Below are 56,215 nucleotides of genomic sequence, written 5' to 3'. Positions count from 1 at the left end.
GACGACAAGACGCTGACTGCCTGGTACAACGGCAAGCGCGCCCGCTACATGGTGCCCGAGCGCCGCATCGTCCGCTACGCGATCGTCAAGCCAGATGCGCTCAAGGCGCGCACCACCCCTACCGAGGCCGAGATCGCCGACGCCTACAAGAAGGCCGGCAATCGCTTCGCCGCGACCGAAAAGCGCAATGTCCGCCAGCTGGTGGCGCTCGACCAGGCGACCGCCAATCGCGTCGCCGGTGAGGTCAAGGGCGGCAAGACGCTCGCGGCCGCCGCGACGGCCGCCGGGCTCGAACCCACCAATTTCGAAGGCGTCGAAAAGCCGGCGCTTGCCCGCCAGACGGCGCCCGCCGTCGCCGACGCGGCCTTTGCCGCTGCGCAGGGCAGCGTCGCCGGCCCGGTCCGCTCGCCGCTCGGCTGGCACGTCCTCGTCGTCGAGAAGGTCGAGCAGGTCGCTGCCAAGACGCTCGACCAGGCACGTCCCGAGCTCGCCACCGAGATCGGCGCGCGCAAGCTCGCCCAGGTGATCGGCGATCTCCGCCAGTCGGTCGAGGACGGCGTGGGCGACGGCAAGACCTTCGACGAAGCGATTGCCGATGCCAAGCTGACCGCCGAGCGCTCGCCCGCGCTCACCGCGGCCGGCGCCAACCCCGAAGATCCCAACTTTAAGCCTGATCCAGCGATCGTCCCGGTGATGCGCGCAGCCTTCACCTTCGAACAGGCCGGCGACGAGCCGCAGGTCGTGCCGATCGCTCCCGACGGCAGCTTCGCCCTGGTCGGCCTCGAGCGCATCGTCGCTGCCGCCCCGCGCCCGCTCGCCCAGATCCGCGAGCGCGTCGTGAAGGACTATCTCGTCGAACAGGCGCTGACCAAGGCGCGCGCCGCCGCCACTGCGATGATCGCCAAGCTCGAAAAGGGCGTGCCGATGCAGCAGGCGCTGACCGAAGCCGGGGTCACCAAGGGTCCTCCGCCCAAGGCGTTCGACTTCAAGCGCTCGGAAGTGCTCGGCCCCAACATGGCGCCGTACCTCCAGATGGCGTTCAGCATGGCACCCAAAAAGGCCAAGCTGGTCGAGGGACCGAACCGCGAAGGCTATTATGTCGTCTATCTCGACAAGGTCGAGGAGCACAGCGCCGCGGGCGATCCCGCCGCGATGCAGCGCGTGCGCGGCGACATCGCCCCGCAGATCGGCCCCGAGTTTGCGCGCCAGTTCATCGCGTCGATCCGCAATCACGTGAAGGTAACGCGCAACGACAAGGCGATTGCCCAGCTCCGCGCCGAACTGACTCGCTCGGGCTCGGCACGCTGACGTGACTGAAGGCGTCGAAGCCGCACGGGCGGCGCTCGCCGCCGGCCGGCCGGCGCTGCTCTGGCGCCGTCAGGTCGCCGACACCGAGACGCCGGTGGCCGTCGCGCTCAAGCTGATCGAGCAGGGGCGAGGCGACTTCCTGCTCGAATCGGTCGAGGGTGGATCGGTGCGCGGGCGCCACAGCCTGATCGGGCTCGCACCGGACCTCGTGTTCCGCGCGACCGGCGCCGAAGCCGCGGTCAACCCGCACTGGCTAACCGATCGCGAGGCGTTCGCACCCTGCCCCGAGCCGACGCTCGAGGCTCTGCGCGGCCTGGTTCAGAGCTGCCGGATGGACGTGCCCGCGGAGCTGCCGCGCGCGCTGGCCTGCCTCGTCGGCTATTTCAGCTACGAGACCGTCGGACTGGTCGAGAAGCTGCCGCGGCCGGCCGAGAACCCGATCGGCGTTCCCGACATGATGTTCGTGCGGCCGACCGTGATCCTGATCTTCGATCGGCTGGCCGACACGCTGTTCCTCGTCGCGCCGGTCTGGCCCGACGACGCACGCGATCCGGAAACGCTGATCGAGGCCGCAGCCGAACGCATCGACGCCACCGCCGCGCGCCTTGCCACCGCCGCGCTGCCCGCGCCGGTCCGCGCCGCGCCGGGCGATATCGCGCTCACCCCGGTGCTCGCGCCGGGCCGCTATGGCGAGATGGTCGCCCGCGCCAAGGACTATATCGCCGCAGGGGACATCTTCCAGGTGGTGCTCGCCCAGCGCTTCACCACCCCCTTCACATTGCCGCCGTTCGAGCTTTACCGCGCGCTGCGCCGGGTGAACCCTTCGCCCTTCCTCTACCATCTCGACTTGCCGGGCTTCGCGCTGACCGGATCGAGCCCCGAGATCCTCGTCCGCGCCCGCGATGGCGAAATCACCATCCGCCCGATCGCCGGCACCCGCCCGCGCGGCAAGACCGCGGCAGAGGACGAAGCCAACCGCACCAGCCTGCTCGCCGATCCCAAGGAGCGCGCCGAGCATCTGATGCTGCTCGACCTCGGCCGCAACGATGTCGGCCGCGCCGCCGAAGCCGGCAGCGTCCGGGTGACCGACAGCTACACGGTCGAATTCTACAGCCACGTCATGCACATCGTCTCGAACGTGGTCGGCAAGCTGCGGCCCGGCAGCGACGCACTGGATGCGCTGTTCGCGGGCTTTCCCGCCGGGACGGTCAGCGGCGCCCCCAAGGTCCGCGCCTGCCAGATCATCGCCGAACTCGAGCAGGAGACGCGCGGACCCTACGCCGGCGGCGTCGGCTATTTCTCGCCAGACGGATCGATGGACAGCTGCATCGTGCTGCGCACTGCGCTGGTGAAGGACGGCGTCATGCACGTTCAGGCCGGTGCCGGAATCGTAGCAGATTCGGACCCCGCCTACGAACAGCGCGAATGCGAAGCCAAGGCCGGCGCCCTCTTCGCCGCCGCCCGCGAAGCAGTCGCACGCGCCAGCGAAGCGGGATTCGGGCAGTAACCTCAACCTCCTTCTCCCCTTGTGGGAGAAGGAAGGGGCCCACGCCGAGGGCGTGGGAAGGATGAGGGGGACGTCCATCAGGACACACTCCCCTTCACCCTTCCGCCGATTTCATCGGCTCCCTCCCGCATCAGGTAAACAGCGCCCCGCGCTGTTTAGGCCATGCCGGGGGCATGACCGACCTGGCGCGCCCACAAGGGGAGAGGGAAAATTAGAAATTACTCCTGCGCCCCCTGCACTCGTGCAGCCTTGGCCTTCTGGTCCACCCGCTCCTGATACCATTGCCGGATCGCCGCGCGCGTGCATCCGGTCTGTCCGCCCGAACCCACCGGCGAGCAGCTGTTGGGCAGCCCGGCACGGTTGAACTGCTCGACGCTCTCGACGCGGTTGGTCCAGGCGTTCGATTCCGCGCCTTCCTTGGGCTGGTCGCGAAAGCGCTTGGGGATGCGGTAGGGCGAATCGCCGGCATTGGCGCAGACCACGATCTCGTCGGGATCCTCGGACTTGGGGCATTGCTCGTCGCCATAGACCAAGACCGAGCGCACGCGTTTGGGCGGTTCCTCCTGCGGCCCGCTGGTCTGCGCCGGAACGGGACCGGCGATCAGCGCGGCGAAGAACAAGGTGGAAAGCATGCATACTCCTTTGAACAGCGGTCGACACCTCTGAGTGCGCTGCGTTGCCGCCCCAGTGTGGCCACGCCAAGGCAATTGTGGGATGACGCGAAACGCCTTAACCGGGCCTGCATGATCCTCGTCATCGACAATTACGACAGCTTCACCTGGAACCTCGTCCATTACCTGATGGAGCTGGGCGCCGAGGTGCAGGTAGTGCGCAACGATGCGCTGAGCGCACGCGATGCGATCGCCAGCAACGCCCAGGCGTTCCTGATCTCGCCCGGGCCCTGCACGCCCAACGAGGCCGGGATCAGCCTCGGTCTGGTCGCCGCCTGCGCCGAGCTGAACAAGCCGCTGCTCGGCGTCTGCCTGGGCCATCAGGCGATCGGCCAGCATTTCGGCGGCAGCGTCGTCCGCGGCGGGCTGATGCACGGCAAGACCTGTCCGGTCGAGCATGACGGCACCGGGCTGTTCGCCGGCCTGCCCTCGCCCTTCACTGCCACGCGCTACCATTCGCTGATTGTCACCGACATTCCCGCCGACCTCGTCGTCAACGCGACGGCCGACGATGCCTCGGTAATGGGCTTCCGCCACGCCGAGCTGCCGATCCACGGCGTCCAGTTCCATCCCGAGAGCATCGCCACCGAACATGGCCATGCCATGCTGGCGAACTTCCTCCGGCTGGCGGGGATCGAGGCCAGGGCGCTCGCCTGATCCGCACATCTTGCGACAATTCTGCCGTTCGATTGCAATCGGTTCGCGACACAGATCCGCCATTCCCGCTGCATCGCCCGATCCGGGCGCTCGGGGAATGGGATGAACAAATTGAAACTCACCGCCGCCGCACTAGCCGCCGTCGCCGTCGCCACGCTCGCGGCGGGTGGCATCGCCATGGCGAGCATGGACAACGGCCTTGGCCGGATGGGCCGCGCCGATGCCAATAACGACGGCCAGATCAGCCGCGCCGAATGGGTCCAGGCGGCGACTGCCCGCTTCGACCGGTTCGACGCCGACAAGGATGGCACGCTGGTCGCCGCGGAACTGCCGAAGAAGCATGGCCGCGGCAGGCATCATGGCCCGCGTGACGGCAACCGCGACTGGGCGCCCGGTGCCGCGCCGCAACCGGCCGCCCCTGCGTCACCCGCTCCGCAACAATGAACCGTCGGGCGTCCGGGCCGCGGCCCGGGCGCTCGTCTCCGCTCAGTCGCGAAGGATGCAGCGGAAGCCGATATGGCTAGTCGCGCTCTCGATCGTCTGGGCGTGGCGCGCGGCGGGACGGTAGCGCTGGCAGTAATTGGCCGCGCAGAGATGCGAGCCGCCCTTGAGCACTTTCCGCCCGATCGCCGGGCCTGCCGGATCGATGCTGTTCTTCAGATTGCCGCCGCGCGGATCGGGGATCGCACAGCACGGGCTCTTGTCCTTGCCGGGTCGCGCTGCCTTTGGGACCGCATACCAGTCGCGCGTCCATTCCCAGACATTGCCGATCATGTCGTACAGGCCGTGGCCATTGGCGGGATAGCGCCGCACCGGTGTCGTCCGGTAGCCGCCATCGGCGCGCTGGTTGGCGAAGGGGAACAGGCCCTGCCAGTAGTTGGCGAGGATCGCGCCGCCGGGCGCCAGTTCGTCGCCCCAGGCATAATCGGCATCGTCCAGCCCGCCGCGCGCGGCGAACTCCCATTCTGCCTCGGTCGGCAGTGCCTTGCCCGCCCAGGCGGCATATGCTTCAGCGTCGGCAAGGGCGATCTGGACGACCGGATGGTCGAGCAGCGCGTCGATGGCGCTGTCGGGTCCATAGGGGTGCCGCCAGTCGGCGCCGGGCACGAATGCCCACCATTGCCGGTAATCGTCGAGCGGCACCGGCTCGGAGGTCGGCTGGAAAACCAGCGATCCCGCCTGCGCGGTCGCTTCGGTCAGGCCGGGATAATCGCGTGGATCGGGCACGGTCTCGGCGACAGTGCGATAGCCGGCCGCATCCACAAAGGCAGCGAACTCGCGATTGGTGACCAGAGTCTCGTCGATCCAGAAATCGCCGACGCGCACCCGGCGCTTGGGAGCCTCCTCGGGATAGAAGCGCTCGGATCCCATGGTGAAGGCACAGCCGGGAATGCGGCGCATGCCGGCGGTCGGTGTCTGGCTCATGCTCGGCTTTACGTTAGGTTCTCACGCCCTTGGCCGAAAAGTCTCGGCTTCGCTACCGAGATGGAGCGCGTCGCCAATCAGCCGGAAAAAGGCGCGGCTGTCGGGCCTGGCATCGACATTCCACACGGGATGCCACTGCACGGCGAGCACCGGCGCGCCGCAGGGGTTGGCCGAGAACGCCTCGACCAGTCCGTCATCGGCGGCGATCGCCTCGACCTGGAGCCCGCTGCCCAGCCGATCGATCCCCTGTTCGTGCACCGAATTGACCGTCAGCCGGTCGAGTCCCGTCGATGCGGCGAGCAACCCGTCGGGCGCGAGCGTCACGTCATGGGCATGCTCGAACAATGCTTCGAACGGGACGCCTTCGCGCTGGTGCCCAGAGGCGCAGGTCAGCGTGGTGATCTCGCGCGCCCGGGCCGGGTCGAGCGTCACCGCTTCGGGCTGTACTACCACGCTGCCGGGCGGCACGTCACGGAGCAGCCAGACATTGCCGCCGATCGTGCTGCCGCGTCCGATCGTAACCCGCCCCAGGATGGTCGCCCCGGCATAGATGATGACGTCATCCTCGACGATCGGATGCCGCGAGAAGCGATCCCGAGGGCCGACAGTGGCGAGCCCCAGCGGGCTGCGCGCGCCCAGCGTGACATGCTGGTACAGCCGGACATTGGCGCCGATGATCGCAGTCTCGCCGATAACCACGCCGGTGCCGTGGTCGATGAAAAAGCTGGGGCCGATCGTCGCACCGGGGTGAATGTCGATCCCGGTGCGCGCATTGGCCAGTTCGGAGACGATGCGCGCCACGATCGCCGCGCCCAGCCCGAACAGCTGGTGCGCGATCCGGTAATGCAGGATCGCCAGCGCGCCGGGATAGGAGATCAGGATCTCGTCGGCGGTGCGTGCGGCGGGATCGCCGACGAACGCCGCTTCGATATCGCTGTCGATAAGCGTGCGGATCTCCGGGATCGCGGCGGCGAACAGGCGAACGATGGTGTCGGCCTGCCCGTCCTCGAACGGCGCGTCGCACCAGCCCTGCCAATAATCGAGTTCGCTCGCCACCTGGTTGCGCAGGATGCCCAGCGCGTACCCCAGTTGCCCGGCGACGAAATCGTCCTCGCGCAGTGCCCCGCCGCGAAAGCCGCCCAGCCGCACCGGATAGAGCGCCGCGGCGAGATGCTCGATTGCCTTGGCAAGCTCGGCCGGCGCCGGAAAGCTGGAAACGCCGTGCCGCCCGGCCTGTCGTTCCCGCCAGGCCAGGCGCGCCGCGTTGAGCCCGGAAACCACCTGGGTGATCTCCGCCGTGAACGGCGAGGACGCGAGAGTCGCCGTCATGCGCGCTCAGCCCGCGGTCTGGGGCTGCGCCACGGTGCGCAGATAGGGAGTGTGCTCGGTCCAGCCGGCCGGGAACAGCGCTTTGGCCTCCTCGTCCGCGACCGAGGGCAGGATGATGACGTCCTCGCCCTGCTTCCAGTCGGCCGGCGTCGCGACCTTGTGGCGGTCGGTCAGCTGCAGGCTGTCGATCGTGCGGAGGATCTCGTCGAAATTGCGCCCGGTCGAAGCCGGATAGGTCAGTGTCAGCCGGACGCGCTTGGCGGGATCGACGACGAAGACGCTGCGCACCGTCGCGGTATCCGACGCATTGGGATGGATCAGGCCGAGCAGCCCGGCCACGCGCCGGTCGACATCGGCGATCAGGGGGAAGTTGAGCGCCGCGCCCTGGGTACGCTCGATGTCCGCCGCCCAGCGCAGATGCTGGTCTACCGCATCGACAGAAAGGCCGATCACCTTGACTCCACGCTTGTCGAACTCGGGCTTGAGCCGCGCGACTGCGCCCAGTTCGGTGGTGCACACCGGCGTGAAATCCTTGGGGTGCGAGAACAGCACGACCCAGTCGGCACCCGCCCAATCGTAGAAATTGAGTGGCCCCTCGGTCGATTCCTGCGTGAAATCGGGGATGGTGTCGAAAAGCTTGAGCGACATCGTCGTCTCCTGTGCTTGTTTGAGGCCGGTATGTTCTTCCGATGACTAACCCAGCGCCGTGCGAAGCCGAACAATTCAATTCCCATCTCATCAATAGGAAATCTATGCCGCCGATCGCACGCGGCTTAGCCCTGCCGTCTATGCCGTGACGGCCCGGCTTGGAACGGCACCAACAGGATTTGCTCGACTTGGGCGCGTGGGGCCGGGATAGAAGGCGGCGTGACTGTCTCGACGCTCCTCCCCGACCCATCCTCGCCGCTCGCGCATGAAAGCGCCGCGCAGGCCTTCGCCGACATCCTCGACGGCACCGTCCCCGAGCCTGCGATCGAGGCTTTCCTGATCGCGCTGAGCGAACGCGGCGAAACCAGCATCGAAATCGCCGAGGCTGCCCGCGCGATGCGTTCCCGGCTGATCCCGATCACCGCACCGGCCGGCGCGATCGACGTCTGCGGCACCGGCGGCGACGGGCATCACACGCTCAATGTCTCGACTGCAGTCAGCCTCGTCGTCGCAGCGTGCGGCGTGCCGGTCGCCAAGCACGGTAACCGCGCCGCTTCGTCCAAGGCCGGCGCCGCCGATACGCTCGAGGCATTGGGCCTCAACCTCGACCGCGCCGGCGCGCGGGCGGAGGAAAGCCTGCACGAACTCGGCATCGCCTTCCTGTTCGCCCAGCATCACCATCCGGCTATGGCGCGGATCGGCCCGCTGCGCCGACGCATCGGCCGGCGGACGATCTTCAACCTGATGGGCCCGCTCGCCAATCCGGCGCACGTCACGCGCCAGCTTATCGGCATCGCCCGGCCCAATTACGCACCGATCTATGCCGAGGCACTCGTCCAGCTCGGCGCCGAAGCCGCCGCGATCGTCTCCGGCGAGGAGGGCCTCGACGAGCTTTCCACCGAAACGACGAGCATCGTCGTCAATGTCGGCTGCGCCCGGCTGCCGACGCGCATCACGCCCGAGGATGCCGGCCTGCCGCGCCATCCGCTCTCGGCGATCCGCGGCGGCGATCCCGAGCATAATGCCCTCGCGCTGCGCCGCCTCCTCCAGGGCGAGGCTGGGCCGTATCGTGATGCCGTACTGCTCAATGCCGCCGCCGCGCTGATGGTCGCCGGACGCGCCGACAATCTGGTCGATGGCGTCGAGGAAGCCGCCGAGGCGATCGACGCCGGGCTTGCCAACGCGCTGCTCGACTGCTGGATCGCCTTCGCATGAGCACCATCCTCGACAAGATCCTCGACACCAAGCGCAGCGAAGTCGCCACGCGCCGGCTTGCGCCCGTGTCGCGCCCCGAACCAACTGCGCCGCGTGGGTTCAAGGCCGCGCTCGACGCCAAGATCGCCGCCGGCGGCTATGGCCTGATCGCCGAGATCAAGAAGGCGAGCCCGTCCAAGGGCCTGATCCGCCCGGATTTCGATCCCCCCGCGCATGCCCGCGCCTATCAGGCCGGCGGCGCCGCGTGCCTTTCGGTGCTCACCGACCAGGAATATTTTCAGGGGCATGAGGAGTATCTCATAGCCGCCCGCGCCGCCTGCGACCTGCCGGTGCTGCGCAAGGACTTCATGGTTGACCCCTGGCAGGTTGCGGAGTCCCGCTCGATTGGTGCCGACGCGATCCTGATCATCGTCGCCGCGCTCGAAGACGGCGCGATGGCCGAGATCGAGGCGGCTGCGATCGAGCATGCGATGGACGTGCTGGTCGAAGTCCATGACGCCGACGAGCTCCAACGCGCGCTGCGTCTCAAGTCGCGACTGATCGGCGTCAATAATCGCAACCTCAAGACCTTCGAAGTTGATCTTCAGAAAACCTACGAACTCGTCCGCCACGCGCCCAAGGACTGTACCTTTGTCGCCGAATCCGGCCTCACCAGCCGCGCGGACCTCGACGCGATGGCCGAGCACGACATCCACTGCTTCCTGATCGGCGAATCGCTGATGCGCCAGGACGATGTCGAAGCCGCGACGCGGGCGATGGTTGGGTGAGGGAGATGTACCCACTGCCCCTCTCCCTTTGGGAGCGGGAAGGAGCGGCAAAACCGCGGGAGGGTGAGGGCGGCCTCCTCTCTTGCCATCACCCTTACCCTCCCACTCGGCTGCGCCGAGCGGGCCCCTCCCTCTCCCAAAGGGAACGGGACAGATGACTCGCCTCACCCACCTCGACGAAACCGGCGCCGCCCACATGATCGACGTCGCCGGCAAGCCCGTCACCGCGCGCGAGGCAGTCGCCACCGGCCGCATCACGATGTCCGCACAAGCCGCCGCCGCGATCCGCGAAGGCAGCGTCAAGAAGGGCGACGTCCTCGCCACGGCGCGCATCGCCGGGATCATGGCCGCCAAGAAAACCGCCGAGCTGATCCCGCTCTGCCACCCTTTGCCGCTAACCCGCGTCGCGATCGATCTCGCTCCCGACGATACCGGCGTCACCGTCACCGCCACGGCCGCGACTGAAAGCAAAACCGGCGTCGAGATGGAGGCGCTTACAGCCGCCAGCGTCGCGCTGCTCACGCTCTACGATATGGCCAAGGCGCTCGATAAGGCGATGGTGATCTCCGGCATCCGCCTGCTCTCCAAAACCGGCGGCAAGTCGGGAGACTGGTCCGCCTGATCCCCCGCCGACGCCCGTTAGGGATTCTACAACCGTTTAAATTAACCCGCTTTTCAGCCCGCTTAAGCAAAGTCGCGGCTACGGATCGACGGGAAGAAAAATGGTTCAGGCACTCAGGTCCGCGACGGTCTTCTCGCTATCGGCAGATCCGCCCCGCGCGGTGCTGCACCAGCCCGACGCCCAGGCTGCGTTCGACGCCGCCTTCCTCGTCAGCGATTGCGAACGCTTCCCCTGCTCGCTCCAGCGCCTCTCCTCGGCCGGTGCCACCGTCCAGATCGACGCCACGCTCTCCCAGGAAGAGCCGATGCGCCTCGAAATGGCGAGCGGCCAGCTCGTCCCGGGCAAGGTCGATTGGTGCGCCGACGGCGAAGCCGGCTTCGTGTTCGACGCGGCGATCGACATCATCAGCACGCTCGCGCGCACCCTCGCCAACCTGCCGGCCGAGCGCCGCGCCATGCCGCGCGTCGAGATCAACCAGCTCGTCTCGATCCGCAGCGGCACCAAAGTCGAGCATGCCCGCACGCGCAACATCTCGCAGGGCGGCGTCGGCATCGACACCAAGCTCGAGCTTGCCGCGGGCGACCCGGTTCACTGCACTTTCGATGCTTTGCGCCCGCTCGACGGCACCGTCCGCTGGGCCCAGGACGGCCAGGCCGGCATCGCCTTTGACGAGGGCCTCGGCTGGCAAGCGCTGATGCCGTGGCTGCGCCATGCCCAGCGTGCGCAGGGCAGCGCCGGCGCGGCCCCCACGCCGCTCAATCCCGAGGGCGACGGCATGATCCCGGACAAGCATGCGATCCGGCTCGACGCCCCTGCCAGCGTCCGCGAAGGTGTGCGCTGGTGGAATGCGCGCGTCCGCGGCATCACGGCGAATCTCGTCGAGCTCGAGACCCGCGCCGCGCTCGCGCCGGGCGCCCAGCTCTGGGTTTCGCTGCCCGAGATCGGCGGCGGGCCCGCCAACGTGATCGAAGTCGCACACAACCGGATCCTCTGCGAATTCCGCCTGCCGCTGCGCCCGCGCGACCTCAGCCTCGTTTCGGGCAGCAAGGCCCCACGCTGAACGCTTGCATCGCAGGCGCTTCCCGGCACAAGACGGGAACATGCCCGCACTCCTGCCCGTCGTCCAAGCCCAGTCGCAGCTCCTCGCGCTGGCCCGCCCGCTCGCGATAGAGAATGTACCGCTCGCGGCGGCCGCAGGCCGCTGGGCCGCCGCCGATATCGAAGCGCTCCGCACCCAGCCCTATGCCGATCTCTCGGCGATGGACGGCTATGCCATCCGCTTCGCCGACTTGCCCGGCCCCTGGCGCGTGATCGGGGAGAGTGCCGCAGGCCGCGCCTTCACCGGCGAGGCGGAGCCCGGCGATTCCGTTCGCATCTTCACCGGCGCGCCCTTGCCTGGGGGCACCGACACCGTGCTGGTCCAGGAAGAAGCCGCGCGCGACGGCGGACGATTGTCGCTGGCCGGCGAAGGCCCGGGCCATCGCGGCCGCAACGTCCGCCGGCGTGGCCTCGATTTCTCGGAGGACGACCTGCTTGTTCGCGCCGGCGACCGCCTCACCCCTGCCGTGCTGGCGCTGCTCGGCACTGCCGGTCACGGCACCCTCCCCGTGCGCCGCAAGGTCCGGGTCGCCATCGCCGCCACCGGCGACGAACTGGTGCCGCCCGGCAGCCTCATCGGCCCGGCGCAGCTCCCCGAGACCAATCGGCTGATGCTCGCCGCGCAGCTTGCCGACCTGCCTGTCGAATTGATCGACCTCGGCATCCTGCCCGATCGCCAGGACGCGCTCGAAGCCGCGTTCCGCGCCGTCGGTGCCGATCTGCTGGTGACCAGCGGCGGCGCCTCGGTCGGCGACCATGATCTCGTCCAGCCCGCGCTCAGGGCGGTCGGCGCCACGATCGATTTCTGGCGCGTCGCGCTGCGGCCCGGCAAGCCGATGATGGCCGGCAGGCTCGGCGGGATGCTGGTGCTCGGCCTCCCCGGCAATCCGGTTTCCGCCTTCGTCACTACCCAGCTCTTCGTCCGGCCGCTGGCCGCCGCGCTATCGGGCGCCGCCGATCCGCTGCCGCGCACTCGCCGTGCCGTGCTCGGCGAACCGCTCGCCCCGAACGGCGACCGCACCGATTATCTCCGCGCCGAACAGCGTGGCGGCGCGGTGTTCGCCTCGACGATCCAGGACAGTTCGATGCTGCGAACGCTGGCCCGGGCGACCTGCCTGATCGTCCGCGAACCGGGTGCAGCCGCGGCCGTGTCCGGCGACTCGGTGGAAATCCTCGACATCGCTTGACAAGCTCCCGGAACATTGCATAAACGTTCCCAGTCTGTTCTGGACAGGAGAAACTGGATGCTCACGCGCAAGCAGCACGAGCTCATCTGCTTCATTGCCGACCGGCTGGCCGAGACCGGCGTGTCGCCTTCGTTCGAGGAAATGAAGGACGCGCTCGATCTCAAGTCGAAGTCGGGCGTGCATCGGCTGATCAGCGCGCTGGAAGAACGCGAGTTCATCCGCCGCCTGCCCAATCGCGCCCGCGCTCTCGAAGTGCTGCGCATGCCCGAACGCGGCGATGCGAAGCCGGCGGGCAGGACTCGCACGACGGATGCGTCAACTTCATCAACTTCGCGGTCAATTTCGGCCGGGTCGACGCCGCCATCGCCTGCCAACGACGTGGTCGAGATTCCGCTGCACGGCCGCATCGCCGCCGGTACGCCGATCGAGGCGCTCGAAGGCGGCACGATGCTGCCCGTTCCGGCTGCGCTGCTCGGCTCGGGCGAGCATTATGCGCTCGAAGTCGCCGGCGATTCGATGGTCGAAGCCGGCATTCTCGATGGCGATTATGCGCTGATCCGCCGCACTGAAACCGCCCGCGACGGCGAGATCATCGTTGCGCTGATCGACGATGCCGAGGCGACGCTGAAGTACTTCCGCAAGGAAGGCGCGATGATCCGGCTCGATCCGGCCAATCGCAGCTATGACGCCCAGCGCTACCGCCCCGATCAGGTGCGCGTGCAGGGCAAGCTGGCCGGGCTGCTCCGCCGCTACTGAGCGGCGGATGCCGGGCGGCGGTGCGCCGCGATGCACGAGGCTACGCTGGCCACCACCAGCACGAACGCCATGGCCTCGAGCAGCGTCGGCAGCCGCTGCTCCCACAGGAAGCCGTAGAGCAGCGCGAACAGCGTCTCGAACAGGATCATCTGGCCGACCAGGGTCAATGGCAGCAATCGGCTCATCCGGTTCCACAGCGCATTGCCGATGATCGATGCCAGCACCGCGACGCCGACCGAAACACCGGCAAACTTCGCCCAGGCGGCCCCGTCATGGCCCGATGAAGCCAGGAGGAGCGCAATCGGTACGAGCACCAGGCTCTGCGCCCCGGTAACGACTCCGGTCAGAAGATTCCATTCGTGCGCCGAAACCGTGCCGAGCCGCGCCAGCCACCGGCTGTTGCCCACCGCATAGGCAGTCCATGACGCAAGCGCGCCGATCGCGCAGAGCAGGCCGAACCAGGAAGAAGCATCTCGATCGTGCGTCGGCAGGACTGCCTGCCAGCCGATGCAGATCGCTCCCGCAGCGCCAAGCAGCAGCGACGGGACCAGTTTGCCGAGCGGCACCGCATCGCCGTCCCGACTGCCGATGATCGTTACCGCGACCGGCAGGAATCCGATGACGAGCGAGGTCAGCGCAATCCCGCCCGTCAGCACCGCGGCCGACAGGAGCAGATAGTATAAAGTGTTCCCGGCAAGCGCGAGCCAAACCAGCCCCAGCCATTCGCGCCGCCCGAGCTTCGCCGCCAGCCCCTGCCAGCGCGGCGCGATCAGCACGCACGAGATCGCCCCGAAGGCGAGATACCGCCCGATCGTCATTTCGAGCGGACTGAACGCGCGGATCAGCTCCGGGGCGAGGAAGACCAGGCCCCACAGCGCTCCGGCTCCGGCACCGCACAGTATGCCCGGCAGAATCGACGTGGCACAGGCGGGGCGCCTCTCGGCGATGTTCATTTCCTGTCTCCGCCAACACAATCTGGCGAGTGATATCATCGCTCCAGCGAGCGGAGCGCTCTTGCTTGCCGGCAAAAATGCAACAAATACTCGGCGATGGTCGAACCCATCCACCCCGCGCCCCGCAAGCTCGACCCTTTCGACCGCGCTATCCTGCGCATCGTCCAGCGGGACAACAAGACCCCGCAGCGCCAGATCGCCGAAGCCGTCAACCTGTCCGCTGCAGCCGTTCAACGGCGGATCGCCGCGATGGAGGCAGCCGGAGTGATTGCCGCCAACGTCGCGATCGTCGAGCCCGAAGCGGTAAGGCTCGGGATTACGGCGATCGTGGAGGTTCGGCTGCACGACGAGCGCGCGAGGAGCGTCGATGCGGCGAAGACGCTGTTCCGCGACACACCCGAAGTCCAGCAATGCTATTTCGTCACCGGCGGCGTCAGCTTCGTACTGGTAATCGTGACAGCCGACATGCGGAGCTACGAAGCACTGTCACGCCGCCTGTTTGCCGAGAATGACAGCATCGCCCATTATCGAACGCTGGTCGCCCTCGACCGAGTGAAAGCCGACATGGCCATCGTCATTCCCCCGCTGTCCTGAACCACTCATTGTGGCGTCTCGCGTCGCACGAACGGCGGCTGTACCGTCAGTGGGGTAAGCCAGGGATGCGATCCGCCACTCCGCACGGTGCGCACACCCGCGTCGGCGAAGGTGATCGCGACGCCGCCGGTCCGGGCCAGAGTCTCGCGGTCGAGCCGCAGCCAACGCGGCGTGCAGCCCGGGGGCAAGCGGCGGTCGCTCACTACGACGTCGGCCGCGCTGCAATGCGCCATCATCTCGCGCCACAGCACCAGATAGCCGCTGCGCGTGGCGAGCACGCGCCAGCGCCGAGTCGGCGAACGCACCTCGACCAGGCACAGATCGGGACTACACCGCGCTTCCGGTGCCTCCGACAGCAGCGCAAGCTCCTCCTCCGCACCGCTATTTTCGCCGAGCATCGATCGCGTATAGTCACCCGCACGGTCTCGCAGCAGCGCCATCGCGCCGTCTGCGGTGCGGATCGCGAGGTGCCGGCCGTCGCCGGTCACCAGCAAGTCGGGCGCCGGCGTCAGCAGCGCCCAGGCCAGGCCGGCGGCAAAGGGCGCGACGCCCGCCCAGCGCACCCCCGTCCGCCACAGCGCAACCCAGAGACCGCCGACGACGATAAGCGCATAGGCACCGCCCGGCATCGCCGGCAGCGCCGCGACCGCGCCGGGCGCCGAGGCCGTGACATGCGCGAGCCATAGCAGCAGCTCAAGCGACCGCGCCGTCAGCCACCAGACTGGCGCTCCGATCCCGGCGACATCCAGCGCCAGCGCCAACGCCTCGAGCGGCATGATCACGAAGGTAGTCAGCGGGATCGCGACGATGTTGGCGAGCGCGCCGTAGATCCCGGCCTTGTGGAAATGGAACAGCCCGATCGGCATCAGCGCCAGCTCGACCGCGATGCCGGTGAGCAGCAGCGAACCGAGGCCGCGCAGCAAGCGCCGCCCCCGCCCCTCCTCGCGCCGCTTGAACCAACCGCGCACCCGCGGGCTCTCGTGCAGCGCGACGATTGCCGTCACCGCGGCGAAACTCAGCTGGAAGCTCGGCCCGGCCAGCGCTTCGGGCCAGAGCAGCAGCACCAGCAACGCGCCCGCCGCCACCAGCCGCAGCGTGATCGCCTCGCGCCCGAGGCTCAGCGCGAGCAACACGAGCAAGGCAGCCGCGCACGAGCGGATCGTCGGCACCTCGGCCCCGGTCAGCAACGTGTAGCCGATCGCGGTCAATGCCCCAGCGCCCGCCGCGACCAGCGGCAACCGCCAGCGCAGTGCTAGCGTCGGGCTCAGCGCCAGCAGCCGCAGCACCAGCAGCATCGTTGCGGCAGTCACTGCAGTGACGTGCAGCCCGCTCACCGACAGCAGGTGCGCCAGCCCCGAACGCCGCATCGCCTCCGAATCCGCTTCGGCGATCGCACCCTGGTCCCCGGTGGCCAGCGCACTGGCGATCCCGCCCGCGCTGCCCGCGATACGCGACTGGATATGCGTCGATAGCCGCGTGCGCAGGCCTGCGCCCGGCGCGGCCGATGGTCGCACCATTTCGACCGGCGCAAATCCCTTTCCGGTCGCACCCAGCCTCGCGAACCACGCGACCCGCGCAAAATCATAGGCACCCGGCACCGCGGCGTCCGGCGGCGGCATAAGCCGCGCGCGCAGCTTGATGATTGCCCCCTTAGCCAGCCCCTTTGGGGCATCGCCGATCGCCAGATTGACGCGCAGCCGCGGCGGCAAATCGGCATGCCCCAGCGGAGAGAGCGTCACGCGCACCATGTCGCGCGCAGGCAATTGCTCGACGCGCTCCACCTGACCCGTCATCAGCACCACGGCCGGCCGCGCCAGCACCGGCGCGGCGACGCGTTCGGCGCGCCACCAGATCAGCGCACATCCCGCCGCCAGCGTCAGCCCCGCAACCGCCATCACCCGCGGCGCCCGCCCGCCACCGGGCAAGGCCAGCGCGCCTAGCCCCAATGCCGCGCTACCAAGCACGAAGCCGATCCAGCGCGCCGCGTCAGGCAGGACAAACCACGCGGTGATTCCCGCGCCCAGCATCACCGGCAACCACAAGACGAGCTGCTCGCGCTCACGCTCCAGCCAGCGCTCGAGCGTCATCGACAACTGGCGAACTGCTCCCACCACCCCCATTTGAAGGGCGGGCAACCCCGTGCTAGGGGCCTCGGCGGCTGAGCTGGCCATTGATTTTATAGTCTGGGAGCACGCGCGGTTGAGCGCAACATCTGATACCGGCACCAACAAGGCTGTCGTCACTCGCTTCGCGCCGTCCCCCACCGGGTTCCTCCATATCGGCGGTGCGCGTACGGCGCTGTTCAACCTGCTGTTCGCCCGCCATCACGGCGGCAAGTTCCTGCTGCGTATCGAGGATACCGATCGCGCCCGCTCGACCGAGCCGGCGATTGCCGCGATTCTCGATGGAATGCGCTGGCTGGATCTCAATTGGGACGGCGAGGAAGTCTATCAGTTCTCGCGCGCGGCTCGCCACGCCGAGGTCGCGCATCAGATGCTCGCCGCTGGCCATGCGTATAAATGCTTCGCCACCGCCGAAGAGCTGGAGGCGATGCGCGCGGCGCAGCGCGCCAACAAGCAGCCGCTGCGCTATGACGGCCGCTGGCGCGATCGCGACGAAGGTGAAGCGCCCTCAGACGCCCCGTTCGTCATCCGTCTCAAGGCGCCGCGCGAAGGCAGCGTGACGATCGCCGACCAGGTCCAGGGCTCGGTCACGGTGAACAACAGCGAGCTCGACGACATGGTGCTGCTTCGCTCCGACGGCACGCCGACCTATATGCTCGCGGTGGTGGTCGACGATCACGACATGGGCGTCACCCACGTCATTCGCGGCGACGACCACCTCAACAACGCCTTTCGCCAGCTGCCGATATACCGTGCCATGGGCTGGGAAGAGCCGAGCTACGCCCATATCCCGCTGATCCACGGATCGGATGGCGCCAAGCTGTCCAAGCGCCACGGCGCGCTCGGCGTCGATGCCTATCGCGACGAGCTGGGCCTGCTGCCCGAGGCCGTCTCGAACTATCTCCTCCGCCTCGGCTGGGGGCATGGCGACGATGAGATCATCAGCCGCGAACAGGCAATCGAGTGGTTCGACCTTGCCGGCGTCGGCAAGAGCCCGTCGCGCTTCGACATCAAGAAGCTCGAACATCTCAACGGCCATTATATCCGCGCAACCGACGATAGCCGTCTCGCCGAACTGGTGGCGAAGCGCCTGCCGCTGGAAATCTCGGAAGCGCAATCGACGTTGCTCGAAGCGGCGATGCCTTCGCTCAAACCCCGCGCGGCGAATCTCAACGAGATTGCCGACGGCGCGATGTTCCTTTTCCGGACACGTCCGTTGGAACTCGACGAAGGCGCGACCGCTTTGCTCGAAGGCGACGCCCCCGCGCTCCTCTTCCGGGTACATACCGCGCTTGACGCGGCCGGAAGCTGGGATACGGAGGCGCTCGAAGCGGCGGTACGGACCGTCGCCGACGATGCAGAGGTCAAGCTCGGCGCCGTCGCGCAGCCTTTGCGCGCGGCGCTGGTCGGGCGACGAACCTCTCCGGGCATCTTCGACGTTCTGGCATTGCTGGGGCGGGAAGAAAGCCTGGCCCGCATCGCCGATCAAATGACCAAGCCCGCCTGATCCGGGCCAGAGTGAGGACGACGTTTATGAGCGAGACCGCGAAGCTTCAGGTTCCGGGTAAGGAAGTCGAATACCCGATCCTCACGGGCAGCGTCGGCCCGGATGTCGTCGATATCCGCAAGCTCTATGCCCAGACGGGCAAGTTTACCTACGATCCCGGCTTCACTTCAACGGCGTCATGCGAATCGGGCCTGACCTATATCGACGGCGACGAGGGTGTCCTGCTCCACCGCGGCTATCCGATCGGCCAGCTCGCCGAGCAGTCGAGCTTTATGGAAGTCGCCTATCTGCTGCTGAACCACGAGCTGCCGAGCGCGGACGAGCTCGAGAAGTTCAACAACACCATCACCCGCCACACCATGCTGCACGAGCAGCTCGCGACCTTCTACCGCGGCTTCCGTCGCGATGCGCATCCAATGGCAGTGATGTGCGGCGTCGCCGGCGCGCTCTCGGCCTTTTATCACGATTCGACCGACATCACCGATCCCAAGCAGCGCATGATCGCGTCGCACCGGCTGATCGCCAAGATGCCGACGATCGCGGCGATGGCGTACAAGTACAGCGTCGGCCAACCGTTCCTCTATCCCGACAACAGCCTGTCCTATACCGGCAACTTCCTGCGCATGACTTTCGGCGTCCCCGCCGAGGAATATGTCGTTAACCCGGTGATCGAGCGCGCGCTCGATCGCATCTTCATCCTCCACGCCGATCATGAGCAGAACGCCTCGACCTCGACCGTGCGTCTCGCCGGCTCGTCGGGCGCGAACCCGTTCGCGTGCATCGCGGCGGGTATCGCCTGCCTGTGGGGCCCGGCGCATGGCGGCGCCAACGAAGCCGCGCTCAACATGCTCCACGAGATCGGCCGCCCCGAGCGCATCCCCGAGTTCATTGCGCGCGCCAAGGACAAGAACGACCCGTTCCGCCTGATGGGCTTCGGCCACCGCGTCTACAAGAACTACGATCCGCGCGCGACGGTAATGCAGAAGACCGTACGCGAAGTGTTCAAGGAGCTGAACGTCTCCGATCCGGTGTTCGAAGTCGCGATCCAGCTCGAGGAAATGGCGCTCAAGGATCCGTATTTCATCGAGAAGAAGCTGTTTCCGAACGTCGATTTCTATTCGGGCGTGATCCTGTCGGCGATCGGCTTCCCGACGACGATGTTCACTGCACTGTTCGCGCTCGCCCGCACCGTCGGTTGGGTTGCACAGTGGAACGAGATGATTTCGGATCCGGAGCAGAAGATCGGCCGTCCGCGCCAGCTTTACACCGGCCCCACCCAGCGCGATTACGTCTCCGTCGACAAGCGCTGAACCCGCGCCTCCGCGGGCTGACGCAGCTTTCGGCTGCCCAGATCGTTACGCTTCCAGAAAGGCAGGCGAAGCGATGGCCGATCGAAGCGTCACCCGCGCGGGCCAGCGGCGCCGCAAGTGGATCGCGCTCGCCGCGCTCGCGCTCGCCGTCTGGATCGCCCGCGAATTCCTGACGTCGCTGCTTTGGGCGCTTGTCCTCGCGATAGCGTTATGGCCGCTGTTGCGCGGCATGCGCCCCAATGCACGCGGCGAGCCTCCGGCATGGGCTGCGCTGGGCCTCACTGCCGCGACCGGCCTTATCCTGATGCTTCCGCTCGTCGTTGCCGCGCTCGAAGCCGTGCAGGAAAGCGGCGTGGCGACGGCCTGGCTGCAACAGGCGCGGGCGCATGGTGTCCAGCCGCCGCCCTGGCTGGCGGACGTTCCACTGGCGGGTTCGCGGCTGCACGCACTTTGGCAGCAATATCTCGCCACCCCCGCCGCCTCGGACCAGCTTCTTACCCAGCTCGACGCCGTCACCATCCTCAACTGGATCAAGAGCGCCGCGCTAGCAATGGCGCAGGGCACGCTGCTGCTCTTCGTGACTCTCGTCGCATTGTTCACTCTGCTCCACCGCGGCGCTTCGCTGGGCGCCCGTGGCATGCGCTTCATCGCCCATAGCGTCGGTCACGGTGGCGAGGCCTTTGCCGAACGCATGGTCGACGCCGTCCGCGTCACCGTGGTCGGCACGGTCTTCGTGGCGCTTGCCGAGGGTGCGCTGATCGGCATCGGCTACGCGGTCGCCGGCGTTCCTCGTCCCGTGCTCTTCGCGCTGATGACCGCGGCCTTCGCGATGCTGCCGTTCGGCGCTTGGTTCGCCTTCAGTCTCGCCAGTGTCGTGCTGGTGCTGGCCGGCGCGCCGGTCGCCGCTGCATTGCTCTTCGTCTATGGCGCGGCGGTGATGGTGGTCGGCGACAATATCGTCCAGCCGGCGCTGATCGGCAGCCGCGTCCAGCTCCCCTTCCTGCTCGCGCTGATTGGCATTTTCGGCGGCGTCGCGAGCATGGGACTGGTCGGCCTGTTCGTCGGTCCGGTAATCATGACGGCGCTGCTCATCGCCGTGCGCGAATGGCTCGACTGAACGTCAGGCGCCGGCGATCCACTCGCGAAACGCAATCATCGCCGGGCTCGGCACGCGCGACTTGAGCCAGGTCAGCCAATAGCGCCCGATCGACACTTCAAGCGCGAATGGCCGCACCAGCGATCCGCCGTCGATCGCCCGGCCCAGCATGGATGGCGGCGCCAGCGCGACCCCCACTCCCTGCATCGCAGCCTCGGCCATTGCCAGCGACGAATCGAAAACCGGTCCCCGCAGCGGCGGTGGCGCCACCCCGGCGGCGTCGAACCAGCGCTGCCATTCATCAGCGCGGTACGAGCGCAGCAAAGGCACCCCGGCCAGATCTCCGGGTTCGCTCAGCGCACGCGCCATTGCGGGGGTGCAGAGCGGCGTCAGCGGCGCCTCGATCAGCGGCAGTGCCTGAGTCGCGTGCCAGGCGCCGTCGCCGAAGCGGATTGCGTAATCGAGTCCCTCGCCCGCCAGATCGACTCGGTTGTTGTTGGTGAACAGCCGCAGGTCCACGCGCGGGTGCGCCGTGCGGAACACCGGCAGCCGCGGCAGCAGCCAGCCGGTGGCGAAGCTGCCCACCGCCGCCACCGACAGCAGCTGCGTCGCCTCGCCGTTGGCAATGCCCTCGACGAGCTCGGCCATACGGTCGAAACTCTCGGCCAGCGTCGGCTGGAGCGCAATGCCTTCATCGGTGAGCGCCAATCCCCGCGGCAGCCGGCGAAACAGCTGTACGCCAAGCCGGGTCTCGAGCGCCTTCACCTGATGGCTGATCGCCGCCTGGGTGACGCAGAGTTCGATCGCCGCCCGGGTAAAGGAGAGATGCCGCGCCGACGCCTCGAACGCGCGCAGGGCATTCAGCGGCAAATGTGGGCGGACCATCGCAAAGCCATAAGCGCATCTAATGCTTCGGGCCAGCGTACCGCGGGAAACCGCCGAATCTGTACCGGAGACTACAAACCGATTCAGCATAGCGAAGCCTTGGCGTTCCTATTCTTGCCTTACTCCGCAGAGAAACGAGAGGAGAGCAAAATGAAGATTGCTAAGATCATCGCCGCCGCCGCACTCGCGCTTACTGGCGTCGCCGGCACTGCCCCCGTCGCCAATGCCGCGCCCGTCACCCTGATCGCCGCCAGCGCCGCCGTGCAGGATTATGGCTACGGCTATGGCTATCGCGACGACCGACGGTATCGCGATGACCGTCGCTATCGTGGCGACCGCAACCGCTGGGACCGCGGCCGCAACTATAATCGGAACCGTGGCTACCGGAACAATCACCGTCGGGTATGCTGGAATGAGTGGCGTCGCGGTGATCGCGTGACCGTCTGCCGCCGCCGCTAACGAAGGACGGGGCGCCTGCCGAACGCGGCGGGCGCCTCGCTCACCCCCGCCAGGGGAGCGAGAATACGAAGCGTGCGCCCATGCCGGGCGCGCTATCGACCGTCAGGTCGCCGCCCATCGCCCGCGCCAGCCGCCGCGCGATATAGAGGCCTAGGCCGCTGCCGCCCGGTTCGCTGTCGTCGACGCGGCCGAATTTCTCGAAGATCCTGACTTGGTCCTCCGCCGCGATGCCCTTGCCTTGGTCCGCCACGATTACGCACGCCCGATTGCCGTCGCGCTCGAGCCGGATCCAGACCTGCGAACCCGGCGGCGAATAGCGCACTGCGTTACCGATAAGGTTGACCAGCACCTGCAACGCACGGCGGAATTCGCCGGTGACCGGCAGCGCCTCGTCGAGTGCAGGCTTGTCGATCCGCACGTCCGACTGCGCCGCACGCACCCCGAGAAGCCCCGAAGCACGTCGCGCGACATCGGCGAGATCGATCGGTTCGAGTGAAATCGCAAAATCCTCGCGCTCGATCGCCTGCAGATCGACCAGATCTTCGACCAGCCCGAGCAGATGCCGCCCGGCATTGGCAATGTCGCTGGCATATTCGGCATAGTCGGGCTTGAGCGGCCCTTCCAGCTGCGCGCTGATGCTGTCGGCATTGGCGATGATCTTGCCCAGCGGACCGCGCAACGCGCGATCGAGCCGCTGGCTGAACGAATCGGGAAATCCCCCGAACGACGCCGCCGGTGCCGGCAGCGGTGTGTCGGGCCCCGGTTCCGACGGCAGTGGCGCGTCGAGCATGTGCGCCGCGCCGACAAATCCGGCAAAACGCCCGCCGGGATCGCTGCGCGGCGTCGCCGCCAGCCGCACCATCCGCCCGGTATCGCGAAGCTCGGCCTTTTGCCCGTCGAACTGCGCCTGCCCCGCCACCGCGTCGAGGATCGGCAGATTGCCGGCCTCGTCCTGTTCGAGCCGGAAAAGACGAGTGAGCGGCTGTCCCAGCATCGAACCAGAATCGAAGCCGTAACGCGTGCCCGCCTCGATCGAGAGGAAGGTAATGCGCAAAGATGCGTCGGTTTCCCACAGCCAGTCGGCGGCCGAGCGGACGAAGTCGCCTTCGCGCTCGAATTCGCTGGCGGTGGCGCGCCAGGCGGGGCGCTGGCGCCATCCGCTTACTTCCAGGCGCACGCCGCCGTCCTCGGGCTCGGCGCGGACCCACAGGTCGAGATCTTCCTCGCCGTCCGCCGCGACGACATTGCGCGAGATGGCGATGCCCAACCGCTGCGAGAGCCGCGCGAGCGCCGCGATCTGCGGCACGGCAAGGGGTGCGCCGGGTGCGCCGCCGGCGCGGTGGTTGAGCTCGGAAAGCCGCGCCTCGGCGTCGATCAGCCGTCCCTCACGGTCCAGCCGCCCGGCTGCGACGGGGATCGAGCGATCGATCGCGTTCATGCCGCTTTCTCCGCGTGAGCGAGCGCCTGCACGGCCGCGCGATAATCGGGATCCAGCCGCAGCGGCGCGATTGCCTCACGCGCATCGGCAGCCGGAATGGCGAGGATCGCTTCGAGCATGTCGGCGAACTGCTCGACGTCGCGCCGCGGATCGGCCTCGCACAGTGCAAAGCCGATCTGCGCGACGCGCTCGCGGCCAAGATCGAGCGCGCGCAGCGCCAGCCACAGCCGGTCGGCCACCGAATCGAGGATGATTTCGCGAGCGAGCGCATAGGACACGCCCAGCGCATGGGCGATCAGCGCGATGAACAGCACGATGCGCTGGTCGCCCAGCGCTTCGACCAGCAACTGCGGAAGTTCGTCTGGCTGGGCATCGATCGCAGCAGCGAAACGCATCGCCGCCGCTTCCAGCCGGTCGCCCTCATCATACGTACCCAGGCTGTGCTGTGCCGCGTCGGAAAGCGCACGGTCGAGCACCGGCAGGGCGCCATCGGCGGCGCTGCCGATGCGCTCGCGCAGTGCCGCCGCCACCCACCAGACGAGGCGGTGGTGCAACTCGGCGGGCAAATCGGTCTGGGTCAGCTGTCCCACATCGGGACCCCCGCGCCGTCGGCTTTCGGCGATCAATACCGACATCGCCCCGCTGGCGAGCGCACGATCGGGATGCTGCACGAATCGGTTGACCAGGCTCGGTCGCTCGGGATCGTCGGGCGCGTTCATCGGCAGAGCCGCCGCGAGCGCGTCCTGGCGAACGCGGGCGATCAGTTCGGCCATCAGCGCATCGTCGCGAAGCACGCCCGAACCGAACAGCCGCTCGAATACCGGCGCCTCGGTCCGCAGGATCGCCGCCGCGAGCCGGGCCTCCCCACGCGCGCTCAGCAGCCGTGCGCCATGCTCGCGGAGCTCGGCCTCCACGGCCTCGATCAGTGCGCGGAGCAGCAAGGCCAGCGAAACACGGGTGCGCTCGTCGAGCCGCGCCGCGTCGGAAAGGAAGAAGTCGTCGATCGCCACCGCGAGCCCGCTATGGGCACGCGTGTCCGCAGCCGCCGCACGCGCGAGCAGCCGGTTAGCGCTATCGGTAGCGCCTGTGGTTATGTCGACGGGGTTATCCGACATCGACCTCTGACTAGCGGAATGTGATTAAAGCGAAGCTAAGCTTTTTCGCGCGTGCCCTCAACTGCGGCGGCCAGCGTCAGGAACGCATATGCGGCCGTGGCGCCGAGCCCGAACTGGACCAGCCCGGCGAGCGCGAAAGGCGTCAACAGCAGCAGATGCGCCGATGGGCTTGCCCACCAACGGCGATGGCGCGAGGGCGCGCGCTCGACCAGCAGCTGGGCGATTAGCGCTACCACGGCCAGCACCAGCGGCGTTGTCGTGTCGAGCCGTACGCGCTCCATCCAGCCGCATCCCAGCCCGACTCCGCCGAACAAGGCCAGCAATGCCCATTCGATTCCGCGGGCGCGGCGCTCCTCTCCGCGCAGCGCCGCCATCGCTCCGCTGGTGGCCAGCGTGGCGGCCGACAGCAGTGACACGATCAGGCCGGTGCCCTCCCAGTCCAGGCCGATCGCCGTTACCGAAAGCAGGCCAAGCAAGCTTCCGCCGCCGATCAGCCCCCAGGCGGGAACGTTGCGCGAAACAAGTTCGGGCAGCGCCATCCGCGCGATTCGAGTGAACACCCAGCGATCGGCCCAATCGACCCGGCGCTCGGTCAGCGCCGCGAGCACGCCGGTGTTGCGCGCCGCCAGACCCTCGGCGCTGTGCTCGACAGCATGGCCGCTGCGCAACCAGCTGGACGTGAGCGGCACATGCTCGGCGCCCGATTGCGCCGCGACGCGCAGCAGCGCCGACTGGAAATCATAATCCTCGGGCATCTGCGCGATCTGGCCGAGCTGGCTGACGGAGATACGTGCGACGCCCGCCCAGCAATCGCGCATGTCGAGCCGTTCGATCGCGGCGGGCGATCCGGCATCGTCGGTGACGAGCAGCGCCTCGGGGCCTTCATGCCCCATCCGGTCCATCACCGGATCGGTGGTTACCAGCCCGTCGGCCATCACCAGCACGCGCGAATCCTCGTGCATCTTCTCGGCAGCTTCCTCGGCCGAGCGCACGATCTCGACGCTGACGTCGCGCCGTCCCGCGCGGTTGACCGCGGCGAGCAGTGCGGGCGTCATCTTCCCGACTGCCACCAGCACCTGTTCGGCGCCCGCCCCGGCCAACAGCCGAACCTGGTATTCGAGCAGCGTCATGCCGCCGAATGGAAGCGTCGCGACGAGCGTCCCCGGACGGTCGCTCGCCTCTTCGATTGCAAAAATCAGCCCCGCCAGCATGTTCGGGTCGTTAAGCGGTTCGTCGGGACTAGGCAATTGCTCCCCGAAGCGGCGGGCACTCAATATAGCAGGTATGGCCGGCGGGTCTCGAGCCAGGCGCTCTCGTCCGGCACTGTCAGCGCATCCAGGTCGCCTGCGACCGCGCCGGCATCATCGACCCATTCGCGCAAGCCGGGACCGCCATTGATCACGTCGATCGCGAGCTTGTCGAACACATATTCATACGGGAAATCGCGCCATAGATCGTATTCGGAAGCGAGGCTGCGGATCGCCTTGAAACCCAGCGCCTGCACGCGCCAGGGCTGAAACGCCGCATGATAATAGCCCGCCCCCTCGGCATGGACGAACACGCCCGAGCACAGCTGGCCGACATGCTTGTGGAAGGTCGGCTGGAACCAGATCTCCCGCAGCGTGACGCCTTCCAGCCATTCGGGCGCGAGCCGGCGCATCTCGGCGATCACTGCCTTGGCGTCGATGTCGGGCGCCCCGAACAGCTCGAGCGGCCGCGTGGTGCCTCGCCCCTCGGACAAGGTCGTGCCCTCCAGCATCACGGTGCCCGCATAGGCGCGCGCCATGTTGACGTTGGCGGCGTTGGGGCTGGGATTAATCCAGACGCGCTCGGGGGGCCAGCCAAAGCCCGGCGCGTCCTCGGGCTGCCAGCCGTCCATCGCGATCACGCGATAGTCGACGTCGAGCTTGAAGTGATCGATGAACCACTTGCCCATCTCGCCCAGCGTCATGCCGTGCCGCATCGGCATCGGCCCTGCCCCGACGAAGCTCTCCCAGCCCGGCAATAGGGTCAGCCCCTCCACCGGGCGCCCGGCCGGGTTGGGCCGGTCGAGCACCCAAACCGCCTTGCCATGCTCAGCCGCGGCCTCGAGCACGTAGAGCAATGTCGTCACGAAGGTGTAGATCCGGCAGCCGACGTCCTGCAGATCGACCAGCATGACGTCGAACGTCCCCATCGACTGTCCGGTCGGGCGCCGCACTTCACCGTACAGGCTGAATACGGGCATGCCATAGGTCGGGTCGGTATAATCCGGCGACTCCATCATATTGTCCTGCAGGTCGCCGCGCACGCCGTGCTGAGGACCAAACACCGCCGAGACATTGAGCCCGCTCGCCACTAGCGCGTCGAGCGAATGGGTAAGGTCCGCGGTGACCGAGGCCGGATGCGCGAGCAGCGCGATACGCTTGCCATCGAGGGGCTTGCGCAGTTCAGGGTCGGCCAGCAGCCGATCGATGCCGAAGTTCATGGCGAAGCGAGGTGCCGGGAGTCGAAGCGCGACGCAAGCCGGATCATCGCGCGGGTTCGTCGGTTGAACCCGCTCAACCAGTGCGAAGGAAGCCAATGCTCCGTTCCATCCTTATCGGAATCGTCGCCGGCGCGCGTTCGATGACGCCGCTCGCCATGGTCGCCAATGCTGCCCGCAAGGGCGAACTGCCCGAAGACAATGGCGCGCCGCGCTTCCTGACGCATCCCCTGGTCTCGCTCGGCACCACTGCGCTCGCCGTGTACGAGCTGGTCGGCGACAAGCAGAAGAGCGCGCCTGACCGGGTCATCCCGCCGGCAGTGGTGATCCGCAGCCTCAACGCCGCGTTCGCCGGCATGGCGCTCGCCCCGCGCAACCAGCGCTTCGCCGCTGCCGCGATCACCGGCGCCACCGCGGCGATCGCCTCCTACGTCACTTTCGCCGCGCGGATGCGCTCGATGGAGAACAACAGCCAGGCCTCGACCGGCTTCGTCGAGGACGCCATCGTCCTGGCCGTCGCAACCGCGGCGATCCGCGCGCCACTTCCCCAGATGCAACCCGCCTAGGCACGCTCCGCCGCTGGCGCTTCGAAGGCGAGGCTCGCCTCATGGTGGAAGTCAGGCTTGCCCGGCGGATGTGCGAGCGCCCAGAAGGAGCGCTTGCCGTCCGCTTCTTCGATCACTGCGGTCAGGCCGACGCACCAGTCCCCGTCGGGCAGCCCGGACAGGTCCACTGCGACTCGCATCTCGCCGCCCCACCATTCGATCGCCGGAGTCACGAGCGGCAATTCGGCCATGCCGTCGCGATAGCTCGTAAAGCGATAGGCGGCCCATTCACCCGAGGGCGCGAAATTGAACTCGTAATAGGCGTCGCCGCCTTCGGGCCGAACGAACAGCTCGAAGCAGGTATGCTTCCAGAGTTCGTCGGCGCGACGCGGCGTACTCGGATCCGGCGCTACCAGGGCATCGCTACCCTGCACACGATACTCGATCAGCCAGCGCCCGTCGCCGTCGCACGCCAGCATGACGTCCACGCCCTGCACCGCTAGGGATGCGAAATCGGGATGCGGCACCAGCGTCCCATTGCCCAATCCTCTCCCCAAATCCCTTCCTCCATGCTAGGCGGCGCGGCATCATGACCGAATACACGTCCGATCTGCTCCGCCTGCTCTCTTCGCGCGGCTATATCCACCAGGTCACCGACCCTGCGGGGTTGGATGCCCTCGCCGCACGCCAGGTCGTTCCCGGCTATATCGGCTTCGATCCCACGGCGCCTTCGCTCCACGTCGGCAGCCTCGTCCAGATCATGCTGCTTCGCCGGCTCCAGCAATCGGGCCACAAGCCCATCGTGCTGATGGGTGGTGGCACCGGCAAGGTCGGCGACCCCAGCTTCAAGGACGAGGCCCGCAAGCTGATGACGGTCGATACGATCGCCAGCAACATAGCCTCTATCAAGACGGTGTTCGAGAACTTCCTGACATTCGGCAACGGCCCGACCGACGCAGTGATGCTCGACAATGCCGATTGGCTCGATACGCTCGAATATCTCCCGTTCCTGCGCGATTACGGCCAGCATTTCTCGGTCAACCGGATGCTGAGCTTCGACTCGGTCAAGCTGCGGCTCGATCGCGAGCAGTCGCTGTCGTTCCTCGAATTCAACTACATGATCCTCCAGGCCTACGACTTCCTGGAACTGTCGCGCCGCTCGGCCTGCCGCCTGCAGATGGGCGGGTCGGACCAGTGGGGCAACATCGTCAACGGCATCGAGCTGTCGCGCCGCGTCGATTCCACCGAAGTGTACGGCGTCACCACCCCGCTGATCACCACGGCGGACGGCGGCAAGATGGGCAAGACCATGTCGGGCGCGGTGTGGCTCAACCCCGAGCAGCTCAGTCATTACGACTATTGGCAGTTCTGGCGGAACACCGACGACCGCGACGTCGGCCGCTTCCTCCGCCTGTTCACCGATCTGCCGCTCGACGAGATCGCCCGCCTGGAGGCACTCGAAGGCGCCGAGATCAACGAGGCCAAGAAAATCCTCGCCAACGAAGCGACGGCGATGTGCCGCGGCCCCGCCGCCGCGTTGGAAGCCGCCGAGACCGCACGCCGCACCTTCGAGGAAGGCAGCGCCGGCGAGGCGCTGCCGACCTTCGCAGTGCCGGAAGGCAGCATCGCGATCGTCGACGCACTGATCGGCCTCGGTCTGTGCGCGTCGAAGGGCGAGGCGCGGCGCAAGATCGGCGAAGGCGCTATCAAGATCGACGACCAACCGGTGAGCGATCCCGCGGCGACCGTGCCGGTGCCCAGCCAAGTCAAGATCAGCTTCGGCAAGAAGAAGCACGGCCTGCTCGTGCCTGCCTGACGTGGTCCGATAAATATGCGTTAAGCAGCTTCGTTCGAACGGAATTCACGCGCTCGTCCTATAAGGTAATCGTACCTCTGGGTTTTTGAGCGAGGCGCGTGTGAGTTTCAGGATCGGCAATCTGGCCATCGCCGACGACCGGCGGGAAATGCGCGAGGACGTGCATTACCGGGCGCGCGCGTTCGGCCCCGATGCCCGCCAGCTCACGTTCCTCGTCGTCAACATCTCTCCGCACGGGCTGATGGCACGCTGCGACACGCCGTTCGAAGTTGGGGACCGCCTGCGGGTGGTCCTCCCCTCGGCAGGCCCGGTTGTCGCGGAAGTGCGCTGGTCGCTGGGCGGCCGGCTCGGCGCCCAGTTCGATCCCGCGATCGACCTCGCTGCCTATTACGAGCTGATCGCCGTCATGGTGAAGGGCAAATAGCCTAGCCCGAACGCAGCAGCGCCACCGCGGCATCGCGTTCGAACAGATACAGCGCCGTCCGCGCTGCCTGCCCGCGCGCAGTCTGCAGCCCGCGGTCCTGATCGACCAGCAGCCGTGCGTCGGCATTGGCCGCGACCATCAGCATCTGCATCATCTCGGGCGTTGCCAGCCGGAACTGCGCTTCGCCCGACTGGCGCGTGCCGAGCAGTTCGCCGCCGCCGCGCAATTCGAGATCGCGCTCGGCGATCAGGAACCCGTCATTGGTATCGCGCATCAGCGCCAGCCGGGCACGCGACGTCTCGCTCAGCCCGCCGCCCCGCAGCAGCACGCAATGCGACTTGCCCCCGCCCCGCCCGACGCGCCCGCGCAGCTGGTGAAGCTGGGCCAGCCCGAACCGATCGGCATGCTCGATCACGATGAGCGTCGCATTCGGCACGTCGACGCCGACTTCGATCACCGTGGTCGCCACCAGCACGCCGGTTTCGCCGGCAGCGAAGCGCGCCATCACTGCGTCCTTCTCCGGCCCCTTCATCCGGCCATGGACCAGCCCGACCTTGTCACCGAACCGCAGCTGCAATTCGGCCGCGCGCTGTTCGGCGGCGGCGAGATCGACCTTTTCGCTCTCCTCGACCAGCGGGCATACCCAATAGGCCTGCTTGCCCGAACCGAGATGCCGTCCCAGCCCCTCGATGATCTCGGCGAGCCTATCCTCGGAAATCACGCTGGTGTCGATCGGCTCGCGCCCCGGCGGCATCTCGTCGAGCCGGCTGACGTCCATCTCGCCATGCGTCGCCAGCTGGAGCGTCCGCGGGATCGGCGTCGCCGTCATCACCAGCAGATGCGGCGGCACCTGCGCCTTGGACTGGAGCAGCAGTCGCTCGGCAACGCCGAAGCGGTGCTGTTCATCGACCACGACCAGCCCGAGATCCTTGTAGTTCACACCCTGCTGGAAGATCGCGTGCGTGCCGACCAGAATATCGATCGATCCATCCGCCAAGCCCATCAGCGTCGCCTCGCGCGCCTTGCCCTTGTCGCGCCCGGTAAGGATCGCAACTGTTACGTCCAGGCCGGAAAGCATGCGTGTAAGTGTCTCGAAATGCTGGCGTGCCAGGATTTCGGTCGGTGCCAACATTGCGCCTTGTGCGCCCGCCTCGGCAGCGATCAGCAGCGCCATAGTCGCCACCAGCGTCTTGCCCGATCCGACATCGCCCTGGAGCAGCCGCAGCATCGGCTGAGACTGCGCCATATCGCCTTCGATCTCGCGGATCGTGCGCGATTGCGCGCCGGTCGGGGCGTAAGGCAGCTTCAGTGCGTCGCGCAGCCGCCCGTCACTCGCCAGCGGCCGTCCGCGCTTGGCGCGAGCCTCGCCGCGCACCAGCATCAGCGCGAGCTGGTTGGCAAAGATCTCGTCATAGGCGAGCCGCTCGCGCGCCTTGGCGTCGGCCGGATCGGCATGGATTGCGGCCAGGGCCGCGCGCCAGCCCGGCCAGCCTTTCTGCGCCTTGAGACTCGCCTCGATCCATTCTGGCAGATCGGGCGAGCGTTCGAGCGCCTGCACCGCCAGCGCGGCGATCCGCTTCGACGTGATGCCTTCCGAACACGGGTATACTGCCTCGCGCCCGACCAACTCGGCTTCCTCCGGCGGCAGCACGAGGTCCGGATGGACGATCTGCAGCTCCTGCCCATAGGTTTCGAGCTTGCCCGAGACGAAGCGCGGCTCGTTGAGCGGCAGCAGCTTCTTCGCCCAGCCCGAATTGCCGCCAAAGAACACCAGGGTGACGTAATTCCCCTTGGCATCCACCGCCTGCACCCGCGCCGGCGACCGCGCGCTGCCGCCGAAGCGATAGCTGACTGCGGTGAGTGTAATCGCGATGATCCGCCCGGCATCGGCAGCGTCAAGCTCGTCGCGCGGCACGCGATCGATGAACCCGGTCGGCAAATGGAACGCCACGTCCACTGCGCGCGCGAGCCCGAGCCGCTCCAGCGGCTTGGCGAGCCCGGGGCCGATGCCCTTCAGCGCGGTTACCTCCGCGAACAGTGGATTGAGAATATCGGGCCGCATGACTATCTCCGCCCCTACACCGAAGCCGACGATCGCTCAAAGCGCCGCCGGCCGATTTGCGTTGGAGATCCTGTGGACCGCGAACATCGCCTCAAGCGCCTGCGCTTCCGTGCCTGGCACCGCGGCGTCAAGGAGGCCGACCTGCTGATCGGCGGCTTTTTCGACGCGCATGCCCAAGGCTGGAACGACGCGGAGATCGAGCTGTTCGAGGAAATCCTCGAGGAGCAGGATGTCGATATCATGGCATGGGCGATGGGAACCGCCGCGGTTCCCGTGCGCTACGAGGGCACGATAATGAGCGCCCTCAAGACACTGAACTACGTACCTATTTCCCGCTGATCGAAGCCCGGATGCCTGACCTCAAAAAGATTCTCTCCGCCACCCGCCCACTGACCCTCGCGGGTGCCCCGACAGGCTTTCTGCCGTGGATGCTCGCCGATCTCGCCCGCGCCGGCGGAATGGCGGTGTTCGTCGCCCCCGACGAGGCGGCGATGCGCGCAATTGCATCCACCGCGCCCTATTTCGCGCCCGAGCTCGACATCCTCAGCTACCCGGCCTGGGATTGCCTTCCCTATGACCGCGCCAGCCCGACGCTTCGCGCGATGTCCGAGCGCCTCGCCACGCTTCACGCTCTTCAGACAAAATCTGAAAAGCCGCGGCTATTGATCACTACGGTCAACGCCGCCACCCAGCGTACGCTTACGCCTTTCCGCATCCGCCAGCTCGTCGCGCGGCTCGCGCCGGGCGAGCGGATCGGCCTCGACAAGCTCGCGACCCTGCTTCAGGCGAACGGCTATGTCCGCGTCGATACCGTGAATGACGCAGGCGAGTTCGCAGTACGCGGCGGCCTCGTCGATCTCTTCCCGAGCGGTGCCGAACAGGCCCTCCGCCTCGACTTTTTCGGCGACGAAATCGAATCGGTCCGCACCTTCGATCCGCAGGACCAGCGCACCACCGGCCGCGTCGACGGCTTCGTCCTCCTTCCCGCCTCCGAAGCGCTGCTCGACGAAGAATCGATCAAGCGCTTCCGCAGCCGCTATCGCGAGAAGTTCGGCGCCAATGCGACCAGCGATCCGCTCTATCAGGCGATCAGCGACGGCCGCCGCCTCGCTGGCATGGAGCATTGGCTGCCGCTGTTCGAAGAGAAGCTCCAGACCCTGTTCGATCACTTGCCCGACGCGGCGGTGATCGTCCGCGATACCGCCACCGCAGGCGCCGGCGAGCAGCGCTTCGAGGCGATCGCCGATTACCAGCAGAACCGCGTCCGCGCCGAAAGCTCGGCGCCGGGCAGCTATCGCCCGCTCGCCACCGACACGCTGTACCTGACGCCCGACGAATGGGCCCAGGCAATCGATCACGGCCCGGTTCACACCGCCACGCCGTTTCACGAGCCCGAATCGGCCACCGTGCTCGACTTCGACGTCGATGGTCCGCGCGACTTCGCCCCCGAGCGGGCCGCGGGCACGAATGTCTACGAAGCCGTCGTCACACATCTCGGCAAGGTACGGAAAGACGGCAGGAAACCAATCCTCGCCAGCTATTCGAACGGCGCCCGCGAGCGCCTTTCGGGCCTGCTCGGCGATCACGGCCTCAAGGGCGCCCGCAATGCCGAGACCTGGCAGGAAGCGCTCGGCGCGGCCGACAAGGGCATCGCGCTCATCGTGCTGCCGCTCGACCATGGCTTCACTGCACCCGATGTCGCGGTGCTCACCGAGCAGGACATGCTCGGCGACCGCCTTATCCGGCGCTCCAAGCGGCGCAAGAACACCGACGCCTTCCTCCAGGAACTCGCCACGCTCTCGCCGGGCGACCTCGTCGTCCATATCGAGCACGGCATCGGCCGCTATGACGGGCTGACTCAGATCCCGGTGCAAAAGGCGCCGCACGATTGCGTCGCCCTCTCCTATGCCGGCGGGGACAAGCTCTACGTCCCCGTCGAAAATCTCGAAGTCCTCAGCCGCTACGGCGCCGGCGAGGAAGGCGCCACGCTCGATCGGCTCGGCGGCGAGGCATGGCAACGCCGCAAGTCGAAGATGAAGGAGCGGATCCAGGAGATCGCAGGCGAGCTCATCGCCACCGCGGCCAAGCGCGCCACACGCCCCGCCGAAGTCGCCGAGCCCGATCATGGCGGCTATCCCGCCTTCGTCGATCGCTTCCCGTACGAAGAGACCGACGATCAGGACCGCGCAATCAACGACGTGCTCGGCGATCTCGCCGCGGGCCGCCCGATGGACCGCCTGATCGTCGGCGATGTCGGCTTCGGCAAGACCGAAGTCGCACTGCGCGCCGCCTTCGTCGCGGCAATGGCGGGGATGCAGGTCGCCGTGGTCTGCCCGACCACCCTTCTCGCCCGCCAGCACCACCGCAACTTCGTCGAGCGCTTCCAGGGTTTCCCGATCGAAGTCGGCCGCCTGTCGCGCCTGGTCCCCGCCGCCGAAGCCAAGGCAGTCAAGGAAGGGCTGGCCGAGGGCAAGATCGACGTGGTGATCGGCACCCATGCGATCCTGTCCAAGTCGATAGACTTCAAGCGACTCGGCCTCGTCATCGTCGACGAGGAACAGCGCTTCGGCGTCACCCATAAGGAACGTCTCAAGGCGATGAAGGCGGACGTCCACGTCCTCACCCTCACTGCCACCCCGATCCCGCGCACGCTCCAGATGGCGATGAGCGGCTTGCGCGAGCTTTCGGTGATCCAGACCCCGCCGGTCGATCGCCTCGCGGTGCGCACCTATGTCATGCCGTGGGACCCGGTCGTCCTGCGCGAGGCGCTGCTGCGCGAACATTATCGCGGCGGCCAGGCCTATTTCGTCACACCGCGCATCTCGGACCTGCCCGATATCGAGAAGTTCCTGCGTGAGGACGTGCCGGAGATCACCTATGTCGTCGCCCATGGCCAGATGGCGCCGACCGAAGTCGAGGAGCGGATGTCCGCATTCTACGATCGCCGCTACGACCTGCTCGTCTCGACTACGATCATCGAGAGCGGCCTCGACATCCCCAGCGCCAATACGCTGATCGTCAACCGCGCCGACAAGTTCGGCCTCGCCCAGCTTTACCAGATTCGCGGACGCGTCGGCCGCGCCAAGACCCGCGCCTATGCCTATATGACCACCCCGCCCGAGCGGCAGATGACCGAAGCTGCAGCCAAGCGCCTCAAGGTGCTCTCCGATCTCGAATCGCTCGGCGCGGGCTTCCAGCTCGCCAGCCACGATCTCGACATCCGCGGCGCCGGCAACCTTCTTGGCGACGAACAGTCCGGGCACATCAAGGAAGTCGGCTACGAACTCTACCAGTCGATGCTGGAAGAGGCGATCATGGACGCCAAGGCAGGCGGCCCGCGCGACGACATCCGCCCCAAGGACCTGTCGCCGTCGATCACCGTCGACGCGCCGATCATGATCCCCGAAGACTATGTCCCCGATCTCGACTTGCGCATGGGACTCTATCGCCGCCTCAACGATGTCGAGGATACCCGCGGGATCGAGGAATTCGCTGCGGAGCTGATCGATCGCTTCGGCAAGCTCCCCGAGCCGACCGACAATCTGCTCCGTCTGATCGAAGCCAAGCTCAACGCCAAAAAGGCCTGCATCTCCAAGATCGATGTCGGCCCCAAGGGCGCGCTCGTCACGTTCCACGAAGACAAGTTCCCCAATGTCCCGGGCCTGCTCGCCTATGTCGACAAGCTGGGCGAGACCGCCCGGCTGCGCCCCGACATGAAGCTGGTCATCAACCGCGCCTGGGCCAACCCGCAGGCGCGGCTGCACGGCGCGCTGCAATTGTCGCGCGGGCTGGCCAAGGCGGCGGGATAATAAACGCGGGCCGCACCCTGCGGCATGGTGAAAAATCTCCTAAAATGGCCCTATCGGCGGGCCGAGCCCGTCTCGCCCGCCCCATTTTTTCAGGAGCCATTCTTGTCCGACGATCTTCGCTCGCGTCTCGAATTCATGGAGATGGATTCGGCCCAGCGCGAAACGCTGCGGGCGACGCGCCCGGCCGTTCGCGCCGTCATCGGCAAGGCGCTCGACCGTTTCTATGCCCGCGCACAGCGGACCCCGGAGACCGCCCGCTTCTTCAGCGACACAGCGCACATGGCCAAGGCCAAGGCCGCGCAGGAAAAGCATTGGGACCATATCGCCAGCGGCGACTTCGACAGCGTCTATTTCGAGAGCACGCGCCGCATCGGCTCGACCCACGCGCGCATCGGCCTCGAGCCGCGCTGGTATGTCGGCAGCTATGCGATCGTCGTCGAGGAGCTGGTCCGCGGCGTCGCGAAGCGCACCTCGCTGTGGAAGCGCATCGTCGCCCTGCTCCGCCCCGATGCCGCGCACGACACCACCATTGCGCTGGCCAAGGCTGCGTTGCTCGACATGGAGCTGTCGCTTTCGGTCTATTTCGAAGAAGCCCAGGCGTCGCGCAACGCCGCGGTCGCGCAGTTCGAGCGCGTGCTGGCGTCGCTCGCCGATGGCGACCTCACTCAGGAGCTGACGGCGATGCCCGCCAGCTTTGCCGCGCTCGAGCGTAGCTATAATGGCTCGCTCGCCAAGATCCGCACGATGATCGCCCAGGTCGCCGAAGGCGCCGGGCGGATCGACGCCGGCGTCGGCGAAATCGCAGTCGCCTCCGAAGACCTCGCACGCCGCACCGAAGGCAATGCCGCCAGCCTCGAACAGACTTCCGCCGCGATCACGCAGATGGATGGCCGCCTCAAGACCAGCGCCGATGCCGCGCGCTCGACCGTGACTCGCGCCGATCAGGCGATCGCCACCGTCGCCGGCGGTCGCGGCATCGCCGACGAAGCGGTCCAGGCGATGACTCGCGTGAACGAGAGCGCCAAGGGCATCGACAGCGTGATCGAAGGGCTCGACAAGATCGCCTTCCAGACGCGGGTTCTCGCGATGAACGCGGCGGTCGAGGCCGGTCGCGCCGGCGAAGCGGGCCGCGGCTTCGCGGTCGTCGCCGACCTCGTCTCGGCGCTCGCAATGCGCGCAGAGGAAGAGGCCGGGCGCGCCCGTGACCAGCTCACCGCCACCCAGACCGACATCGTCGCAGCGGTGGAGATGGTCCAGAAGGTTGATGGCGCACTCGCCAACATCTCGGAAGACGTCAGCCAGGTGCACGCGCTGCTCGGCAACATGGCGGCCGACAATAGCGCCCAGGCAATTGCAATCGGCGAAATCTCGTCGGCGGTGGGCACGATGGACCGCACGACGCAGCAGAACGCGGCGATGGTCGAAGAGACGTCCGCAGCGGCGCGCAACCTCACACACGAGGTCGGCACGCTCTCCAATCTCACCAGCGCCTTCAAGGTCGATCAGGCCGCCAGGCGCGGCCATCTGGTCGCTGGCGCGATCAAGCCGCTCCCGGTCGCCGCCGTCTCGGCGCTCGTCCGACCGCACTGAGTCCGCGTGGGGAGGTGCGACTGTCGGCCGAGCCTCCCACCGTCCATGCTGAGCCTGTCGAAGCACCGCGCGCCAGAACCGCCCGGTGGCCGAGGGGCGCCTGGCAGCGGCCTGACGAACCGCTTGAATATAGGATTTAGTCTGCTGCGGTCGCTCGGGCATTTGGCCCTAGTTCTTTGACAGCGTCGATCGCGGCCGGAACGCAAACCGCGCTGACTGACCTTTTGAGATTTTCCGCATGGCCACGCCGCCGCTGAAACATGCGCTACAGTGTGACCCTGGTGTGACCTTAGCTTTCGCTAAGCGCCCGCTGCGCTAGCCCTTGCCTCCACCGGCCAGGGCTTGCGATCAGGTCCGAACCAGATCCTCAGACCCGCCTGCCAATCACGATCTCGACGTCTTCCTCGGCTTCCAGTGCCTCGGCGTCGAACTTCTCGCGCGTCATATCGAATGCGCCGGTGAGCCCCTCGACGATCCAGCCGCCCATCACCAGCGTGCCGTCGGCATCGACGTGCCCATTATAGTCGACGCTGTGGATCCAGCCACCGCTCCCGTCATACTGTTTGGTGAAGTGCAGGCTCGCGCCATCGCGCTGTCCGCGCACCGTCGCACGGCGAACGCTCCCGCTATCCTCGTCGGGCTCGCTGATCGTACCGGTAACCGCACCATGAAGCTCCTCCAGCAGCGCGATGAAGCCGTTGTCCTCATAGCCGTGATCGGCCGCATAGCGCCCGTACCAGACGCCGCTGACGTCCTGTGGATCGCTCATCCCTGCACCAGATTGGCAAGCGCGGGCACGTCGAGCGGTTCGGCGCACAGATAGCCCTGGAAATACTGGCAGCCCTCCTTGGCGAGCAAGTCGAGCTGCGCGTCGGTCTCGACGCCCTCGGCGACGACGGCGAGCCCGAGCGAGCGCGCCATGTCGATGACGCCGCGCACCACCACTCGGTCGCGATGCGCCCCGGTGATGTCCTGGCTCAGCCGCTTGTCGATCTTGAGATAGTCGAGCGGCAGCGCCTTCAGATAGGCGAGGCTCGAATAGCCGGTGCCGAAATCGTCGATCGCCACGCGGCAGCCCGCAGCGCGCAGCTGCGAAAGCAGTCGCGCCGCGTCGGTCAGGTCGGCCATGATACCGCTCTCGGTGATCTCGACGGTCAGCCGAGACCGCGGGAATCCGCTCGCATCGACGCGCCCGAGCAGGCTGTCGGCGAACCCGGCACGTGCGACATCGCTCGCGGTGACGTTGATCGACAGCCGCAGCCGCCCCAGCTTCGAGGGCCATTGCGCCGCGCCGGTGAGCGCACGCCGCTGGACATGATCGCTGAGCTGCGCATCGAGACCCGCGCGCTGCGCCGCGAGGAACAGCGTCTCGGCACCGATCTCGCCCAGTTGCGGATGATGCCACCGCGCCAGCGCCTCGACGCCGACGATCTGCCCCGATGCGATCGCCACCTGGGGCTGGAAGCGGACGCCGATCTCGCTGCGCTCCAGCGCGCGGTGCAGATCGTTGGCGAGTTCCTCGATCGGCGGTGCGTTGGGCTCAGCCGGCACGGCATCGCCCAACAGGGCTTCGCTCGCGCGGCGCAACAGGCTTGCCGCCGCATCGCCGGGAACGCTGGTCGCACTCGCCATCCGCGCGCCGAGATGCGCGATCTCCCCGCCCGCGATGAACGGCCGGCTGAGCGCCTCTTCGAGCCGCGCCTCGGCCTCGCCAAGCCGCGCCGCGTCCGAATCCTTGCTCGCGACGAGGAACTCCGATCCGCCGATCCGCGCGACGATCGCCTCGCGCCCCAGCGTTTCGCGCGCCACTTCCGCCACGCGCCGCGAGACGCCACGGAGCAGTTCGTCGCCGGCGGCGCGGCCATAGGCGGTGTTGACTGTCTCGAACCGGCTGAGTCCGATCAGGATCGCGCCGACGCCCTGCCCTTCGGCCAACTCGCGATCGATCCAGCGCCGCGCACTCGTCGCGTCGCGCGCGCCTGTAAGCGCATCGCGCACTGCCACGCTCGCATCCGGCGCGATGCCCAGCGCCTCGACCAGCGCGTGCAGCGAGCCGGTAGCCGAATCAAACTGGAGGTGCTGCACCACGCGCCCCACGCCGGCCAGGTCATGCGCGAAAGCAGTCGAGCCGTGCGTCCCGTCGAGCCGCTTGAGCGCGGACTTGACCAGCCGCCGGTCCTCGGGCTCCAGTCGGCGCATCACCGACAGCAATCCCGGCGCCTCGCTGAGCCCCAGCAGGTTCGCCAGCCCCGGAGTGAGCTGAAGCGAGCGCATCTCGGGATCGACTCGCCAGCCCAGCGGCTCGGACGCGCCGCTGCCCTGCCCGCTCGACCGCGCTAGCCGCTCGACATGGCGCTGGGCGAAGCGAATCGCATGCGCCATTGCCGCCGACGACATCGGGCTGCCGAGGAAATGGGTGGCGCCGGCATCGTAGAAATAGCGCATGTGGACCGTGTCGCTCTGCGAGACGAGGATCAGCATCGCCCCGCCATGCGCCGCGATCACCCGGCCCAGCGCCTTGGTGGCGTCGAGCCCCTCGCTCATCGCGCCGCGCGCATCGATCACTGCGACATTGGCGCCGCTAGCCAGAAAGCGTTGCTCGAGCCCGTCGGGACGCCGCGCCGCGACGACGCGCCACCCCCCGCCGGCAGCCGCCGCCGCTACCTCATCGCGCTGACGGAAGGAGAGCACGAACACCGGAGTCTCGGCGGTGGCAGTGGGGTCGGCGATCGCGAAATTGTCATCCATTGCGCCCTCGATAGCCGGAAGCGTCGCGCGCCGCCATCGCAAGGGTTGTTTGGCCGCGCACAAGGCCTTACCCCGGCATCATGGCCAGCGTCCCCGTCCAGAACGCCGACAAACTGGTGGACCGCCACGGGCGCGCGATCACCTATTTGCGTATCTCGGTCACCGATCGCTGCGACCTGCGCTGCCGCTATTGCATGTCCGAGGCGATGACCTTCCTGCCGCGCGAGGCGCTGCTGAGCCTCGAGGAGATCGCGCTGATCGCCGAGCGCTTCATCGCGCGCGGGGTGCGCAAGATCCGGCTGACCGGCGGCGAGCCCCTGGTCCGCCGCGACATGATCGAGCTCGCCTGGCGGCTCGGCCGGCAAGTCGGCGCCGGGCTCGACGAATTGACCCTCACCACCAATGGCACGCGCCTCGCCCAGCATGCCGAGGAACTGTTCGCGTCAGGCATGCGCCGGATCAATGTCAGCCTCGACAGCCGTGATCCTGCGCTGTTCCGCCACATCACCCGCCACGGCGACGTGACCAGGGTGCTCGACGGGATCGCCGCGGCGAAGGCGGCGGGACTGCGGATCAAGATCAACATGGTCGCCTTGAAGGGTCTCAACGAACATGAGATTGCGCCCATGCTCGGCTGGGCCGGCGCCGAGGGCCATGACCTTACTTTGATCGAGACGATGCCGCTCGGTGCGATCGACGAGGACCGCGCCGACCGCTTCCTGCCACTGCCAAAGGTGCTCGCCGACTTGCGCGATGCCTTCGATCTCGTCCCCGACGCGCATCAGTCCGGCGGCCCGGCACGCTATTGGCGGCTCGCGGGCACCGAGACGAGGCTAGGCCTGATCTCGCCGCTCACCGGCAATTTCTGCGCGACGTGCAACCGCGTCCGCCTGTCGACCGACGGCAAGCTCCACATGTGCCTGGGGCATGAGGATTCGGTCGATCTGCGCGCGGCGATCCGCGGCGGCGGACTCGCGCAAGTCGATGCGCGAATCAGCGACGCACTCGACTTGAAGCCCGAACGCCACGACTTCCGCATCTCGGCCGGCTCGGCCCCTGCGGTCGCGCGCCACATGAGCGTCACCGGCGGATGACCGCCCGCGCGCTGGTCGCCTCGCCCACGCCCCCGGCGCAAGTCGCCGCCGAGGAGCTTCGCCGCGCCTATGACTGGGTGCCGATCGAACAGGCCGAACAGGTCGTCGCGCTCGGCGGCGACGGTTTCATGCTCCAGACGCTCCATGCGATGCTCGAGCGCCGCCGCATCCTGCCGGTGTTCGGGATGAACCTCGGCACGATCGGCTTTCTGATGAACGACTGGCGGCTGGAGGGGCTGGAAGAGCGCCTGACGCGCGCGAAACCCTTTCGCGTGTCGCCGCTCAGCATGACTGCCGTGACGATCGACGGTGAGCAATGCATGCTGCCCGCGATCAACGAAGTCTCCCTGCTCCGCGAAACCCGCCAGACCGCCAAGCTCGAAGTGACTGTCAACGACCGAGTCGTGCTGGAGGAGCTGGTCGCCGACGGCATGCTCGTCGCCACGCCGGCGGGCTCGACGGCGTATAACCTCTCGGCCAACGGTCCGATCCTGCCGCTCGGCTCGGCGCTGATCGCCGTCACGCCGATCAGTCCCTTCCGCCCGCGGCGCTGGCGCGGCGCGATCCTGCCCGAAAAGACCCGCATCGGCATCCGCGTGCTGGAGGCGGACAAGCGCCCGGTCAGTGCCGTTGCCGACCAGCGTGAAATCCGCGAAGTCGCGCAGGTCTATGTCGAGATCGACCATATGCGCGACCTCACATTGCTGTTCGATCCCGAGCACGCGCTCGATGACCGCATAACGATGGAACAATTCATCGCTTGAGCCCCTTGCCATGTCGGAAAACCCGCTGCTATAGGCGCGCCTCCGCAGCGGCTTGGTCGCTTAGAAGACGGTTTTCCCCGGTAGCTCAGCGGTAGAGCGTTCGACTGTTAATCGAATGGTCGCCTGTTCGAATCAGGCCCGGGGAGCCACTTCTGCCGATGCGACAAGCAACGCATATCCTCAGCGTCGACACGAACGGCCAGGGGCTGTTCGAAATCACGCGCGATGTGAACCGGTGGGTCGATGCCCAGGCGATGGACCAGGGCCTGCTTACCTTGTTCTGTCGCCACACCTCGGCGTCGCTGCTGATCCAGGAAAATGCCGCGCCGGAAGTCCGCACCGATCTGCAGGACTGGGTGGCGCGCCTCGCTCCGGAAAATGCCGGCTATGCGCATGACGACGAGGGGCCGGACGACATGCCGGCACATCTGCGCGCGACGCTCACCGGCATCCACCTCTCGATTCCGTTGATCGGCGGCGGGCTGGCGCTGGGTACCTGGCAGGGCATTTATCTTTTCGAGCATCGCCGCCGGCCGCACCGCCGACAGATCGCGCTGCACCTATTCGGCGAGTGACGTCCGCCTGCGGTGCTCGGTGAAGGCGAAATGATCGCGGATGCGGCGGTTGAAGTAGCTCCCCTTCGAGAATGCCTCGCGCATCCCTTCCGCCACCGGCGGCGGGACCTCGTGATAGCTGTACCGCTTGCCGCTGACGAAGGTGACGTCGAGCCGCTGCTCGGCTTCGTCATAGTTCCACGCGCGGATCACGCTCGACGGCATCGTCGCTGAACGCATGACGAGTCGCGGCGTTGCGCTGGCGGGCCGCCCCTGCGATGGTTGTGCGATGACCGATCTCGACGCCTTCATCACGGGCCTGCCCAAGGCCGAGCTGCACCTTCATATCGAGGGCAGCCTCGAGCCCGAGCAGATGTTCGAGTTCGCCCGACGCAACAATGTCGCGATCCCCTTCGCGTCGGTGGAGGCCGTGCGCGCGGCTTATGATTTCTCGAACCTCCAGGACTTTCTCGACATCTATTATGCCGGCGCCGACGTGCTGCGCACCGAAGAGGATTTCCGCGACCTTGCGCTCGCCTATTTCGATCGGGTGGCGGCAGACGGCGTCGTCCATGCCGAGATCTTCTTCGATCCGCAGACCCACACGCATCGCGGCATCCCGTTCGGCGTCGTCGCCAACGGCCTGCTCGCCGGCATGGCAGAGGCCGAGGCGCGCCACGGCATCACTTCCAAGCTGATCCTGTGCTTCCTGCGCCATCTCGACGAGGAAGATGCGTTCAAGACGCTGAGCCAGGCCCAGCCCTGGATCGACCGCATCGCCGCCGTGGGGCTGGACTCATCCGAACTCGGCCATCCGCCGTCCAAGTTCGAGCGCGTCTTCGCCGCCGCCGCCGCGATGGGCCTCAAGCGAGTCGCGCACGCCGGCGAGGAAGGCCCGCCCGCCTATGTTCACGAGGCGCTGGACGTGCTCCAGATCGATCGGCTCGACCATGGCAATCGCAGCCTCGAGGATCCCGGCCTCGTCGCGCGGCTGGCGCGATCCGGAATGACGCTCACGGTCTGTCCGCTTTCCAACGTCAAGCTGTGCAATGTCGCCTCGGTGGACGCCCACCCGATCGACCGCATGCTTCGCCTTGGACTTCGCGCTACGATCAATTCGGACGACCCCGCCTATTTCGGCGGCTATGTCGCCGACAATTACCGCGCGATCGCCCAGGGCCGCCAGCTCGACCGCGATGATCTGGTCACGCTGGCGCGCAACAGCTTTCTCGGCTCGTTCCTGCCCGACGACGTCGTCGCCGAGCATCTCGCCCGCGTCGAAGCGTTTGTCGAGGCGCAGGCGTGACCGAGATCGTCTTCACTGCTTTCAGCCATGAGGACATGGTGGCGGGGGTGCACGCGCTCGCCGAAGCGATGGAAGCCGAGGGCTGGCGTCCGTCGCTGCTCGTCGGCGTAGGCCGCGGCGGACTGGCGCCCAGCGTCTATCTGTCGCACCGTATGGACCTCCAGTTGGTCTCGATCGACCATTCGGCCGGCATCGCGTCCTTCGGTGCCGCGCTGGTCACGATTCTCGCCGAGCGCACGCGCGGCGGCGACCAGTTGCTGTTCGTCGAGGACATCAACGACAGCGGCCGCACGATAGGCGACATCCGCGCCGCGCTGGCCGCACAGGGCGCGGTCGCCGAGAATATCCGCTTCGCCGTCCTGATCGACAATCGCGTTTCGGGCCAGCGCGTCGAATATCGCTATCGCACGATCGACCGTAGCGTCACCAAGGACTGGTTCGTCTTCCCCTGGGAAGCGATGGCGCCGCGCGACAAGCTCGCCGCCGAGGCGATGGAAGTCCCGGAGCGGATCGCCTGAACTCGTTCAGCCTCCGTCAATCGCCGCTGCTGCACGTTTCGCCGCGTATTCGCGCGGGAGCCTTTCTTGTCCCGTGCGCGTTCGGACTCACAACAGGGCATCCCCGCCCCTTGCCGTAACTACCGGAGGAACCATGCTAAATAGCATAACCAGACGCCCGCGCATCCTGGCGCTGGCCGCTGCCCTGATGGGCAGCGCCGCGCTAGGCGGCTGCATGACTGCAACACCCTACCAGCCCGCTACCTCGGCGTCGGGTGCAGGCTATTCGGACGAGCAGATCGAGAGCAACCGGTTCCGCGTCGCTTTCTCGGGCAACAGCCTCACCGCACGTGAAACCGTCGAGCGCTATCTGCTTTACCGGGCGGCCGAGCTGACCGTGCAGCGCGGCTTCGACCATTTCGTGCTGGTCACGCGCGATACCGAGACCCGCACCGACACCTATCGCACCCCCGGCGCCTTTGGCGGCGGCTATTATGGCGGCGGTCCGTGGGGCTATTGGAGCCCGTCCTGGCGCTTCTATCGCGGCCCGCGCTGGGGCTGGCGCAACTATAATCCGTTCTGGGACGATCCGTTCTGGAGCTCGCGCGACTGGGATTATCGTACCGTCCGCCAGTATGAAGCGATGGCCGAGATTGTGACTGGCCGCGGTCCCAAGCCGGGCGACAACCTCCGCGCCTTCGACGCACGCGAAGTGCTCGACCGTCTCGGACCGTCGATCAAGATGCCCGAAGTTCGATAACGCCTCGTTCCCCTCCCTGCTTGCAGGGAGGGGTTAGGGGTGGGTGCGCGCGTCGGCGCCCCAAGGGACTCATTGGGTTTGCCGAAACGGCGGCGGTGAAGGCATCGAGCCTCCGCCGCTGCAAACCCACTCCCGCACCTCCCTTTTCAAAGGGGACATTTTCGGGTTTCGCTCCTCCCCCGCTTAGCGAGGGAGGATTTTTCGTGCCTTACGCGGTCAGCGCGCCGTGGCAGTGCTTGTACTTGCGCCCCGAACCGCACGGGCATGGCGCGTTGCGGCTGACCAGCCCTTCCCACTCGGCGGGATCGGTGCCGAGATCCTCGCCCGAAGGCTGCGGGATCTGCATCGGCGGCAGCTGGTTGAATACCGTGCCCACGGCACCGCCGTCATAGTCGCCAGTATTGTCGAGGCCGGTCAGCGGATCGATATGCGTAGTCAGGAAGTCGGGCAGCTCGGGCAGTTCCGGCGGCGGCGCCATGCGGAACTGGGCGAACGCCAGCGTGCGCGTCACATCCTCGCGGATGCTCGAGAGCATCCGCTCGAACATCGCGAACGCCTCGTGCTTATACTCGTTGATCGGCGTCTTCTGCGCATAGGCGCGCAGATGGACGACCTGGCGCAGCGCATCGAGCAGCGCGAGATGCTCCTTCCAGTGATGGTCGAGATTCTGCAGCAGGATCGACTTCTCGATCTGCGTCCAGGTCTCGGTCTCGAGCTCGGCAGCCTTGTCGTTGACCAGCGCGTCGGCCATTTCGCGGATGCGCTCCTCGACCATCTCGGGCTCGATCGCCTCTTCGGCGACGATCCATTCATCGACCGGCGCTTCGACGCCAAGCGTCGCCATCACCTTTTCCTTGAGACCGGCCACGTCCCACTGCTCGGGATAGCTGTTGGGCGGGCACGCCTCGCCGACGATCGCATTGACGGTCTCCAGCCGCATGTCGACCACCACTTCGCCGACGGTATCGGCGTCCATGATGTCGGCGCGCTGCTCGTAGATGACCTTGCGCTGGTCGTTCATCACGTCATCATATTCGACGACCTGCTTGCGGATGTCGTAGTTGCGCGCCTCGACCTTCTTCTGCGCGGTCTCGATCGCCTTGCTCAGCCACTTGCTTCCGATCGCTTCGCCGTCCTCGATATTGTTGCGCATCATCTTGGCGAACAAAGTGTTCGAGCCGAAGATGCGCAGCAGATCGTCGTCGAGGCTCAGGTAGAAGCGGCTGAGGCCCGGATCGCCCTGACGGCCCGAACGGCCGCGCAGCTGGTTGTCGATGCGGCGGCTCTCGTGGCGCTCGGTGCCGAGCACGAATAGTCCGCCGGCTTCGCGCACGCGGTCCTTCTCGGCCTGGATCTCGGCCTTGATCTGCTCGATCGCGGCGTCGCGCGCCGGGCCTTCCTCCATGCCTTCCAGCTCTTCATGGACGCGGAACTCAAGGTTGCCGCCCAGCTGGATGTCGGTGCCGCGGCCCGCCATGTTGGTGGCGATCGTCACCGCGCCCAGCCGGCCAGCCTGCGCGACGATGCCGGCCTCCAGCTCGTGATGCCGCGCATTCAGCACTGCGTGCTCGACGCCTTCCTTCTTGAGGAATTCCGAGAGCAGTTCCGACTTTTCGATCGATACCGTGCCCACCAGCACCGGCTGGCCCTTGGCCGAATGCGCGCGGATCTTCTTGGCGATCGCGCCGAACTTCTCTTCGGTGGTCTTGTAGAATTCGTCTTCCTCGTCGACCCGGCGCACCGGCAGGTTGGTCGGGATGGTGACGACGTTCATCTTGTAGATGTCGAAAAATTCGGGCGCCTCCGTCGCGGCGGTGCCGGTCATCCCCGCAAGCTTGGGATACATGCGAAAGTAGTTCTGGAAGGTGATCGAAGCGAGCGTCTGGTTCTCCGGCTCGATCTGCACGCCTTCCTTGGCTTCCACGGCCTGGTGCAGGCCCTCGGACCAGCGCCGGCCGTCCATCATGCGGCCGGTGAACTCGTCGATGATGACGACCTTGTCTTCCTGGACGATGTAATCGATGTCGCGCTTGAACATCACGTTGGCGCGCAGCGCCTGGTTGAGGTGGTGGACCACCTGGGTGTTCTCGAAATCATAGAGATTGGCGCCGATCAGCAGCCCGGCATTCTCCAGCATCCGCTCGATCTTCTCGGTGCCGTCCTCGGTCAGCACGATCGTGCGCTGCTTCTCGTCTTTCTCGTAATCGACCGGCACGAGCTGCTTCACGATCGCGTCGACGCTCATATAGAGTTCCGAGCGGTCGTCGGTCGGGCCCGAGATGATCAGCGGAGTGCGGGCCTCGTCGATCAGCACCGAATCGACTTCGTCGACGATCGCCATCGCGAAGGGCCGCTGCACCATCGATGCGCGGTCATACTTCATATTGTCGCGCAGATAGTCGAAGCCGAACTCGTTGTTCGTGCCATAGGTGATGTCCGCGCCATAGGCGTCGCGGCGCTGCTGGTCGGTCAGATTGGGCACGATCACCCCGGTGGTCAGGCCAAGGAAGCCATAAACCTGCGCCATCCACTCGGCATCGCGCTTGGCGAGATAATCGTTGACGGTGATGACGTGAACGCCCTCGCCCGGCAGTGCGTTGAGGTAGGTCGCCAGCGTCGCAACCAGCGTCTTGCCCTCGCCGGTGCGCATCTCGGCGATCTCGCCGCGATGGAGGACGATGCCGCCGATCATCTGCACGTCATAATGGCGCTGGCCGAGCGTCCGCTTGGCCGCCTCGCGCACCGTGGCAAAGGCTTCGGGAAGGATCGAATCGATCTTCTCGCCATTGGCAAGCCGATCGCGGAACAGGATCGTCTGGGTGGCAAGCTCTTCGTCGCTCATCGACGAGATCGTCGGTTCGAACGCGTTGATCTTCTGGACGATCGCCCCGAGCGACTTGACGTAGCGCTCGTTCGAGGAGCCGAAAAGGGTCTTGGCAATGCCGCCGAGCATGGGAGTTCCTGTCGTAATCTGAATGTTGGTCGGGCAGGCGCATCCCGTCCTCGGGGCGCCCGCGTCATGCGAAAGACGAAAAAGGGCAGCCCGCCTCAGCGCGCCGCGCAAAGCCTCACTCGAGCCGACGCTCGAAGGGCAAATAAGTTGCGACGAGCGGTGCGCTCTCGCTGTGCGGCCACGTCGCCCGCTGCGCATCAGCGCGGCGGGGCTTGGGCGCTGCCGGAATGGCACGCCGCGACGAATGCACCGCCGCCTGCGCCACTTGCGCCGCCTGGACCACCGCCACGCCCTGAACGTGGCGCACAACGCGATCGCCCGCACCGGATCCGGTCAGGCTCGCGAACAGCGCAGTCAGGAGAAGCAGCAGGTTCAAGCGTCTCGTCTCACAGGCATGACGGCCAAACTGCCGCACTAAGCCGAGTGGGACATAGTGACTGCAATTCCGTCCGCCAATCGAAATCGCGCTTCGCGCCCTATCGCGCGGTCGACCAGGCCGTGGTGAACACCGCTGAGGCCCGGCGCGGCTTTCCATCGACACCAGACGGCGCGACGAACGGGCCGGTCGTTTCGCAGAGGCTGGGAAGCGTGGCCAACCAGCGTTCCTGTCCCGTCGAAACCGAACGACAATTCTCGACTGTGCCCCTCTCGGAAACATCGAATGCCACCGTGGCGAGCGCACTTTGCTTCTGCCCGGGTCGCGCGTAGCGAAGCGCCGGACTGGGCGCATCGTCGAAAGTAAGCGCGATTTCGATCGTGAGCTGCTGCGATGCGCCTGCGCCGCCGATCGCCTGCAGCATCTGCGACGGCAAACGGCCCTTGAATGTCTCACAGGGCGGCCCGACAGTGGCGGGTATCGCCCCGCTCGACTCATCTGCGCAGGAAACAATATCGCCCGTCCCGGAAACCTCGAGCACCGCCACAGCATGCCAGGTCGAAATCGGCGTCAGGACGGCCTCCGGCAAGTCCCAGCGATATTTGCTGGACCAGCGCGCCGCTATCGGCTTCCCTTTGGCATCGCGCGCCGGTAGAAAACGCGCACGGGCCCGGATAATGGTACAGGTAGCGTCATCCAGCGTCTGCGAGCCACTGCTTGCATCGACAGTGCAGTTGGTGACTTCGCCATTCGCTCCAACATCCAGCGTAAAGCCCACCGAACCTCGTTCACCCGCACGAATGGCCGCGTCCGGATAGTCCTCATTCTTCGCCCAGCTTCCCGGCGGCGTCGCTGGCCTCGGCTTGGCGGAAGGCGCGTCCTGCCCAATGCTCGCCTGGCCGGCCATCAATCCGAAAAACAACAATAAGTACATCGGATGAGCTCCCTGGGACGATTGACCTTGTCTATGGCCTTGATATCTCGGCAGATATGCCCCGCCCCTATTCCATGATCATCCAGAGCACCGGAAGGATGACTTGGCTCTCCTCGGGCACGCGATCGACGATCTTCGGGCTATAGCGGGCAAGCTTCGCCACTTCGAACGCGGCGGCGTCCAGCGCCGCCACCCCGGATGACAGCGCGACTGCGCAATCCTTGAGCGTTCCCGCCACCGCCAGCGTGCATTTGAGATGCACGCGCCCCTGCTGCTCTTCGCGGAGTGCCGATGGCGGATAGAGGTCACTTAGATCCGGCATGTATATTTGCCTCGGGAACACTGTCCCCTTCTCCGGGGCCGCTGCAATTGCGCGGGGAATGGCGGCGACGGCGGCGGCATCGGCGCTGCGGGTCATCGCATCCATGCGCGATTCGCGTGCCGTCACTGGGGCGAGGCGTTGCCGATCCGCGGATGCCTGTTGCCCGATCGGTAACGTCAGGGCGATCATCGACGCCGCCAAGATCATTGATCTTTCCCCCCGCTTGCCCGAAGCAGCGCCACCCTATCAGCAGGCTGTTTCATGTCCACCGAACCCTCCCCGCTCGCGCTCCCCTTCCCCGCGCTGCCCGTGATCGCCGGCGTCACGCCGCGGGTCGCCCGCGCGCGCTACAAGGCGTGGGACCGCTGCGACCTGACCTTCGTCACGCTCGATGCGGACACCAGCGTCGCCGGCGTGCTCACCAACAGCAAATGCCCGTCGCCCGAAGTCGAATGGTGCCGCAAGGCGCTAGTGTTGGGTCGCGCACGCGCGCTGGTGGTCAATGCCGGCAATTCCAACGCCTTCACCGGCAATCGCGGCCGCGCCGCAGTCGAGGCGATCGCCGCGCGCACCGCCGCGCATCTCGGCTGCGAGCCCTCGGACGTGTTCGTCGCCTCGACCGGGGTGATCGGCGTGCCGCTGCCGATCGACAAGGCCGAGGCCGGGCTCGACGCCGCCTTCGCAGCCGCGCCCGCCAGCTGGGAAGACGCCGCAGCGACGATCATGACTACCGATACCTTCGCCAAGGCGGCGGTGACCAGCGCCGTGATCGACGGGCGCCCGGTCAATCTGATCGGCATTATCAAGGGCTCGGGGATGATCGCGCCGGACATGGCGACGATGCTCGGCTTCGTATTTACCGACGCTGCGGTGGCGCCAGAGTTCCTGCAGAAAGCGCTCGCCGAGGCCAATGCGCGGACTTTCTCGTGCATCACCGTCGATGGCGACACCTCGACCAGCGACACGATCCTCGCGTTCGCCACCGGCACGGCGGGCAATACCCCGCTGACCGACGACGAAGATGCCGGCGCCGATGCGTTCCGCGCTGCCCTCGCCGACCTATGCCACCAGCTGGCGCTACTCGTGGTCCGCGACGGCGAAGGCGCGCAGAAGCTGATCGAGATTACCGTGGGGGGCGCCGAGAGCGACCGCAGCGCGCACCGCATCGCGATGTCGATCGCCAATTCGCCGCTGGTCAAGACCGCGATCGCGGGCGAGGACGCCAATTGGGGCCGCGTCGTCATGGCAGTCGGCAAGGCCGGCGAGCCCGCCGAGCGCGACAAGCTCGCGATCCGCTTTGGCACCACCCAGGTCGCGCAAGCCGGCCTCGCTGTCGAGGGCTATGACGAAGCGCCAGTCGCCGCGCACCTCAAGGGCCGCGAGATAGAGATCGGCGTGGATCTGGGCTTGGGTGAAGGCCGCGCCACGGTGTGGACCTGCGATCTTACCCACGGCTACATCTCGATCAACGCCGACTATCGGAGCTGATGCTGAAGCCGCTGGCGCGTATCTGAAATCGGCAGATCCTCCTGCCGCACCGCTTCGCCTACGAGGATCAGCGTCGGCTTGCCCTCGGTAACTGCCTGCACCGCGAGCGGCAGCAGGTCGAGCCGGGTACGCAGGCAGCGCTCGCTGGCGAGGCTGATATCGCAGGCGACCAGCACCGGCGTCTTCGCATCGAGCCCGTGCGCGATCAGGTTGCGGCTGATGTCCGCGGCGGCGGAGCGCCCCATGTAGAATGCCGTGGTGCAGCCGGGATCGGCCAGCGCCGCCCAATCGAGATCGAGCGGCTCGCCGGCGCGGGCATGCGCGGTGACGAACTGCACCCGCCGCGCCAGCCCGCGCAGCGACAGCGAGATGCCTGCCGACGCGGCCGCGGCGCTGGCGGCGGTGACGCCCGGGCAGATCCGCGCAGTAACGCCCACTGCGGCAAGCGCCGCGACCTCCTCCATCGAGCGCGCGAACATCGACGGATCGCCGCCCTTCAACCGCACAACCCGCTCGCCTGCCAATGCCGCTTCGACGAGCAGCGCATTGATCGAACGCTGGTCCTTCGAATGGCGCCCCGAGCGCTTGCCGACCGGCACTTTGCGCACATGCGCCGGGATCAGCGCGAGCACACCCTCGCCGACCAGCGCGTCGTAGAACACCACGCTCGCTGTGCGCATCAGCCGCTCGGCCTTGCGCGTCAGCAGGTCGGGATCGCCCGGCCCCGCGCCCACCAGCCACACGTCGCCCCTGCCGATCTCATGCATTGGCCGCACTCCGGTTCTGTTCGATCAGCCGGCGGATCGCCGGGCGGCACGAGCCGCAATTGGTTCCCGCCGAAAGCGCCGCGCCCACCGCCTCGACACTGGTCAATTGCTGCGAGGCGACTGCACTGACGATCGTCTTGAGCCCGACATCGAAGCACAGGCACACGATCGGCCCGCGATCCTCGCGCACGCCTGGGGGTGCGCCCGCCAGCACCGCGGGGCTGGCGGCCTCGCCGATCTGCGCGATCAGCCAGTCGCGCGACGGCAACAGTCCCTCGCGCGTGACGAACAGCGCCGCGGCGAGTCTGCCGTCCTTGAGGATGGCCACGCGCCGCGATCCGCGCGCATGGTCCGAAGCTTCGATCCGTTCGCCCTTGGGCAGCAGCGCGTCGAGCTGAGCCGGATCGCTCTCTCCGGCGAGCTCGTAGAGCACGCCACCCGCCACCCGCACCCGCGTCGCCCACAGGCAATCGGGTTGCTTCACCTCCTCCGCGGCAAGCAGGAAACCGCGCCACGCCACCGCGACGGCGGCGATCCTGGCCGGCGTGGACTTGAACCCCGGCTGCCCCGAATGGGGATCGACCAGCGATCGCGGCAACAATCCCGCGCGTCCGCCGGTCGAGTGCTGGTCGGTCCAGTGGATCGGCACGAACAACTCGCCACGCCGTTGCCCGGTGCTGAGCGTCACCCGGAACACAGTCTCGCCCTGCGGCGTCGAGACGCGCGCCAGGCCGCGATCGGCGAGGCCCAGTTCCGCAGCATCCTTGGGGTGCACTTCGACCAAAGGCTCGTCGCGATGCCGCGACAGCTTCGGGCTGAGCCCGGTGCGGGTCATCGTGTGCCAATGATCGCGGTAGCGCCCGGTATTGAGCGTCATCGGCCATTTGGGCAGCGGATCCTGCAACGCCATCTGCCGCACAGGCACCAGCCGGGCCTTGCCATCGGGCGTCGGGAAGCGGCCCTCGGCAAACGCGTCGCCGCCCCAGCGGAACGGCGCAAGCGCGTCATAGACCGCATTGCCGATCGCCGCCTGTCCCGGCAGCGCGAACAGCCGCGCGCCATCGTTCTGATAGGTCGAGAGCCGGGCATGCTCGCGAAAGATGTCGGCGGGCCGGTCATAGGCAAACGCGGTCCGCCACCCCATTCGCGCGCCGACTTCCTTGACGATCCACCAATCCGGCTTCGCCTCGCCGGGCAAGTCGAGCACCGCGCGCTGGCGGCTGATCCGCCGCTCCGAATTGGTGACCGTCCCGTCCTTCTCGCCCCATGCCGCAGCGGGCAGCCGGACATGCGCGAACTTGCTCGTATCGGTCTCGGCGATCACATCGGACACCACTACGAACGGGCATGCCGCCAAGGCCTCGCGCACGCGACCGGCATCGGGCATCGATACTGCGGGGTTGGTCGCCATGACCCACAGCGCCTTGATCCGCCCCTCGCCCACTGCGCGAAACAGATCCACGGCCTTGAGCCCGGGCTTGCACGCCATGTTCGGCGCCGCCCAGAACCGCCCGACGCGCGCGACATTCGCGGGCGCGAAGTCCATATGCGCTGCCAAGGTGGAAGCCAGCCCGCCGACCTCGCGCCCGCCCATCGCATTGGGCTGGCCGGTGATCGAGAACGGCGCTGCGCCCGGCTTGCCGATCCGGCCTGTGGCAAGGTGGACGTTGATAATCGCATTGACCTGATCGGTGCCGCGCAGCGACTGGTTCACCCCCTGGCTGAACAGAGTAACGGTGCGCGGATGCGCCGCGAACAATTCGAAGAAGCGCCTGAGGTCGGCGGGCGGCACGTCACACGCCTTGGCCACCGACCACAGGTCGCTCCCCTCTCCAACCTTGTCCCAGAAATCGTCGGGTACGCTGACGTGTCTGGCCAGGGTGGTCTCGTCGATCAGTCCATTGATCCGGCAATGCGCGAGCAGACCGTTCATCAGCGCGACGTCGCTGCCCGGCTTGATCGCCAGATGCAGGTCGGCTTCGTCGGCGGTCTCGGTACGCCGCGGATCGATCACGACCAGCGTGGCGCCGGCGTCGCAGCGCGCACGGATGCGCTGATATACCACTGGGTGGCACCACGCCGTGTTCGATCCGACCAGGATGAACAGGTCCGCCGCGTCGAGATCGTCATAGCTCGCGGGCACCACGTCCTCGCCGAATGCGCGTATGTGCCCGGCGACGGCGCTCGACATGCACAACCGCGAATTGGTATCGACGTTCGCTGAGCCGATGAAGCCCTTCATCAGCTTGTTGGCGACGTAGTAATCCTCGGTGAGCAGCTGCCCGGAGACATAGAATGCGACGCTGTCGGGGCCATGCTCTGTGATCGTCTGCTTGAAGCGCTTCGCCACCAGATCAAGCGCTTTGTCCCAGCTCGCCTGCTTCTTGCCGATCATCGGATGGAGCAGCCGCCCCTCGAGCCCCACGGTCTCGCCGAGATGCGTGCCCTTCGAGCAGAGCCGGCCGTGATTGGCAGGATGCTCGGGATCGCCCTTGATCTCGACCGCGCGTTCGCCTGTGCGCGTCGCAAGAATGCCGCAGCCGACGCCGCAATAGGCGCAGGTAGTGCGGATTGCGGTCACTAGGCCGCAGCCTGCAGCACACCGGCCCGGCAGATCAGTACCCGTCCGCCGCTCACCTTCACCGGGATCACCGGCGTGCATCCCTTGTCGTCGCCCTGCGCCTGCCCGGTCGCCAGCGCGATGTTCCAGTTATGCAGCGGGCACGCGACGCTATGGCCATGGACGATCCCCTGGCTCAGCGGTCCGCCCTTGTGCGGGCAGCGATTGACCAGTGCGAACACCTGGTCGTCGCCGGTCCGGAACACCGCGATCTCCTCGCCACCATCGACCGGAACGGTGCGGCTGCCGCGGACCGGGATTTCGCCCAGCCAGCCGATGTCGAGCCATTCGCCGATCATGCCATCTCCTCCACTGCGAGGGGTTTGAACGCGGCCATATGCGCGTGCTGTTCGCGCGCCGCGCCCGCGACGCGCTCGGCCCAGGGGTCTTCCTGGCTGAAGGTCTGCGAATGCCAGAAGCGCGCGGCGAGCGCGTCGCGGCCCTCGACGTCCTCGACGACGCGATCCTTGATGTGCTGCAGCCCGACGCGCTCGATCCACGGCGCAGTGCGCTCGAGATAGCGCGCTTCCTCGCGATAGAGCTGCACGAACGCGGCGGCATAATGCATCGCCTCCGTCTCGGTTGTCACCTTGACCAGCAAATCGGTCGCGCGGACATGGATGCCGCCGTTGCCGCCGACATGGAGTTCGTAGCCCGAGTCTACGCAGACCACGCCAAAGTCCTTGATTGTCGCCTCGGCGCAGTTCCGCGGGCATCCCGACACCGCCATCTTGAACTTGTGCGGCATCCAGCTGCCCCAGAAGCCGCGTTCGAGCTTGACCCCCAGCCCGGTCGAATCCTGCGTGCCGAAGCGGCACCATTCCGAGCCGACGCACGTCTTCACCGTGCGCAGCGACTTGCCATAGGCGTGCCCCGAGACCATTCCCGCCGCGTTAAGATCGGCCCAAACCGCGGGCAGATCCTCTTTCCGGATCCCGAAGATATCGAGCCGCTGGCCGCCGGTGACCTTGACCATCGGCGCGTTGAACTTCTCGACCACGTCGGCGATCGCGCGCAGCTCGGTCGGGTTGGTCAGCCCGCCCCACATCCGCGGGACCACCGAATAGGTGCCGTCCTTCTGGATGTTGGCGTGCATGCGCTCATTGACGAAGCGGCTCTGCTGGTCGTCGACATAATCGCCGGGCAGCGCGCAGAGCAGATAGTAATTGAGCGCCGGGCGGCAGCTCGAACACCCGTCGGGCGTGCTCCAATGCAGCATCTGCATCACTTCGGGGATCGAGCGCATGCCTTGCGCCACGATCTCGCGGCGAATATCGTCATGCCCGAAGCTGGTGCATCTACACATCGTCTTGGGCCCCGCCTGCACCGCGTCGCCGAGCGTGACCGCGAGGAGGTTCTCGACCAGCCCGGTGCACGAGCCACAGCTTGCCGAGGCCTTGCAGCCTGCGCGGACCGCGTCGAGGCTGCACGCGCCCTTCTCGATGCAACCGACCACTTGCCCCTTGGTTACGCCGTTGCAGCCGCAAATCTCGGCATCGTCCGAGAGCGCCGCAACGGCCGCCTTAGGGTCCGCGGCGCCCCCTCCCTGGGCGAAGGCCTGACCGAAGATCAGCATGTCGCGCAGCTGCGACACGTCCTCCTGGCGTTTGAGCAAGTCGAAATACCAGCCGCCGTCCCCGGTATCGCCATAG

General features: G+C 67.1%; 52 protein-coding genes, 1 tRNA gene and 1 pseudogene (2 of these 54 running past the window's edge). 29 read left to right on the top strand and 25 right to left on the bottom strand.

Annotation, left to right across the window (positions count from 1 at the left end; genetic code table 11):
• Window positions 1–1,308, top strand: the 3' portion of a protein-coding gene (locus BXU08_RS02960) for a peptidylprolyl isomerase (protein ID WP_077508641.1). It extends 639 nt beyond the left edge of the window; 1,308 of the gene's 1,947 nt are visible here — the last part of the coding sequence; its start codon lies beyond the left edge, outside the window; its stop codon occupies window positions 1,306–1,308.
• 1 nt (window position 1,309) lies between these two features.
• Window positions 1,310–2,815: an anthranilate synthase component I gene (gene trpE / locus BXU08_RS02955; protein WP_077508639.1), complete on the top strand. Its 1,506-nt coding sequence runs from the start codon at window positions 1,310–1,312 to the stop codon at window positions 2,813–2,815.
• A 218-nt stretch (window positions 2,816–3,033) separates the two neighbouring features.
• Here the strand turns inward: trpE and BXU08_RS02950 are convergent, their stop codons facing one another.
• A complete protein-coding gene (locus tag BXU08_RS02950) occupies window positions 3,034–3,447 on the bottom strand; it encodes a hypothetical protein (RefSeq protein ID WP_077508637.1) in 414 nt (137 codons plus the stop codon).
• A 111-nt stretch (window positions 3,448–3,558) separates the two neighbouring features.
• Here BXU08_RS02950 and BXU08_RS02945 point away from each other — a divergent pair, with 111 nt between their 5' ends.
• Window positions 3,559–4,143: an aminodeoxychorismate/anthranilate synthase component II gene (locus tag BXU08_RS02945; RefSeq protein ID WP_077508635.1), complete on the top strand. Its 585-nt coding sequence runs from the start codon at window positions 3,559–3,561 to the stop codon at window positions 4,141–4,143.
• 102 nt (window positions 4,144–4,245) lie between these two features.
• Window positions 4,246–4,587, top strand: coding sequence for a hypothetical protein (locus tag BXU08_RS02940; protein ID WP_077508633.1), 342 nt, complete (start codon window positions 4,246–4,248; stop codon window positions 4,585–4,587).
• Between the two features lie 42 nt (window positions 4,588–4,629).
• On the opposite strand, the gene BXU08_RS02935 is transcribed toward BXU08_RS02940, so the two are convergent.
• The 4 genes and pseudogenes from BXU08_RS02935 to BXU08_RS02925 all read right to left on the bottom strand — a co-directional run bounded on the left by BXU08_RS02935 (window position 4,630) and on the right by BXU08_RS02925 (window position 7,545).
• Entirely contained in the window at window positions 4,630–5,544 is a 915-nt protein-coding gene (locus tag BXU08_RS02935; RefSeq protein WP_077511948.1) for a formylglycine-generating enzyme family protein, read from the bottom strand.
• A 45-nt stretch (window positions 5,545–5,589) separates the two neighbouring features.
• Window positions 5,590–5,913: a gamma-glutamyl-gamma-aminobutyrate hydrolase family protein gene (locus BXU08_RS20265; RefSeq protein WP_376787775.1), complete on the bottom strand. Its 324-nt coding sequence runs from the start codon at window positions 5,911–5,913 to the stop codon at window positions 5,590–5,592.
• A 54-nt stretch (window positions 5,914–5,967) separates the two neighbouring features.
• A pseudogene (gene epsC, locus BXU08_RS02930) lies at window positions 5,968–6,897 on the bottom strand (serine O-acetyltransferase EpsC); the annotation flags it as partial.
• Window positions 6,898–6,903: 6 nt separating this feature from the next.
• Window positions 6,904–7,545 (bottom strand): peroxiredoxin, encoded by a 642-nt coding sequence (locus BXU08_RS02925; RefSeq protein ID WP_077508631.1) that lies wholly within the window; start codon window positions 7,543–7,545, stop codon window positions 6,904–6,906.
• A 219-nt stretch (window positions 7,546–7,764) separates the two neighbouring features.
• Here BXU08_RS02925 and trpD point away from each other — a divergent pair, with 219 nt between their 5' ends.
• The 6 genes from trpD to lexA all read left to right on the top strand — a co-directional run bounded on the left by trpD (window position 7,765) and on the right by lexA (window position 13,190).
• Window positions 7,765–8,760 carry an anthranilate phosphoribosyltransferase gene (gene trpD, locus BXU08_RS02920; RefSeq protein WP_077508629.1) on the top strand — a complete coding sequence of 332 codons (996 nt, stop codon included), beginning with the start codon at window positions 7,765–7,767 and terminating at the stop codon, window positions 8,758–8,760.
• Entirely contained in the window at window positions 8,757–9,527 is a 771-nt protein-coding gene (trpC, locus tag BXU08_RS02915; RefSeq protein WP_077508627.1) for an indole-3-glycerol phosphate synthase TrpC, read from the top strand. Before trpD ends, trpC begins: the two co-directional genes overlap by 4 nt.
• 154 nt (window positions 9,528–9,681) lie before the next feature.
• The gene (gene moaC, locus BXU08_RS02910) at window positions 9,682–10,149 is read left to right on the top strand and encodes a cyclic pyranopterin monophosphate synthase MoaC (RefSeq protein WP_077508625.1); all 468 of its coding nucleotides are present in this window, start codon (window positions 9,682–9,684) and stop codon (window positions 10,147–10,149) included.
• A 100-nt stretch (window positions 10,150–10,249) separates the two neighbouring features.
• Window positions 10,250–11,209: a PilZ domain-containing protein gene (locus BXU08_RS02905; RefSeq protein WP_077508624.1), complete on the top strand. Its 960-nt coding sequence runs from the start codon at window positions 10,250–10,252 to the stop codon at window positions 11,207–11,209.
• Between the two features lie 40 nt (window positions 11,210–11,249).
• A complete protein-coding gene (gene glp, locus BXU08_RS02900) occupies window positions 11,250–12,434 on the top strand; it encodes a gephyrin-like molybdotransferase Glp (protein ID WP_077508623.1) in 1,185 nt (394 codons plus the stop codon).
• A gap of 57 nt (window positions 12,435–12,491) precedes the next feature.
• Window positions 12,492–13,190: a transcriptional repressor LexA gene (gene lexA / locus BXU08_RS02895; RefSeq protein WP_077508621.1), complete on the top strand. Its 699-nt coding sequence runs from the start codon at window positions 12,492–12,494 to the stop codon at window positions 13,188–13,190.
• Here the strand turns inward: lexA and BXU08_RS02890 are convergent.
• Window positions 13,184–14,143, bottom strand: a complete 960-nt coding sequence (locus BXU08_RS02890; protein ID WP_077508619.1) for a DMT family transporter — start codon at window positions 14,141–14,143, stop codon at window positions 13,184–13,186. The two genes, lexA and BXU08_RS02890, sit on opposite strands and share 7 nt — an antisense overlap.
• Before the next feature lie 96 nt (window positions 14,144–14,239).
• Here BXU08_RS02890 and BXU08_RS02885 point away from each other — a divergent pair, with 96 nt between their 5' ends.
• Window positions 14,240–14,737, top strand: a complete 498-nt coding sequence (locus BXU08_RS02885) for an Lrp/AsnC family transcriptional regulator (protein ID WP_077508617.1) — start codon at window positions 14,240–14,242, stop codon at window positions 14,735–14,737.
• Between the two features lie 5 nt (window positions 14,738–14,742).
• Here the strand turns inward: BXU08_RS02885 and BXU08_RS02880 are convergent, their stop codons facing one another.
• Complete coding sequence (locus tag BXU08_RS02880; protein ID WP_150125391.1) at window positions 14,743–16,824, bottom strand: ComEC/Rec2 family competence protein; 2,082 nt, start codon at window positions 16,822–16,824, stop codon at window positions 14,743–14,745.
• Window positions 16,825–16,936: 112 nt separating this feature from the next.
• Here BXU08_RS02880 and gltX point away from each other — a divergent pair, with 112 nt between their 5' ends.
• The 3 genes from gltX (at window position 16,937) to BXU08_RS02865 (ending at window position 20,794) form a co-directional block, all read left to right on the top strand.
• The gene (gene gltX, locus BXU08_RS02875; RefSeq protein WP_077508613.1) at window positions 16,937–18,367 is read left to right on the top strand and encodes a glutamate--tRNA ligase; all 1,431 of its coding nucleotides are present in this window, start codon (window positions 16,937–16,939) and stop codon (window positions 18,365–18,367) included.
• Window positions 18,368–18,393: 26 nt separating this feature from the next.
• A complete protein-coding gene (locus BXU08_RS02870) occupies window positions 18,394–19,677 on the top strand; it encodes a citrate synthase (protein ID WP_077508611.1) in 1,284 nt (427 codons plus the stop codon).
• Window positions 19,678–19,750: 73 nt separating this feature from the next.
• Complete coding sequence (locus tag BXU08_RS02865) at window positions 19,751–20,794, top strand: AI-2E family transporter (RefSeq protein WP_077508609.1); 1,044 nt, start codon at window positions 19,751–19,753, stop codon at window positions 20,792–20,794.
• A 3-nt stretch (window positions 20,795–20,797) separates the two neighbouring features.
• Here the strand turns inward: BXU08_RS02865 and BXU08_RS02860 are convergent, their stop codons facing one another.
• Complete coding sequence (locus BXU08_RS02860; RefSeq protein WP_077508607.1) at window positions 20,798–21,658, bottom strand: LysR family transcriptional regulator; 861 nt, start codon at window positions 21,656–21,658, stop codon at window positions 20,798–20,800.
• 150 nt (window positions 21,659–21,808) lie between these two features.
• On the opposite strand from BXU08_RS02860, the gene BXU08_RS02855 reads away from it, so the two are divergent.
• Window positions 21,809–22,117 (top strand): hypothetical protein, encoded by a 309-nt coding sequence (locus tag BXU08_RS02855; protein WP_077508605.1) that lies wholly within the window; start codon window positions 21,809–21,811, stop codon window positions 22,115–22,117.
• A 40-nt stretch (window positions 22,118–22,157) separates the two neighbouring features.
• Here BXU08_RS02855 and BXU08_RS02850 read toward each other — a convergent pair whose 3' ends face one another.
• The 4 genes from BXU08_RS02850 to BXU08_RS02835 are packed head-to-tail and all read right to left on the bottom strand — an operon-like array spanning window position 22,158 to window position 27,137.
• Entirely contained in the window at window positions 22,158–23,555 is a 1,398-nt protein-coding gene (locus tag BXU08_RS02850; RefSeq protein ID WP_077508603.1) for an ATP-binding protein, read from the bottom strand.
• Window positions 23,552–24,670: a DUF2336 domain-containing protein gene (locus tag BXU08_RS02845; RefSeq protein ID WP_077508601.1), complete on the bottom strand. Its 1,119-nt coding sequence runs from the start codon at window positions 24,668–24,670 to the stop codon at window positions 23,552–23,554. Before BXU08_RS02845 ends, BXU08_RS02850 begins: the two co-directional genes overlap by 4 nt.
• A gap of 35 nt (window positions 24,671–24,705) precedes the next feature.
• Window positions 24,706–25,917: a hypothetical protein gene (locus tag BXU08_RS02840; protein WP_253190486.1), complete on the bottom strand. Its 1,212-nt coding sequence runs from the start codon at window positions 25,915–25,917 to the stop codon at window positions 24,706–24,708.
• 23 nt (window positions 25,918–25,940) lie between these two features.
• Window positions 25,941–27,137, bottom strand: coding sequence for an exo-beta-N-acetylmuramidase NamZ domain-containing protein (locus BXU08_RS02835; RefSeq protein WP_077508598.1), 1,197 nt, complete (start codon window positions 27,135–27,137; stop codon window positions 25,941–25,943).
• A 95-nt stretch (window positions 27,138–27,232) separates the two neighbouring features.
• On the opposite strand from BXU08_RS02835, the gene BXU08_RS02830 reads away from it, so the two are divergent.
• Window positions 27,233–27,700, top strand: a complete 468-nt coding sequence (locus BXU08_RS02830; protein WP_077508596.1) for a DUF4126 family protein — start codon at window positions 27,233–27,235, stop codon at window positions 27,698–27,700.
• On the opposite strand, the gene BXU08_RS02825 is transcribed toward BXU08_RS02830, so the two are convergent.
• Entirely contained in the window at window positions 27,697–28,224 is a 528-nt protein-coding gene (locus tag BXU08_RS02825) for a DOMON-like domain-containing protein (RefSeq protein WP_077508594.1), read from the bottom strand. The genes BXU08_RS02830 and BXU08_RS02825 overlap by 4 nt on opposite strands.
• Window positions 28,225–28,268: 44 nt before the next feature.
• Here BXU08_RS02825 and tyrS point away from each other — a divergent pair, with 44 nt between their 5' ends.
• Together tyrS and BXU08_RS02815 are read left to right on the top strand one after the other, a co-directional pair.
• Window positions 28,269–29,495 (top strand): tyrosine--tRNA ligase, encoded by a 1,227-nt coding sequence (gene tyrS / locus BXU08_RS02820; protein ID WP_077508592.1) that lies wholly within the window; start codon window positions 28,269–28,271, stop codon window positions 29,493–29,495.
• 100 nt (window positions 29,496–29,595) lie between these two features.
• Window positions 29,596–29,919, top strand: a complete 324-nt coding sequence (locus BXU08_RS02815) for a PilZ domain-containing protein (protein ID WP_253190485.1) — start codon at window positions 29,596–29,598, stop codon at window positions 29,917–29,919.
• 1 nt (window position 29,920) lies between these two features.
• On the opposite strand, the gene recG is transcribed toward BXU08_RS02815, so the two are convergent.
• Entirely contained in the window at window positions 29,921–31,981 is a 2,061-nt protein-coding gene (gene recG, locus BXU08_RS02810) for an ATP-dependent DNA helicase RecG (protein WP_077508590.1), read from the bottom strand.
• A gap of 72 nt (window positions 31,982–32,053) precedes the next feature.
• Between recG and BXU08_RS02805 the strand changes: the two genes are divergently transcribed.
• The 3 genes from BXU08_RS02805 to BXU08_RS02795 all read left to right on the top strand — a co-directional run bounded on the left by BXU08_RS02805 (window position 32,054) and on the right by BXU08_RS02795 (window position 37,380).
• On the top strand, window positions 32,054–32,320 hold the full coding sequence (locus BXU08_RS02805) for a succinate dehydrogenase assembly factor 2 (protein ID WP_077508588.1): 267 nt from the start codon (window positions 32,054–32,056) through the stop codon (window positions 32,318–32,320).
• Between the two features lie 11 nt (window positions 32,321–32,331).
• Window positions 32,332–35,790, top strand: coding sequence for a transcription-repair coupling factor (gene mfd, locus BXU08_RS02800; protein WP_077508586.1), 3,459 nt, complete (start codon window positions 32,332–32,334; stop codon window positions 35,788–35,790).
• 135 nt (window positions 35,791–35,925) lie between these two features.
• Window positions 35,926–37,380, top strand: coding sequence for a globin-coupled sensor protein (locus BXU08_RS02795; protein WP_253190568.1), 1,455 nt, complete (start codon window positions 35,926–35,928; stop codon window positions 37,378–37,380).
• Between the two features lie 367 nt (window positions 37,381–37,747).
• Here BXU08_RS02795 and BXU08_RS02790 read toward each other — a convergent pair whose 3' ends face one another.
• Together BXU08_RS02790 and BXU08_RS02785 are read right to left on the bottom strand one after the other, a co-directional pair.
• A complete protein-coding gene (locus BXU08_RS02790; protein ID WP_077508582.1) occupies window positions 37,748–38,149 on the bottom strand; it encodes a hypothetical protein in 402 nt (133 codons plus the stop codon).
• Window positions 38,146–40,128: a bifunctional diguanylate cyclase/phosphodiesterase gene (locus tag BXU08_RS02785; protein ID WP_077508581.1), complete on the bottom strand. Its 1,983-nt coding sequence runs from the start codon at window positions 40,126–40,128 to the stop codon at window positions 38,146–38,148. Before BXU08_RS02785 ends, BXU08_RS02790 begins: the two co-directional genes overlap by 4 nt.
• A gap of 80 nt (window positions 40,129–40,208) precedes the next feature.
• Between BXU08_RS02785 and moaA the strand changes: the two genes are divergently transcribed.
• The 4 genes from moaA (at window position 40,209) to BXU08_RS02765 (ending at window position 42,561) form a co-directional block, all read left to right on the top strand.
• Window positions 40,209–41,222 (top strand): GTP 3',8-cyclase MoaA, encoded by a 1,014-nt coding sequence (moaA, locus tag BXU08_RS02780; protein WP_077508579.1) that lies wholly within the window; start codon window positions 40,209–40,211, stop codon window positions 41,220–41,222.
• Window positions 41,219–41,986, top strand: coding sequence for an NAD kinase (locus BXU08_RS02775; RefSeq protein WP_077508577.1), 768 nt, complete (start codon window positions 41,219–41,221; stop codon window positions 41,984–41,986). Before moaA ends, BXU08_RS02775 begins: the two co-directional genes overlap by 4 nt.
• A 74-nt stretch (window positions 41,987–42,060) precedes the next feature.
• Window positions 42,061–42,135: transfer RNA gene (locus BXU08_RS02770), tRNA-Asn, on the top strand.
• A 9-nt stretch (window positions 42,136–42,144) separates the two neighbouring features.
• Window positions 42,145–42,561 (top strand): secondary thiamine-phosphate synthase enzyme YjbQ, encoded by a 417-nt coding sequence (locus BXU08_RS02765; protein WP_077508575.1) that lies wholly within the window; start codon window positions 42,145–42,147, stop codon window positions 42,559–42,561.
• Here BXU08_RS02765 and BXU08_RS02760 read toward each other — a convergent pair.
• Window positions 42,547–42,780, bottom strand: coding sequence for a KTSC domain-containing protein (locus BXU08_RS02760; protein ID WP_253190484.1), 234 nt, complete (start codon window positions 42,778–42,780; stop codon window positions 42,547–42,549). The genes BXU08_RS02765 and BXU08_RS02760 overlap by 15 nt on opposite strands.
• A 49-nt stretch (window positions 42,781–42,829) precedes the next feature.
• Here BXU08_RS02760 and BXU08_RS02755 point away from each other — a divergent pair, with 49 nt between their 5' ends.
• The 3 genes from BXU08_RS02755 (at window position 42,830) to BXU08_RS02745 (ending at window position 45,103) form a co-directional block, all read left to right on the top strand.
• Window positions 42,830–43,846, top strand: coding sequence for an adenosine deaminase (locus tag BXU08_RS02755; RefSeq protein WP_077508573.1), 1,017 nt, complete (start codon window positions 42,830–42,832; stop codon window positions 43,844–43,846).
• On the top strand, window positions 43,843–44,364 hold the full coding sequence (locus BXU08_RS02750) for a phosphoribosyltransferase (RefSeq protein WP_253190483.1): 522 nt from the start codon (window positions 43,843–43,845) through the stop codon (window positions 44,362–44,364). The genes BXU08_RS02755 and BXU08_RS02750 overlap by 4 nt, the downstream gene beginning before the upstream one ends.
• A 214-nt stretch (window positions 44,365–44,578) precedes the next feature.
• Window positions 44,579–45,103 (top strand): hypothetical protein, encoded by a 525-nt coding sequence (locus BXU08_RS02745; RefSeq protein WP_253190482.1) that lies wholly within the window; start codon window positions 44,579–44,581, stop codon window positions 45,101–45,103.
• Between the two features lie 208 nt (window positions 45,104–45,311).
• Here BXU08_RS02745 and secA read toward each other — a convergent pair whose 3' ends face one another.
• From secA to BXU08_RS02725, 4 genes are all read right to left on the bottom strand, one after another.
• Entirely contained in the window at window positions 45,312–48,056 is a 2,745-nt protein-coding gene (gene secA, locus BXU08_RS02740) for a preprotein translocase subunit SecA (protein WP_077508569.1), read from the bottom strand.
• Between the two features lie 115 nt (window positions 48,057–48,171).
• Window positions 48,172–48,432, bottom strand: a complete 261-nt coding sequence (locus BXU08_RS02735; RefSeq protein ID WP_077508567.1) for a hypothetical protein — start codon at window positions 48,430–48,432, stop codon at window positions 48,172–48,174.
• Between the two features lie 100 nt (window positions 48,433–48,532).
• Complete coding sequence (locus BXU08_RS02730) at window positions 48,533–49,366, bottom strand: energy transducer TonB (protein ID WP_077508565.1); 834 nt, start codon at window positions 49,364–49,366, stop codon at window positions 48,533–48,535.
• 67 nt (window positions 49,367–49,433) lie between these two features.
• Entirely contained in the window at window positions 49,434–49,877 is a 444-nt protein-coding gene (locus tag BXU08_RS02725) for an energy transducer TonB (protein WP_171982395.1), read from the bottom strand.
• Window positions 49,878–49,949: 72 nt separating this feature from the next.
• On the opposite strand from BXU08_RS02725, the gene argJ reads away from it, so the two are divergent.
• Window positions 49,950–51,176: a bifunctional glutamate N-acetyltransferase/amino-acid acetyltransferase ArgJ gene (argJ, locus tag BXU08_RS02720; RefSeq protein WP_077508561.1), complete on the top strand. Its 1,227-nt coding sequence runs from the start codon at window positions 49,950–49,952 to the stop codon at window positions 51,174–51,176.
• Here argJ and cobA read toward each other — a convergent pair.
• The 4 genes in view from cobA to nirB are tightly spaced (each overlapping or abutting the next) and all read right to left on the bottom strand, a layout consistent with a single transcriptional unit that may run on beyond the window.
• Window positions 51,164–51,943 (bottom strand): uroporphyrinogen-III C-methyltransferase, encoded by a 780-nt coding sequence (gene cobA, locus BXU08_RS02715; protein ID WP_150125390.1) that lies wholly within the window; start codon window positions 51,941–51,943, stop codon window positions 51,164–51,166. The two genes, argJ and cobA, sit on opposite strands and share 13 nt — an antisense overlap.
• On the bottom strand, window positions 51,936–54,524 hold the full coding sequence (locus tag BXU08_RS02710) for a nitrate reductase (protein ID WP_253190481.1): 2,589 nt from the start codon (window positions 54,522–54,524) through the stop codon (window positions 51,936–51,938). Before BXU08_RS02710 ends, cobA begins: the two co-directional genes overlap by 8 nt.
• Complete coding sequence (gene nirD / locus BXU08_RS02705) at window positions 54,524–54,862, bottom strand: nitrite reductase small subunit NirD (protein ID WP_171982394.1); 339 nt, start codon at window positions 54,860–54,862, stop codon at window positions 54,524–54,526. Before nirD ends, BXU08_RS02710 begins: the two co-directional genes overlap by 1 nt.
• Window positions 54,859–56,215: the 3' portion of a nitrite reductase large subunit NirB gene (gene nirB / locus BXU08_RS02700; RefSeq protein ID WP_077511938.1), read on the bottom strand. 1,142 nt of this gene lie beyond the right edge of the window; the window shows 1,357 of its 2,499 coding nt (coding positions 1,143–2,499); its start codon lies beyond the right edge, outside the window — the gene reads right to left on this strand; its stop codon occupies window positions 54,859–54,861. Before nirB ends, nirD begins: the two co-directional genes overlap by 4 nt.

Source organism: Sphingomonas sp. LM7 (genome assembly GCF_002002925.1).
Taxonomy (GTDB): Bacteria; Pseudomonadota; Alphaproteobacteria; order Sphingomonadales; family Sphingomonadaceae; genus Sphingomonas.
Note: the sequence above shows the minus strand (reverse complement) of the source record. Positions and strands in the feature narration are given on the sequence as shown.

What these genes read in the sequence shown, in the direction of transcription:
- BXU08_RS02950 (WP_077508637.1), bottom strand. Translation starts at nt 3,447, where the DNA reads ATGCTTTCCACCTTGTTCTTCGCCGCGCTGATCGCCGGTCCCGTTCCG.
- BXU08_RS02945 (WP_077508635.1), top strand. Translation starts at nt 3,559, where the DNA reads ATGATCCTCGTCATCGACAATTACGACAGCTTCACCTGGAACCTCGTC.
- BXU08_RS02940 (WP_077508633.1), top strand. Translation starts at nt 4,246, where the DNA reads ATGAACAAATTGAAACTCACCGCCGCCGCACTAGCCGCCGTCGCCGTC.
- BXU08_RS02935 (WP_077511948.1), bottom strand. Translation starts at nt 5,544, where the DNA reads ATGCGCCGCATTCCCGGCTGTGCCTTCACCATGGGATCCGAGCGCTTC.
- BXU08_RS02925 (WP_077508631.1), bottom strand. Translation starts at nt 7,545, where the DNA reads ATGTCGCTCAAGCTTTTCGACACCATCCCCGATTTCACGCAGGAATCG.
- trpC (WP_077508627.1), top strand. Translation starts at nt 8,757, where the DNA reads ATGAGCACCATCCTCGACAAGATCCTCGACACCAAGCGCAGCGAAGTC.
- moaC (WP_077508625.1), top strand. Translation starts at nt 9,682, where the DNA reads ATGACTCGCCTCACCCACCTCGACGAAACCGGCGCCGCCCACATGATC.
- BXU08_RS02905 (WP_077508624.1), top strand. Translation starts at nt 10,250, where the DNA reads ATGGTTCAGGCACTCAGGTCCGCGACGGTCTTCTCGCTATCGGCAGAT.
- glp (WP_077508623.1), top strand. Translation starts at nt 11,250, where the DNA reads ATGCCCGCACTCCTGCCCGTCGTCCAAGCCCAGTCGCAGCTCCTCGCG.
- lexA (WP_077508621.1), top strand. Translation starts at nt 12,492, where the DNA reads ATGCTCACGCGCAAGCAGCACGAGCTCATCTGCTTCATTGCCGACCGG.
- BXU08_RS02890 (WP_077508619.1), bottom strand. Translation starts at nt 14,143, where the DNA reads ATGAACATCGCCGAGAGGCGCCCCGCCTGTGCCACGTCGATTCTGCCG.
- BXU08_RS02885 (WP_077508617.1), top strand. Translation starts at nt 14,240, where the DNA reads ATGGTCGAACCCATCCACCCCGCGCCCCGCAAGCTCGACCCTTTCGAC.
- BXU08_RS02880 (WP_150125391.1), bottom strand. Translation starts at nt 16,824, where the DNA reads ATGACGCTCGAGCGCTGGCTGGAGCGTGAGCGCGAGCAGCTCGTCTTG.
- BXU08_RS02870 (WP_077508611.1), top strand. Translation starts at nt 18,394, where the DNA reads ATGAGCGAGACCGCGAAGCTTCAGGTTCCGGGTAAGGAAGTCGAATAC.
- BXU08_RS02865 (WP_077508609.1), top strand. Translation starts at nt 19,751, where the DNA reads ATGGCCGATCGAAGCGTCACCCGCGCGGGCCAGCGGCGCCGCAAGTGG.
- BXU08_RS02860 (WP_077508607.1), bottom strand. Translation starts at nt 21,658, where the DNA reads ATGGTCCGCCCACATTTGCCGCTGAATGCCCTGCGCGCGTTCGAGGCG.
- BXU08_RS02855 (WP_077508605.1), top strand. Translation starts at nt 21,809, where the DNA reads ATGAAGATTGCTAAGATCATCGCCGCCGCCGCACTCGCGCTTACTGGC.
- BXU08_RS02850 (WP_077508603.1), bottom strand. Translation starts at nt 23,555, where the DNA reads ATGAACGCGATCGATCGCTCGATCCCCGTCGCAGCCGGGCGGCTGGAC.
- BXU08_RS02845 (WP_077508601.1), bottom strand. Translation starts at nt 24,670, where the DNA reads ATGTCGGATAACCCCGTCGACATAACCACAGGCGCTACCGATAGCGCT.
- BXU08_RS02835 (WP_077508598.1), bottom strand. Translation starts at nt 27,137, where the DNA reads ATGAACTTCGGCATCGATCGGCTGCTGGCCGACCCTGAACTGCGCAAG.
- BXU08_RS02830 (WP_077508596.1), top strand. Translation starts at nt 27,233, where the DNA reads ATGCTCCGTTCCATCCTTATCGGAATCGTCGCCGGCGCGCGTTCGATG.
- tyrS (WP_077508592.1), top strand. Translation starts at nt 28,269, where the DNA reads ATGACCGAATACACGTCCGATCTGCTCCGCCTGCTCTCTTCGCGCGGC.
- recG (WP_077508590.1), bottom strand. Translation starts at nt 31,981, where the DNA reads ATGCGGCCCGATATTCTCAATCCACTGTTCGCGGAGGTAACCGCGCTG.
- mfd (WP_077508586.1), top strand. Translation starts at nt 32,332, where the DNA reads ATGCCTGACCTCAAAAAGATTCTCTCCGCCACCCGCCCACTGACCCTC.
- BXU08_RS02795 (WP_253190568.1), top strand. Translation starts at nt 35,926, where the DNA reads ATGGAGATGGATTCGGCCCAGCGCGAAACGCTGCGGGCGACGCGCCCG.
- BXU08_RS02790 (WP_077508582.1), bottom strand. Translation starts at nt 38,149, where the DNA reads ATGAGCGATCCACAGGACGTCAGCGGCGTCTGGTACGGGCGCTATGCG.
- BXU08_RS02785 (WP_077508581.1), bottom strand. Translation starts at nt 40,128, where the DNA reads ATGGATGACAATTTCGCGATCGCCGACCCCACTGCCACCGCCGAGACT.
- moaA (WP_077508579.1), top strand. Translation starts at nt 40,209, where the DNA reads ATGGCCAGCGTCCCCGTCCAGAACGCCGACAAACTGGTGGACCGCCAC.
- BXU08_RS02775 (WP_077508577.1), top strand. Translation starts at nt 41,219, where the DNA reads ATGACCGCCCGCGCGCTGGTCGCCTCGCCCACGCCCCCGGCGCAAGTC.
- BXU08_RS02765 (WP_077508575.1), top strand. Translation starts at nt 42,145, where the DNA reads ATGCGACAAGCAACGCATATCCTCAGCGTCGACACGAACGGCCAGGGG.
- BXU08_RS02760 (WP_253190484.1), bottom strand. Translation starts at nt 42,780, where the DNA reads ATGCGTTCAGCGACGATGCCGTCGAGCGTGATCCGCGCGTGGAACTAT.
- BXU08_RS02755 (WP_077508573.1), top strand. Translation starts at nt 42,830, where the DNA reads ATGACCGATCTCGACGCCTTCATCACGGGCCTGCCCAAGGCCGAGCTG.
- BXU08_RS02745 (WP_253190482.1), top strand. Translation starts at nt 44,579, where the DNA reads ATGACTGCAACACCCTACCAGCCCGCTACCTCGGCGTCGGGTGCAGGC.
- secA (WP_077508569.1), bottom strand. Translation starts at nt 48,056, where the DNA reads ATGCTCGGCGGCATTGCCAAGACCCTTTTCGGCTCCTCGAACGAGCGC.
- BXU08_RS02730 (WP_077508565.1), bottom strand. Translation starts at nt 49,366, where the DNA reads ATGTACTTATTGTTGTTTTTCGGATTGATGGCCGGCCAGGCGAGCATT.
- BXU08_RS02725 (WP_171982395.1), bottom strand. Translation starts at nt 49,877, where the DNA reads ATGATCGCCCTGACGTTACCGATCGGGCAACAGGCATCCGCGGATCGG.
- argJ (WP_077508561.1), top strand. Translation starts at nt 49,950, where the DNA reads ATGTCCACCGAACCCTCCCCGCTCGCGCTCCCCTTCCCCGCGCTGCCC.
- cobA (WP_150125390.1), bottom strand. Translation starts at nt 51,943, where the DNA reads ATGCATGAGATCGGCAGGGGCGACGTGTGGCTGGTGGGCGCGGGGCCG.
- nirD (WP_171982394.1), bottom strand. Translation starts at nt 54,862, where the DNA reads ATGATCGGCGAATGGCTCGACATCGGCTGGCTGGGCGAAATCCCGGTC.